This is a genomic window from Erythrobacter sp. AP23, from assembly GCF_001542855.1.
GTDB lineage: Bacteria > Pseudomonadota > Alphaproteobacteria > Sphingomonadales > Sphingomonadaceae > Qipengyuania.
The window spans coordinates 1-56,803 of sequence record NZ_LNBY01000019.1 but is presented as its reverse complement, the minus strand read 5'-3'; the positions used below and the strand labels follow the sequence as shown (position 1 = coordinate 56,803).

57 protein-coding genes are annotated in these 56,803 nt (G+C 61.3%); 43 read left to right on the top strand and 14 right to left on the bottom strand.

Translation table 11 applies throughout. From position 1 onward, the window contains the following. Positions 1-58: 58 nt before the first annotated feature. From ASS64_RS15100 to ASS64_RS15000, 21 genes are all read left to right on the top strand, one after another. A complete protein-coding gene (locus ASS64_RS15100) occupies positions 59-730 on the top strand; it encodes a DUF2231 domain-containing protein (RefSeq protein ID WP_067696323.1) in 672 nt (223 codons plus the stop codon). 14 nt (positions 731-744) lie between these two features. Continuing rightward, the gene (locus ASS64_RS15095) at positions 745-1,152 is read left to right on the top strand and encodes a hypothetical protein (protein ID WP_157075219.1); all 408 of its coding nucleotides are present in this window, start codon (positions 745-747) and stop codon (positions 1,150-1,152) included. Positions 1,153-1,435: 283 nt separating this feature from the next. After that, entirely contained in the window at positions 1,436-1,789 is a 354-nt protein-coding gene (locus ASS64_RS15090) for a hypothetical protein (RefSeq protein ID WP_010240464.1), read from the top strand. 71 nt (positions 1,790-1,860) lie between these two features. Next, positions 1,861-2,130, top strand: coding sequence for a hypothetical protein (locus ASS64_RS15085; RefSeq protein WP_010240463.1), 270 nt, complete (start codon positions 1,861-1,863; stop codon positions 2,128-2,130). Positions 2,131-2,398: 268 nt separating this feature from the next. Then, a complete protein-coding gene (locus ASS64_RS15080; protein WP_054522840.1) occupies positions 2,399-2,785 on the top strand; it encodes a single-stranded DNA-binding protein in 387 nt (128 codons plus the stop codon). A 400-nt stretch (positions 2,786-3,185) separates the two neighbouring features. Next, entirely contained in the window at positions 3,186-3,407 is a 222-nt protein-coding gene (locus tag ASS64_RS15075) for a hypothetical protein (protein ID WP_010240235.1), read from the top strand. Positions 3,408-3,979: 572 nt separating this feature from the next. Then, a complete protein-coding gene (locus ASS64_RS15070) occupies positions 3,980-4,252 on the top strand; it encodes an AlpA family transcriptional regulator (protein ID WP_010240237.1) in 273 nt (90 codons plus the stop codon). Positions 4,253-4,261: 9 nt separating this feature from the next. Continuing rightward, a complete protein-coding gene (locus ASS64_RS15065) occupies positions 4,262-5,143 on the top strand; it encodes a replication initiator protein A (RefSeq protein ID WP_067696320.1) in 882 nt (293 codons plus the stop codon). A gap of 143 nt (positions 5,144-5,286) precedes the next feature. Continuing rightward, positions 5,287-5,832, top strand: coding sequence for a DUF2840 domain-containing protein (locus ASS64_RS17075; RefSeq protein WP_369815381.1), 546 nt, complete (start codon positions 5,287-5,289; stop codon positions 5,830-5,832). After that, positions 5,829-6,410 (top strand): S26 family signal peptidase, encoded by a 582-nt coding sequence (locus ASS64_RS15055; protein WP_047822804.1) that lies wholly within the window; start codon positions 5,829-5,831, stop codon positions 6,408-6,410. Before ASS64_RS17075 ends, ASS64_RS15055 begins: the two co-directional genes overlap by 4 nt. Next, positions 6,407-6,739: a DUF736 domain-containing protein gene (locus ASS64_RS15050; RefSeq protein WP_047822807.1), complete on the top strand. Its 333-nt coding sequence runs from the start codon at positions 6,407-6,409 to the stop codon at positions 6,737-6,739. Before ASS64_RS15055 ends, ASS64_RS15050 begins: the two co-directional genes overlap by 4 nt. Before the next feature lie 43 nt (positions 6,740-6,782). Continuing rightward, positions 6,783-7,424, top strand: coding sequence for a lytic transglycosylase domain-containing protein (locus tag ASS64_RS15045; RefSeq protein ID WP_067696376.1), 642 nt, complete (start codon positions 6,783-6,785; stop codon positions 7,422-7,424). A gap of 193 nt (positions 7,425-7,617) precedes the next feature. Next, on the top strand, positions 7,618-8,706 hold the full coding sequence (locus ASS64_RS15040; protein WP_067696318.1) for an IS110 family transposase: 1,089 nt from the start codon (positions 7,618-7,620) through the stop codon (positions 8,704-8,706). Between the two features lie 519 nt (positions 8,707-9,225). Beyond that, positions 9,226-10,974 (top strand): DUF3363 domain-containing protein, encoded by a 1,749-nt coding sequence (locus ASS64_RS15035; protein WP_067696315.1) that lies wholly within the window; start codon positions 9,226-9,228, stop codon positions 10,972-10,974. 74 nt (positions 10,975-11,048) lie between these two features. After that, positions 11,049-11,480 carry an antitoxin Xre-like helix-turn-helix domain-containing protein gene (locus ASS64_RS15030; protein ID WP_047822813.1) on the top strand — a complete coding sequence of 144 codons (432 nt, stop codon included), beginning with the start codon at positions 11,049-11,051 and terminating at the stop codon, positions 11,478-11,480. Then, positions 11,467-12,168, top strand: a complete 702-nt coding sequence (locus ASS64_RS15025; RefSeq protein WP_067696312.1) for an RES family NAD+ phosphorylase — start codon at positions 11,467-11,469, stop codon at positions 12,166-12,168. The genes ASS64_RS15030 and ASS64_RS15025 overlap by 14 nt, the downstream gene beginning before the upstream one ends. Before the next feature lie 100 nt (positions 12,169-12,268). Next, positions 12,269-14,263 (top strand): conjugal transfer protein TraG, encoded by a 1,995-nt coding sequence (locus ASS64_RS15020; protein ID WP_067696309.1) that lies wholly within the window; start codon positions 12,269-12,271, stop codon positions 14,261-14,263. Continuing rightward, a complete protein-coding gene (locus ASS64_RS15015) occupies positions 14,260-14,730 on the top strand; it encodes a CopG family transcriptional regulator (protein WP_067696307.1) in 471 nt (156 codons plus the stop codon). Before ASS64_RS15020 ends, ASS64_RS15015 begins: the two co-directional genes overlap by 4 nt. Before the next feature lie 134 nt (positions 14,731-14,864). Then, positions 14,865-15,788, top strand: coding sequence for a HEPN domain-containing protein (locus ASS64_RS15010; protein ID WP_067696306.1), 924 nt, complete (start codon positions 14,865-14,867; stop codon positions 15,786-15,788). A 481-nt stretch (positions 15,789-16,269) separates the two neighbouring features. Then, on the top strand, positions 16,270-18,396 hold the full coding sequence (locus ASS64_RS15005) for a TonB-dependent receptor (RefSeq protein WP_157075218.1): 2,127 nt from the start codon (positions 16,270-16,272) through the stop codon (positions 18,394-18,396). Between the two features lie 41 nt (positions 18,397-18,437). Continuing rightward, a complete protein-coding gene (locus ASS64_RS15000; protein ID WP_067696290.1) occupies positions 18,438-19,514 on the top strand; it encodes a PepSY domain-containing protein in 1,077 nt (358 codons plus the stop codon). Between the two features lie 192 nt (positions 19,515-19,706). Here the strand turns inward: ASS64_RS15000 and ASS64_RS14995 are convergent, their stop codons facing one another. The 5 genes from ASS64_RS14995 to ASS64_RS14975 all read right to left on the bottom strand — a co-directional run bounded on the left by ASS64_RS14995 (position 19,707) and on the right by ASS64_RS14975 (position 28,849). Further along, on the bottom strand, positions 19,707-22,034 hold the full coding sequence (locus tag ASS64_RS14995) for a DUF262 domain-containing protein (protein ID WP_067696288.1): 2,328 nt from the start codon (positions 22,032-22,034) through the stop codon (positions 19,707-19,709). A gap of 186 nt (positions 22,035-22,220) precedes the next feature. Further along, entirely contained in the window at positions 22,221-23,060 is an 840-nt protein-coding gene (locus tag ASS64_RS14990; RefSeq protein ID WP_083508409.1) for a phosphoadenosine phosphosulfate reductase family protein, read from the bottom strand. Further along, positions 23,057-26,425 carry a hypothetical protein gene (locus ASS64_RS14985; RefSeq protein ID WP_067696286.1) on the bottom strand — a complete coding sequence of 1,123 codons (3,369 nt, stop codon included), beginning with the start codon at positions 26,423-26,425 and terminating at the stop codon, positions 23,057-23,059. Before ASS64_RS14985 ends, ASS64_RS14990 begins: the two co-directional genes overlap by 4 nt. Beyond that, the gene (locus ASS64_RS14980; RefSeq protein ID WP_066558474.1) at positions 26,422-27,378 is read right to left on the bottom strand and encodes a DUF4007 family protein; all 957 of its coding nucleotides are present in this window, start codon (positions 27,376-27,378) and stop codon (positions 26,422-26,424) included. Before ASS64_RS14980 ends, ASS64_RS14985 begins: the two co-directional genes overlap by 4 nt. Before the next feature lie 70 nt (positions 27,379-27,448). Further along, complete coding sequence (locus ASS64_RS14975; protein ID WP_198147734.1) at positions 27,449-28,849, bottom strand: cysteine desulfurase family protein; 1,401 nt, start codon at positions 28,847-28,849, stop codon at positions 27,449-27,451. Between ASS64_RS14975 and trbB the strand changes: the two genes are divergently transcribed. The 14 genes from trbB to ASS64_RS14910 all read left to right on the top strand — a co-directional run bounded on the left by trbB (position 28,848) and on the right by ASS64_RS14910 (position 41,258). Beyond that, a complete protein-coding gene (gene trbB / locus ASS64_RS14970; protein WP_067696280.1) occupies positions 28,848-29,828 on the top strand; it encodes a P-type conjugative transfer ATPase TrbB in 981 nt (326 codons plus the stop codon). The two genes, ASS64_RS14975 and trbB, sit on opposite strands and share 2 nt — an antisense overlap. Positions 29,829-29,836: 8 nt before the next feature. Continuing rightward, the gene (locus ASS64_RS14965) at positions 29,837-30,157 is read left to right on the top strand and encodes a TrbC/VirB2 family protein (protein WP_202389126.1); all 321 of its coding nucleotides are present in this window, start codon (positions 29,837-29,839) and stop codon (positions 30,155-30,157) included. Then, positions 30,157-30,432: a VirB3 family type IV secretion system protein gene (locus ASS64_RS14960; RefSeq protein WP_066558458.1), complete on the top strand. Its 276-nt coding sequence runs from the start codon at positions 30,157-30,159 to the stop codon at positions 30,430-30,432. The genes ASS64_RS14965 and ASS64_RS14960 overlap by 1 nt, the downstream gene beginning before the upstream one ends. Before the next feature lie 3 nt (positions 30,433-30,435). Continuing rightward, positions 30,436-32,898 carry a conjugal transfer protein TrbE gene (gene trbE, locus ASS64_RS14955; RefSeq protein WP_067696277.1) on the top strand — a complete coding sequence of 821 codons (2,463 nt, stop codon included), beginning with the start codon at positions 30,436-30,438 and terminating at the stop codon, positions 32,896-32,898. Further along, positions 32,895-33,641 carry a P-type conjugative transfer protein TrbJ gene (gene trbJ, locus ASS64_RS14950; protein WP_369815379.1) on the top strand — a complete coding sequence of 249 codons (747 nt, stop codon included), beginning with the start codon at positions 32,895-32,897 and terminating at the stop codon, positions 33,639-33,641. Before trbE ends, trbJ begins: the two co-directional genes overlap by 4 nt. A gap of 6 nt (positions 33,642-33,647) precedes the next feature. Next, positions 33,648-33,974: a putative entry exclusion protein TrbK-alt gene (gene trbK-alt / locus ASS64_RS14945; protein WP_067696274.1), complete on the top strand. Its 327-nt coding sequence runs from the start codon at positions 33,648-33,650 to the stop codon at positions 33,972-33,974. A 1-nt stretch (position 33,975) separates the two neighbouring features. Then, entirely contained in the window at positions 33,976-35,289 is a 1,314-nt protein-coding gene (gene trbL, locus ASS64_RS14940; RefSeq protein ID WP_067696272.1) for a P-type conjugative transfer protein TrbL, read from the top strand. A 6-nt stretch (positions 35,290-35,295) separates the two neighbouring features. Beyond that, positions 35,296-35,976: a conjugal transfer protein TrbF gene (gene trbF, locus ASS64_RS14935; protein WP_010240179.1), complete on the top strand. Its 681-nt coding sequence runs from the start codon at positions 35,296-35,298 to the stop codon at positions 35,974-35,976. Then, the gene (gene trbG / locus ASS64_RS14930) at positions 35,976-36,965 is read left to right on the top strand and encodes a P-type conjugative transfer protein TrbG (RefSeq protein ID WP_067696265.1); all 990 of its coding nucleotides are present in this window, start codon (positions 35,976-35,978) and stop codon (positions 36,963-36,965) included. Before trbF ends, trbG begins: the two co-directional genes overlap by 1 nt. Then, positions 36,962-38,140 (top strand): TrbI/VirB10 family protein, encoded by a 1,179-nt coding sequence (locus tag ASS64_RS14925; protein WP_067696263.1) that lies wholly within the window; start codon positions 36,962-36,964, stop codon positions 38,138-38,140. The genes trbG and ASS64_RS14925 overlap by 4 nt, the downstream gene beginning before the upstream one ends. Further along, positions 38,137-38,373, top strand: a complete 237-nt coding sequence (locus ASS64_RS14920) for a DUF2274 domain-containing protein (RefSeq protein WP_047822854.1) — start codon at positions 38,137-38,139, stop codon at positions 38,371-38,373. Before ASS64_RS14925 ends, ASS64_RS14920 begins: the two co-directional genes overlap by 4 nt. Before the next feature lie 333 nt (positions 38,374-38,706). Continuing rightward, entirely contained in the window at positions 38,707-38,844 is a 138-nt protein-coding gene (locus tag ASS64_RS16755; RefSeq protein ID WP_156170876.1) for a benenodin family lasso peptide, read from the top strand. Between the two features lie 57 nt (positions 38,845-38,901). Beyond that, positions 38,902-39,516, top strand: a complete 615-nt coding sequence (locus ASS64_RS14915) for a lasso peptide biosynthesis B2 protein (protein ID WP_053059243.1) — start codon at positions 38,902-38,904, stop codon at positions 39,514-39,516. Continuing rightward, the gene (locus tag ASS64_RS14910) at positions 39,513-41,258 is read left to right on the top strand and encodes an asparagine synthase C-terminal domain-containing protein (RefSeq protein WP_067696262.1); all 1,746 of its coding nucleotides are present in this window, start codon (positions 39,513-39,515) and stop codon (positions 41,256-41,258) included. The genes ASS64_RS14915 and ASS64_RS14910 overlap by 4 nt, the downstream gene beginning before the upstream one ends. On the opposite strand, the gene ASS64_RS14905 is transcribed toward ASS64_RS14910, so the two are convergent. The 3 genes from ASS64_RS14905 to ASS64_RS14895 all read right to left on the bottom strand — a co-directional run bounded on the left by ASS64_RS14905 (position 41,223) and on the right by ASS64_RS14895 (position 46,429). Continuing rightward, the gene (locus tag ASS64_RS14905; protein WP_047822858.1) at positions 41,223-43,370 is read right to left on the bottom strand and encodes an Atxe2 family lasso peptide isopeptidase; all 2,148 of its coding nucleotides are present in this window, start codon (positions 43,368-43,370) and stop codon (positions 41,223-41,225) included. The genes ASS64_RS14910 and ASS64_RS14905 overlap by 36 nt on opposite strands. Continuing rightward, positions 43,370-45,592 carry a TonB-dependent receptor domain-containing protein gene (locus ASS64_RS14900; RefSeq protein ID WP_053058892.1) on the bottom strand — a complete coding sequence of 741 codons (2,223 nt, stop codon included), beginning with the start codon at positions 45,590-45,592 and terminating at the stop codon, positions 43,370-43,372. The genes ASS64_RS14905 and ASS64_RS14900 overlap by 1 nt, the downstream gene beginning before the upstream one ends. A gap of 255 nt (positions 45,593-45,847) precedes the next feature. Continuing rightward, positions 45,848-46,429, bottom strand: a complete 582-nt coding sequence (locus ASS64_RS14895; RefSeq protein WP_169749278.1) for an RNA polymerase sigma factor — start codon at positions 46,427-46,429, stop codon at positions 45,848-45,850. 407 nt (positions 46,430-46,836) lie between these two features. Between ASS64_RS14895 and ASS64_RS16995 the strand changes: the two genes are divergently transcribed. From ASS64_RS16995 to ASS64_RS14885, 3 genes are all read left to right on the top strand, one after another. Further along, the gene (locus ASS64_RS16995) at positions 46,837-47,028 is read left to right on the top strand and encodes a transcriptional regulator domain-containing protein (protein ID WP_047819459.1); all 192 of its coding nucleotides are present in this window, start codon (positions 46,837-46,839) and stop codon (positions 47,026-47,028) included. Between the two features lie 190 nt (positions 47,029-47,218). Beyond that, complete coding sequence (locus ASS64_RS16990; RefSeq protein WP_231680713.1) at positions 47,219-47,620, top strand: DUF2285 domain-containing protein; 402 nt, start codon at positions 47,219-47,221, stop codon at positions 47,618-47,620. A gap of 184 nt (positions 47,621-47,804) precedes the next feature. After that, entirely contained in the window at positions 47,805-48,557 is a 753-nt protein-coding gene (locus ASS64_RS14885) for a LuxR family transcriptional regulator (RefSeq protein WP_047819460.1), read from the top strand. Positions 48,558-48,704: 147 nt separating this feature from the next. Here the strand turns inward: ASS64_RS14885 and ASS64_RS14880 are convergent, their stop codons facing one another. Genes ASS64_RS14880 through ASS64_RS14870 form a run of 4 tightly spaced genes read right to left on the bottom strand, consistent with a single transcriptional unit; the run spans position 48,705 to position 51,007 of the window. Then, positions 48,705-50,063 (bottom strand): NAD(P)/FAD-dependent oxidoreductase, encoded by a 1,359-nt coding sequence (locus ASS64_RS14880; RefSeq protein ID WP_054527744.1) that lies wholly within the window; start codon positions 50,061-50,063, stop codon positions 48,705-48,707. 1 nt (position 50,064) lies between these two features. Then, positions 50,065-50,295 (bottom strand): GDCCVxC domain-containing (seleno)protein, encoded by a 231-nt coding sequence (locus ASS64_RS17090; protein WP_082134709.1) that lies wholly within the window; start codon positions 50,293-50,295, stop codon positions 50,065-50,067. Then, a complete protein-coding gene (locus ASS64_RS14875) occupies positions 50,292-50,633 on the bottom strand; it encodes a heavy-metal-associated domain-containing protein (protein WP_047819462.1) in 342 nt (113 codons plus the stop codon). Before ASS64_RS14875 ends, ASS64_RS17090 begins: the two co-directional genes overlap by 4 nt. Before the next feature lie 11 nt (positions 50,634-50,644). Next, on the bottom strand, positions 50,645-51,007 hold the full coding sequence (locus ASS64_RS14870; protein ID WP_010240364.1) for a mercuric transporter MerT family protein: 363 nt from the start codon (positions 51,005-51,007) through the stop codon (positions 50,645-50,647). A 59-nt stretch (positions 51,008-51,066) separates the two neighbouring features. Here ASS64_RS14870 and ASS64_RS16515 point away from each other — a divergent pair, with 59 nt between their 5' ends. Together ASS64_RS16515 and ASS64_RS14860 are read left to right on the top strand one after the other, a co-directional pair. Beyond that, positions 51,067-51,489: a helix-turn-helix domain-containing protein gene (locus ASS64_RS16515; RefSeq protein ID WP_010240361.1), complete on the top strand. Its 423-nt coding sequence runs from the start codon at positions 51,067-51,069 to the stop codon at positions 51,487-51,489. Positions 51,490-51,628: 139 nt separating this feature from the next. Further along, entirely contained in the window at positions 51,629-52,033 is a 405-nt protein-coding gene (locus tag ASS64_RS14860) for a response regulator (RefSeq protein ID WP_010240358.1), read from the top strand. Here ASS64_RS14860 and ASS64_RS14855 read toward each other — a convergent pair. Then, positions 52,026-53,105, bottom strand: coding sequence for a sensor histidine kinase (locus ASS64_RS14855; protein WP_054527743.1), 1,080 nt, complete (start codon positions 53,103-53,105; stop codon positions 52,026-52,028). The two genes, ASS64_RS14860 and ASS64_RS14855, sit on opposite strands and share 8 nt — an antisense overlap. Before the next feature lie 218 nt (positions 53,106-53,323). Between ASS64_RS14855 and ASS64_RS14850 the strand changes: the two genes are divergently transcribed. From ASS64_RS14850 to ASS64_RS14840, 3 genes are read left to right on the top strand one after another with little or no spacing between them, the layout of a single operon-like run. Continuing rightward, positions 53,324-53,950 (top strand): acyl-homoserine-lactone synthase, encoded by a 627-nt coding sequence (locus ASS64_RS14850; protein WP_054527742.1) that lies wholly within the window; start codon positions 53,324-53,326, stop codon positions 53,948-53,950. Continuing rightward, the gene (locus tag ASS64_RS14845) at positions 53,947-54,813 is read left to right on the top strand and encodes a phytanoyl-CoA dioxygenase family protein (protein WP_054527741.1); all 867 of its coding nucleotides are present in this window, start codon (positions 53,947-53,949) and stop codon (positions 54,811-54,813) included. Before ASS64_RS14850 ends, ASS64_RS14845 begins: the two co-directional genes overlap by 4 nt. Next, the gene (locus ASS64_RS14840; protein ID WP_054527740.1) at positions 54,810-55,415 is read left to right on the top strand and encodes a GntR family transcriptional regulator; all 606 of its coding nucleotides are present in this window, start codon (positions 54,810-54,812) and stop codon (positions 55,413-55,415) included. Before ASS64_RS14845 ends, ASS64_RS14840 begins: the two co-directional genes overlap by 4 nt. Positions 55,416-55,429: 14 nt before the next feature. Here the strand turns inward: ASS64_RS14840 and ASS64_RS14835 are convergent, their stop codons facing one another. Continuing rightward, on the bottom strand, positions 55,430-56,644 hold the full coding sequence (locus ASS64_RS14835) for a site-specific integrase (RefSeq protein WP_067696257.1): 1,215 nt from the start codon (positions 56,642-56,644) through the stop codon (positions 55,430-55,432). Between the last annotated feature and the right edge of the window lie 159 nt (positions 56,645-56,803).

Sequence of the window (56,803 nt, the reverse complement as noted above, 5' to 3'; positions counted from 1 at the left end):
CGTGCGTATCAGGCACATAGGTCGCACTTTAACTGCAGGGTCGGGAGACATACGAGACATGAAAGCCCCCTCATTTCTGGCGCTGCTCGCCGCAAGCCTGCTCTTCGTCGGACCCGTTCAGGCTCATGGCGACGAAAAGCACGGCGAAGAGGCGAGCGCCGCGCCTGCTGCCACCAATGGCGATGCGCATGACGAGGCGGCCATGGCGCAGATGGGCGAGACTGCGGATGCTGGCGAGTCCTCCGGCGCGCACGATGAAGCGGGCGCAGCCCATGACGAGGCCGGTGGCCATGCGGATGAGAGCGAAACCGGCGTCATGGCCGTACTGAAGAAGCTGCATCCGGCAACGATCCATTTCCCGATCGCCTTGTTTCTCATGGCTGCGGCCACCGAATTGTTCGTGATGCGCCGGAAAGGAGCGGGCCTGGAAAGTGCGGTGCGCGTGCTTGTCTACGGCGGGGCCATCGGCGCGGTCGTCGCAGTCCTGTTCGGATGGATTCACACCGGGCTGTGGTTCGGCGGCGACACTGTCATGCAGGTGCATCGATGGAACGGTATGCTGATCGCGGTTCTCGGCATTGCGATGGCCTATCTCGCGAGCAGGCCGAGCCAGAGCCGTGCATGGTTGCGCGCCTCGATCTTCTCCATGGCGGCACTCGTTCTCATCCAGGGCTTCCTTGGCGGCGAGCTCGCGCATGGACCGAACCACCTCGGTATTTCCTGGCTCTGAAGGAGTTGAAGAGCATGCGTACTTCCAGATTGAATGTAGCGATCGGGTTTCTCGCGATCGCGCCCTTGATGTCCGCTCTTGCTGCTTGCGACGAGGCGCAGGAGAGCACACCGATCACCGAGGTTTCGCCTATGGGCGAAGCTGCGGTGGTGGCTGGCACGGCACCCGAGCCGGGCCTCGCCGATCCGGCAGCCTCTCCCTCCGAAGATGAGGCAGCGACTGCGCGGCAGGACGCTCTTTCGACAAATGGCGCCGCGCCGACCGCCTCACGGCCTGCTGCCTCTCCCGCATCACGCGCAACTGCCACACCCGCAGCGCCAGCAGCGGGCACGCAACCCGCGAGCGAAGCGACCCAACCCGCCGATCCCCATGCGGGCCATGACATGTCCTCGATGGCCGATCACGACATGGAAGGCATGTGATCGGACGCGTTTCCCGGTGACACAGTTATTCAGGAGAGACCCTCGGCAAGAAATCGCAACGAACAACGCAAGATCAGGAAAGGACGGCCCCGCCTCCCCCCGAAGCCCTGCGGGTCGCAGGTGCCCCCAAGGGGTCGTTCAGGAACCCCGCGTGAAGACCAACCCGCGCGGGGTTCCGTTTGCCCGGCTTCGCTGTCGCCGTGCCAGGCGCATCCCGGTAGGGCTTTGTGCTATGTGAGCAGCGTGCAGACGATCGCCTCGTTGGTTATGAAAGGAACCGCATATGTCGGAAACGGGAAAAGCCGGGGCGCTGTCGCGCTGGGAAGACGAAGGCGGGGCATTGCCCTGCGGGCCGCAGGAAGCGCTCGCTGCCGATTGCGAGAAATGGGATATTCCGCCACTTTCCGATGCCGAGATCATCCAATTGCGCATCAGGGTGATCGCCCTTGAGAACATGGTGCTCGGCCTTCTGTCGAAGGCCAGCGCCGATCAGCTTGCAGCAATCGAAGAAATCGCGGAATTCATATCCCCGCGTGCCGATGCGAAGCCGCATCCGCTTACCCTGCATGCCGCCACCCAGATGGAGCACTTCGTCGAGCGCGCCCGGCGGCTTCGCGAGCAACCCACCGCTGATTGAGCGACGCTTGACCGGGCCACGAATGCTGGCCTTCCTCGCCGCGGCCCGACCGATGATCCGAAAAGAGTGCGATGGACCTCGATACGCTTCTCATGCGCTATTTTGGCACTGCCGATCCTGGAGCGGTTGGCGCAGAAACCTTGGCCTCGGGGATCGAGCGATGCCAGGTCGATCTCGGTCTGGAGCAGGACCGGGGAAAACGCTTTGCCCTGTGGGCCATGCTCTACCTGCTCGGGTCTGCCCCCGACCTCGACGTGGCCTTCGAGAACGAGGAAGACCGGGAAGCAGCCCGCAACTTCATGGATCTCCTGGCGGCATCGGAAGGCAATGAGGTAAGCTGATTGCAGCAGGGTCTTGGCACCTTCAGACCCGCACCCGATACCCATCCGGCTTTCTTCGCGAACAGTCCTGAACCAGGTCAGCTGAGGAGCCGCAACCCGTTCCTTTCCGGCCGTGTTGGCGGCTTCGCCGCCTGCCCGCACCACCCGTCATGAACAGGTTTCCCTTCGGCCCTTCAGGCCTGCGGTGCAGTCCTCCCATGCCCTGCTTCTTCTGGATGTTCGCAAGCCGGAGATGGTCTCCGGTTTGAGGAACTGAAGGACTTTCACCATGACCAATATCGCAATCCTCACCGGCCGTATCGCTCGCGATCCGGACACCCGCGAAACCAAGGGCGGCACCAGCGTCACCGGGATCACCGTCGTCACCGATCGTCCTGCACGCGACAAGGACGGCAAGACCTACAAGGACGAGAACGGCTACACCGCCAAGGACAGCGAATTCCACCGTGTGACCTGCTTCAACGGCCTCGCCAAGACCGTCGGTCAGTACTGCTCGAAAGGCCAGCTGGTCTCGGTCCAGGGCCGCATCCACTACACGCAGTGGGAAGACCAGGACGGTGTGACGCGGTATGGCTCGGAGATCCTTGCCGACAAGGTCGATTTCCTCTCGCGGGCCAATGGCGGCGACAACCAGGACGCCCCTCCGATCGACTGATCCGGCGCCATCGAACCAGCCAAAGGAGGCTCTGCCGGAAACGGCAGGGCCTCTTTCGCTGTTCACCCTTCCTTTCGCTCGGTCTTTTCTCCGGGGAATAGCCAGGCGCTGCCCGGAGGGCCCGACCCATTATGGCAGCGATCATCTGAAACGGTCGTTTGAGGTGGACTGGATTGGCCTGGCTTACCGCATTTCCAGCATGATGGTCCCGCGCCGCCCGCATCAAGGACGGCAGGGGCCCCACCATTTTGTCCGCCGCCGGATTGCATCCGGCACCGGACAAAACCGTTTCCCCCTGCGCCGCTTCGCGGTCGCCCTGTCAGGCGATCCTGTGACCCGGTCTGCCCGGGCCCATCGGCCAACCTCCTGTCGTCTCGCGACAGATTTCAGGAGGATTATCATGACCTATTTCACGAAATGCACACTGCCTTCGCGCAATTATTTCGAGGCTCTGGAAACAGCTGAGCAACGGGCCTTGCACAGCTTCTTCGACCAGCATGTTATCGAGGATGACGAACTCGGATATCGCGCGGTCGACGAAGGCGACTACAATGCGCTGCCCCCGCATCTTGCGATCCGGGTCGTTCATACCGTCCATGGCGGAATGCTCGACGAATTCTGAGGCATTCTGCAGGGCAGGGACCGGCAGCGGTTCCTGCCCTTTTTTCGTGTCTCTTATGGGCTGAGCTACAGGTTCAAGTTTCGATCCAGCAGCAATCGGCGGTTCTCCAAACATCGGCTTGGCCAACTGGCGATCGGGATAAATGGAGCGGGGCTGGGGACGCACTCTGTCCCGCGCATCTGGCGATACGCTCCTGAGGGTGCGGCATTACGTGTTTTTGGGGCCCCGCATGCACTTGCGAACCGGCAGCGGGTCGGGCGAGCGGGAAGCTACGGCCGCGACAGGTCCCGCTTGCCTTGCTTCCCACAGGCCCTTGGCCACTGCCTCTCTCGCAGGTGCGGTTCATTGCTCTGAGCCTTCGGCATTGCAGCCGAAAGCCTGCCGGGCAGCGCGATAGCGCCGGGTTCTGCGCGGATGCCGCCCCTCCTCGATCCTGCCGAGCTCAGATCGGTAGGGGCGACAAATCCGAACGCGGCATCGTGTCGCTCCCCCCATTGCCAGGGCATGCGCCATCACCCTCCGCAATCAGCGGCAGTTAGCCGCAGCCACCCAAGCCTCCTGGAGCTAACCCCATGCCCGCCGTTCCCGATCCGGTCCGTCCCCGCTACCTGCGCACCCCGGATGCCGCGGTGCATCTGGGGCTTTCGCCGCGCACGCTCGAAAAGCACCGATGCTATGGAACAGGGCCGGTCTACCACAAGCTCGGCGGCCGCATCGTTTACCGGCCCGAAGATCTCGACGCCTGGGCCGAGCAGGGCTTGCGCCGTTCGACCAGCGATCCGGGCAAGGGCGTCGTTCATCCTGCCAAGCGGATCGACGGCTACACCGGTCCGGTCCGGCGCTGAAGCGGTACCATGCGCTCCTTGAAGACATCGGACGGCGAGGCCGGACAGCTCGACCTGTTCGTCGGCGCGGGCTGCGACATCGCCGCGCGCGATGCGCAGGATCTGATGGCCTGGCCTTTCTTCAGCCTCGCCAAGACGAAGCGCGTGAAGCCGATCGACTTTCGTATGGGCGAGGTCGCCATTCTGGTCGAAGCGACCGCCGAACATGGCATGGCCACCATCTGGGACGCCGATGTACTGATCTGGGTAGCGAGCCAGATCGTCGAGGCGCGCGATGCCGGCAAAGCCACCTCGCGCCTTATCGCGGCGACGCCTCATGAAATCCTTACCTTCACCCGGCGCGGAACCGGAAAGGCTGGCTACGAGCGCCTGAAGGCGGCGCTCGACCGCTTGCAGTCGACCAGCATTGCCACCTCCATCCGGCAGGCCGGGGCGCGACGCCGCCGACGATTTTCCTGGATCAACGAATGGCGCGAACGGCTCGACGACAACGGGCGCGCGCTCGGCATCGAAATGATCGTGCCGGACTGGCTCTACGAGGGCGTGCTCGATCGTGCGCTCGTCCTGACCATCGACCCGGCCTATTTCGCGCTTACCGGCGGTCTTGAGCGCTGGCTCTATCGCATCGTACGCAAGCATGGCGGGAAGCAGAAGGGCGGGTGGAGTTTCGACATTTCGCACCTGCATGTGAAGTCCGGCGCGCTCTCGCCATTGAAGCGTTTCGCTTTCGAAGTGCGGGCCATCGTTCGCCGCCAGTCGCTCCCCGGCTACAATCTCGCTCTTGAGCACCAGTTCGGCCGCGAGCGGCTCCTGTTCGTTGCAGCGCCTGTCGATCCCTTCGCGTCCGCGCGGCGCCGTATCGGGCTGCCCCCTGTGGAAAAGGGTGCGTGATGTTCGGACTATCGGGAACCATGACGTTCGGACGATCGGGAACCCTATTCCCGGACTATCGGGAACCGGGAGCCTGCGCGACTCGCCGAAAACGCGGCGCCTGCGAAGCCCTTAACAATGCTAACAAGGAATCTTTCAGATTCCTGCTAACACAGCCACGCCTGTGCAAAAGCGCAGCGCGCGCTTCGCTTCCGCCTCCGGAACCGGTCGAGGCAGGTTCCGGTGATCCGCCACTTACGCATGTCACGCTGGTGTGGCGCGGCGGCGTGCAGGAAGACTGGCTTCGGTTCGGCAAGCCCGTTGCAGAGCGCATCCTCGATCGCCGGACGCGTATCGAAAGCTATGCTCCGGGACAGGTCTTTGCCTTGGTTCGGTGGGCTTCGAACGACTACGGGACCGTTGGCTCCACACTCACGATCGCCCAAGCCGCCGGTTTCGGCGAGCCGTTCACCACTCTGCCGCAGGTCGATCCTGGCGCGCAAATCCTGCTCTCGGTGCGAAGCTGGCCAAAGGTTCGCCAGGTCTTTGCGCTGATCGATGCGATCGAGGACGTTGGCATCGATCCCTGCGATGTAGCTCCCGACCACTGGCATCATGTCCACAACAGGCTGGCAGGGGGCATGCAAGTACGTTCCTATTCCCCTGCGCGCCATCGCGACTGGCTGCGGCGGCGAAAGCTGCAATCATGAGGCGGCGCACCGCCTTTCTGGCAGGCATGGTCGCGGCAGCGACACTGGCCAGCATCGCAATCCCGCTCTCGCGACTTTTGGTCTGGAACGTGACGGCCAGCGTGCCGGTTGGACTGTACTCAATCGGCGGAAAGACCGGTCTCCAGAGGGGCGACCGCGTCGCGATCGATCCTGCTTTCAGGCTGCAGAAATACCTCGCCTCGCGCGGCTATCTTCCTGCGGGTGTTCCGCTCATCAAGGAGGTTGCGGCGCTTGGCGGGGATACGGTCTGCCGGCGCGACCTGCTCATCGAGATCAATGGGACACCTGCGGGCTCGGCGCGTCGGCGCGACAGCCTTGGACGCGAACTGCCCGTCTGGAAAGGATGCCGGACTATCGCTGCGGATGAACTGTTCGTGATGAACAGGCGCGCCCCCGGCAGCTTTGACGGGCGTTATTTCGGCCCGGTCGCACGCGCCGATGTCATCGGGCGCGCGCGGCCCGTCTGGACCAACGAAGCGGGCGACGGGGACTATGTCCTGCTCGCCTCGCCCGCCGACTTTCCCATTCCCAACGTAAATGATGGAGACGCACAATGACCTGTATCGGCACTTTTGCAGCCACACCCGACGGCTTTGAAGGGCGGCTGCAAACCCTGACCATCGACGCACCGCTGACCCTGGTGGCCGCCGACCCCGGCGACACCGAGAACGCCCCTGACTATCGCATCATGGCAGGTGAAGGCGAGGAAACCTACGAGGTGGGTGCAGGCTGGAAACATGTCGGCGACAAGGCAGGCAGTTTTGTCACGCTCGTCATCGACGATCCGGTATTGCCTCGGCCCCTGCGCGCCAATCTGTTCAGTTCTGACGACCAGAACCATGTCCTTATATGGTCGCGCGGCGCGCGCCGCCCGGCAAAGGGCTGATTCCGTGCTCCGCCTGTATCTTCTGCAGGGACTCCTGGCCACCATGTGGGCGGCGAGTCCGGCACAGGTTTTTGCGCAATCGGAGCAGTTTGTCCGAGCTTCCCAGCGCGTCGAGATTGCAGCGCATGTCAGCGAAGCATCTCAGCAATTCGGCATTCCCGAGCACTGGATCTACGCGGTGATCCGCGCCGAAAGTGCGGGCCGGGTGCGGGCGGTTTCCAGAGCAGGAGCGATGGGTCTCATGCAGCTCATGCCCGGAACCTGGTCGCGGCAGCGCGCCCGGTTCACGCTCGGGCAAGACCCGTTCGACCCGCGCGACAACATTCTGGCCGGCACGTCTTACCTGCGCGAAATGTACGATCGCTACGGCGCGCAAGGCTTCCTCGCTGCATACAATGCGGGTCCGGGACGCTACGAAGACTGGCTTGCCGGACGGCGTTCGCTGCCACTCGAAACACGCCTCTATGTCGCCCGGATTGCGCCGCTGTTGCAGTCCGAGCGCATGTTTGCGGCGGTGCCTTTACAGGCCGGGAATGCTCCGGCTGGCGTCTTGCAGCCGCCCCGCGCTGGGCGAGAAGAGTTGGACGAGGTGGCTATGCCCGGTCCCGCAGCGAACCCCTTCGCGCGTCCGGAACAGCCCGCGCACGATCTATTCGCGCCTGCTTCGACGGTCTCCTCCCAATGAAAGCGAGCCTCGCACCTTCGCGCAGGCATGCGTTTCCAGGCGAAACCGGGCGTATAAGCGGAGCCTTACGCATCAAAAGAAAGGAGGGATTGCCGCTGTATTCGGCGAGGACTTGGCAGCGGCCAAGGCTTGCACGGCTGCTGCACCTGGCGCTTCCCTCGCTCCGGTTAAACGGAAGCGAAGGAGTCGGGTGATGGAGTACTTTGCAGGGCTGGACGTGTCGGTCGAAGAGACCGCGATCTGCGTGGTGGGCGATGACGGCAAGGTGGCGCTGGAGACCGAGGTGCCGACCGAACCGGAGCTGATCGCCGAAGCGCTGGAGCGCTTTGCCGGCCGCCTGCGCCGGGTCGGCCATGAGGCGGGTTCGATCTCGCCCTGGCTGCATGCCGGGTTGCTCGCGCTGGGTCTGCCCGCTGTCTGTCTGGAGACGCGTCATGTGCGCGCTGCGCTGTCGGCCCAGCGCAACAAGACAGACGCCGCCGATGCGCTCGGCATCGCCCATATCATGCGCACCGGATGGTTCCGGCAGGCGCATATCAAGACCGAGGAGTGCTACCGGATACGCTTGCTTCTGGTGCAGCGGCGCAACCTCAAGCGCAAGTTCCTCGATATCGAGAACGCCATAAGGCACTCGCTGAAGGTGTTCGGGATCCGGCTAGGCAAGGTCGGGCGCGGGTCGATGGCGAAGGCTGTGCGCGAGGCGGTTGCGGGCGATGCGATGACCGCAGGGCTGATGGACTGCATGCTGAGAGCACGCGCGGCGCTGTGGGAGGAGTACCTGATCCTGCACAAACTGGTCACCCAGCTCGCCATGCGCGACGAGCTGTGCCGCCGGTTCATGGCGATCCCGGGCGTCGGCCCGGTCACCGCGCTGACCTTCAAGAGCGCGATCGACGATCCCGCCCGGTTCCGCCGCTCGCGCAATGTCGCGGCCTACTTCGGGTTGACCGCACGCCGCTGGCAGTCGGGCTCATCGATCGACGTGAAGGGCCGGATCAGCAAGGCGGGCGATCCCGACGTGCGCCGTGCGCTCTACGAAGCGGCATCTGCGATGCTCACCCGGTTCAAGGGTCGCGACACGATCAAGACATGGGGACTGAAGCTCGCGAAGACCAAGTGCCACGCCAAGGCGCGCGTCGCGGTTGCGCGCAAGCTCGCCATCGTAATGCACGCGATGTGGCGCGATGGCACGCTTTATGTCGGCGATCCCGACGCCGAAGCGCAAGAGATCGACAGCGCCTACGCCGCCAAGATGCAGCGGCTGAGCTACGCGCGGTCATGATGACGAAGACACCAACCGCAGCCGACTGATGGCTCGACGACATACGGAGGTCCGCGCGAGCGGCAGAAGGAATGATACAGACCAGGAAGACGGGAAGCACGATATCTCGCCTGCGGCCGCGCACAGCGGACCGCGCTCGATTGCCTGTGATGCTGCCCCGTAACTCCGATAGCGACATGTGCCGCGAGCGTGCGGGTACCGCCTCGATGCAGAGCGATACCGGCCTCGATGAGCACGGAAGATTGCGCGGCGTATCAGACCCCAAACGCTACTTCGCAGACCTGCGCGCAGCGGCGTCGAATAGTTGGTCCATTAGTGCTAAAGAGAGGAAACGACGATGGCGAATACTACGAAAACCAGACAGCCAAATAAGATGGCGAGATAAAAGCACCGCCGTCGGTCGGGGTGCAGGTGGTTGGTTTTGCGGGAGAATATGCGCCGTCTCTGCTGTACGCCTGCAGGCGCTTGGATCGGAATCCTTAGGCTTTTCAATGCTGAAAGCGCCGTCTACCGGTTTTCCTGTCTGTGGCTGACGACGAATTCGATATCAGGCCGGGTCGGTCAAGAGACAGCGATGCGCGCGCCTATCGCAAGGCCGGTACGCTGGTCGGGCGCGTGCTGCAGGCCTCGCGCCGGTCAGGCTATACGCCGCTCGGGCGAGGCCGGGCAGGCGGCGGAACCGGGCATCTGGGACGCGGCAAACGTGCTGCGTTCCGAGGCCGCCCCCATGCTTTCCAGCGGCGGGTCATCATCAAGGCGCGCGTCGTTCGCCATGGCGGCAGCCGGTTCCGCTCGGCACCGCTCGCCCGCCACATCGCCTATCTCGAACGCGACGGCGTCACCCGTGACGGATCGGATGCCCAGATGTTCGATGCCTTATCGGATGAGGTCGATGGCGATGCCTTCGCCGCGCGCTGCGAAGACGACCGGCATCACTTCCGCTTCATCGTGTCGCCGGAAGACGCAAGCGAGATGGCTGACCTGCGCGCTTTCACGCGCGAACTCCTTGAAGATATGGCGAGCGATCTCGACACCAAGCCCGACTGGGTGGCGGTCGATCACTGGAATACCGACAACCCGCATGTCCATGTCCTGGTCCGCGGCGTTGCCTCGGACGGCAGGGACCTGGTGATCGATCGCTCTTATATCAGCGAAGGTATGCGGGCCCGCGCCCAGGAGCGCGTCACCGTCGAGCTCGGCCCGCGCAGCGAGCGCAATATTCAGCAAGCGCTCCGCCGCGAGGTCGATGCCGAGCGCTGGACCTCGCTCGACCGCCGCTTGCAAAATCAGCGCGACGATCTTGGCGTGGTCGATTTGTCCCCCGAGGACGATGCGACACGCCGCAGCAACCGCGCATTCCTTATTGGCCGCGCACAAATGCTCGAACGCATGGGATTGGCCGAGCGGGTCGGGTCGGCGCGCTGGACCTTGACCGCAGACCTCGAACCGACATTGCGCGCGCTGGGCGAGCGCGGCGACATCATCAAGACCTTGCACAAGGCGATGCGTGGACGCGGCGCACAAGGCGCCCTTGCATCCTTCGCGCTGCATGGAGAAGACGAGAACCGCCGGGTCATCGGAAGGTTGGTCGAGCGCGGTCTTCATGATGAGCTGACAGGCGAGGCTTATGCGATCGTCGAAGGAGTGGACGGGCGTGCGCATTATCTGCGTTTTCCCGATCTGGACCAGACAAGCGATGCAGCACCCGGCGCCATCGTCGAGACAGGCGAATGGACCGACCGCAACGGGCGACGGCGCAGCAGCCTGCTGGTGCGTTCGGACCTGCCGCTCGAGCGGCAGATTGACGCGCGCGGGGCGACCTGGCTCGACCGGCAGCTGCTGTCGGCACGAGCCGCGTCGCTGGGAGGCGGCTTCGGCAATGAAGTCCGGAAGGCTCTTGACGAGCGCCGTGAATGGCTCGTCGATCAAAGTCTTGCGAAGCGACATGGTAGGAGCGTGACCTTGGTGCGCAACCTGCTCGGAACGCTCCGCAAGCAGGAACTGGACGCGGCAGGTAAAGCGCTGGCTGCGCGTCATGGTCGTCTGGCAAATCCGGTAACGGAAGGTGATCACATTTCCGGCATCTACCGCGAGCGCATTTCGCTGGCGTCGGGTCGCTTCGCCATGATCGATGACGGAGTGGGTTTCCAGCTCGTGCCCTGGAGGCAAGACCTCGAGCGGCATCTTGGAAAAGAAGTCGCTGGCAAGGTCCATGTGCGAGGCGGTGTCGACTGGAACTTTGCGCGTTCGCGCGGTCCGGCGGTTTGAGGAGCACCGGCATCATAACGGAAATCTTGACAAACGCACCATATGATGCTTATAAACGCATCAGGAGATGCGATATGGTAAGTGCAGCGATTCAGCATGCCGAAGCTCCCCCGGGGCTTCAGACCTTTGCAAGCGACGGTGATCGCAGCCGCCTCACCAGCGCTGCGGTAAAGGCCGTGCTGCGCCTCATTGGGGCCTGGGGTGCGAGCAACGCTGAGGGCGCTGCGCTGCTCGGCGTGTCCGAAAGCACCTGGGACCGGATGAAAGCCGGAACCTGGGAAGGCTCGCTCGGTCAGGACCAGCTGACCCGCGCGTCGGCGCTGATCGGTCTGTTCAAGGGACTGCATCTGCTGTTCGCCAACGACATGGCCGATCGCTGGCCAAAGCTCGAAAACAGGGCCCCGTTGTTTGATCGCCGCTCGCCCATCGGGGCGATGATCGAAGGCGGCATTCCGCGCATGCTGGAGACCAGACAATATATCGACGCGCTTCGTGGCGGGCTCTGAGGAGGCAGGCGAGCCGCCGCAGATCCGCGAAGCGTTCGAGCGGACTGTCCGGCTCGTTTCCAGCGCGCGCTTGCGCGAAGCGGTCATGGCTCCACTTGCCGACAGTGATGCCGAGCTTGCGCTGCTCGCTGAAATCGAGGGGGCGACGAGTTCGCGCCTGATCGCCGAAGAGCGCGGGTTTGGCGGGCTGACAGCCGACGAGCTGGTTCATGGCGTGCCGCATGCCAGGTTCATTAATGCGAGCTTTGCTTACGCCAAACCGCGCGAGCCCAATCGCTTCAACCCCGCGAACCGCGGCGCATGGTATGCCGCGCTCGATGTCGAGACCTGTATTGCCGAGGTCGGTCATCACCTGACACAGGCGCTCGCCGATGCCGGCGATTTCGATGCCGTTGTCGAATATGGCGAGACGATCGCCAGCATGGCGGGCGTCTTTATCGATCTGCGCGAGCAGCCCGGACACCCGGCCCTCGATCCGGACAAGACGAAAGGCTATCCTGTCGGCAATGCTCTAGCGGCGGAGGCACGCGCCGCCGGTCATAACGGCATTATCTATCCCTCTGTGCGCCATGCGGATGGGACTTGCATCGCGGCCCTGTGGCCCAACGTCGTGCAATCGGTCGCGCAAGGGGCGATGTACCGCCTGACCTGGTCCGGCAACCCGGACTATAGTCGGGAAGCAATCTAGCCGTACGCCGCTTTTGCTACGCCAACCTGCGATCACGCAGCTTCCGACTTGAATATGTAATGCAAAGCCGCCGTGCTGTCCTTCACGAAAGGAGCCAGCCTTGTCGGCAACCCGGATATTGTGGGGTCAGATACTCGTCGTCTTCACCCTAACGCTCGCAGGTGTGTGGGCGGGCACCCAGTGGACGGCGCACGCGCTTGGCTATCAGGCGCAGCTGGGCGCGCCCTGGTTCAGTATCTCCGGAGCGCTTGTCTATCCGCCTTATGCCATCTTTTGGTGGTGGTTCAGCTACGAAGCCTATGCGCCGCGCATCTTCGAGACCGGCGGAATGATTGCCGCATCGGGCGGTCTCGTGTCGGTGGCGGTCGCGATCGGCATGTCGGTCTGGCGCGCCCGAGAGATCAGGAACAGCGCGACATATGGCTCGGCGCGCTGGGCGACCCGTTCCGAAATTTCACGCGCGGGCCTTCTGGCAGGCAAGGGCGTCATTATCGGCCAGCATGCCAATCTCTATCTTCGTCACGACGGCCCCGAACATGTGCTCTGCTTCGCGCCGACCCGCAGCGGCAAAGGGGTCGGCCTTGTCGTGCCAACGCTCCTGACCTGGCCGCATTCGGCGATCGTGCACGATATCAAAGGCGAGAACTGGGAGCTGACAGCTGGTTTCCGTACCCGGTTCAGCCGCACGCTTCTGTTCGATCCGACCAATGAGGCATCGGCGGCCTATAACCCTCTGATGGAAGTGCGACGCGGCATCAACGAGGTGCGCGACGTGCAGAACATCGCCGACGTGCTGGTCGATCCGGAAGGCTCGCTTGAACGGCGCAATCACTGGGAAAAGACCAGCCACGCGCTGCTCGTCGGGGCCATTCTGCATGTGCTTTATGCCGAGCCTGACAAGACGCTCGCCGGGGTGGCGAACTTCCTCTCCGATCCACGCCGATCCATCGAGGCGACACTGACCGCAATGATGCACACACCGCATCTGGGGGAAGACGGCGTCCATCCGGTTGTCGCGAGCGCGGCGCGAGAATTGCTCAACAAGTCGGAGAACGAACGCTCGGGCGTGCTCTCGACCGCCATGTCGTTCCTCGGCCTGTACCGCGATCCGGTTATCGCAAAGGTCACGCGGCACTGCGAATGGCGCATCGCGGACCTCGTGGCACAGGGCCGCCCAGTCACGCTCTATCTCGTCGTTCCGCCGTCAGACATCAGCCGCACCAAGCCGCTCATCCGGCTCATTCTCAACCAGCTCGGAAGACGTCTGACCGAGGATCTGCAGGAAGGTGCCGTTCGCGAGCGGCTTCTCCTTATGCTCGACGAGTTTCCTGCCTTGGGTAGGCTCGACTTTTTCGAAAGCGCGCTCGCCTTCATGGCGGGCTACGGCATCAAGGCCTTTCTGATCGCCCAGTCATTGAATCAGATCGAGAAAGCCTACGGGCAGAACAATGCCATTCTCGACAATTGCCATGTGCGGGTGTGCTTCGCGACCAATGATGAGCGCACTGCCAAGCGCGTTTCGGAATCGCTCGGGACTGCGACCGAAACCCGGGCGATGCGCAATTATGCCGGACACCGCCTCTCTCCGTGGCTTGGTCACCTGATGGTCTCGCGCTCGGAGACGGCGCGCGCTCTTCTGACCCAGGGCGAAATCATGCAGCTGCCCGACACCGACGAAATCGTGATGCTCGCAGGCGTGCATCCGATCCGTGCCAGGAAAGCGCGCTACTACCGCGACCCCCGGCTCAGCAAACGGGTGGAGCGTCCACCGAAGGTCGAGAAGTCGGAGTTTGCGGCGGACGGGAGCGAATGGCACGGGAGACATGTGACCGCGCCTTCGCAATCCGCGAAATTGCTGACCGAGTCCGAAGAGTACGAGGTCGATGATCACCAGTCCGATGGCGGGATCCGCCAATCGCCCGAATTGCCGGAATACGAAGATGTGGCGCCGCCGCCAGTCGAGATCCCCAACGAATTTGAGTTTGACGACCGAACGGACGACGATCAGGCAAACCGCAATCGCAGAATGGCCCAGCGGATGCAGGCCAATGCGCGGCGCGCTGCGCTCGATCCCGGCGACGGGATCGAGCTATGAGCAAGGGCAACCGTATCAAGCATACCTTCCGTCTGCCGCCAGCCCTTTCCAGGCAGCTTGCGGACTATGCGGGTCGCAAGCGCGTTTCGCAGGCTTCGGTGGTGGAGGCCGCGATCGGCTCGTTTCTCTCTCCCGATGGATCGGAACGCATGGAAGCGGCCTTCAGTCGACGCCTTGATCGCATAAGCCGACAGATCGGCAAGCTCGACTATCATATCGAGGTCGGGAACGAGGCATTCGCGCTCTACCTCAGGCGATGGCTGGCGGTGACCCCGGCCATGCCGTTTGAAGCCAATGCCGCCGCGCGTGCCGATGCGGAAAAGCGGTTCGACTTCTTCGTCGAAGCGCTCGCGCGGCGCATGGAAACGGGCAGGCATCTCGCTGACGATCTCATTCGCGCGGTCCCGGAACCAGAGCTTGGTGAGGTCGAGAAGACAGACGGAAGCAGCCCAGAGCCTCCGGCGTAGCCCTGACAGAAGCCTTCGATAGTCCGGCGGGGTAACCCAACCAGTAGAGGAGAGGGACGCTTTCTAAGGTATGCCGGCGCACCTGCGGGAATGCGAGGGTGCAACCATTCCAAGTGCTTGCTAAAGGTCCAGTAATGCGCACCGAACTCGATCATCTGCCTCCGCAAAAGCAACGCGAACTTGAGCGCGTGGTGCAGCTGATTTTCGAAGAGTTCGATGATGCCTTTGCCCTGGCGAAGCACGAGTGGAAGAAGGCCGGCCGCATTCTCAAGGTCATTCTCTACGGCAGCTATGCCCGCGGCACTTGGGTCGACGAGCCGCATACGGCCAAGGGCTACCAGTCGGACTACGATCTGCTCATCATCGTCAACGACAAGCGGCTGGTCGACCGGGTCAAGTACTGGTCGAAGCTCGATGACCGGCTGATGCGCGAGTACGGCGTGACCAAATCGCTCAAGACGCCGGTCAATTTCATCGTCCATGCGCTGCAGGAGGTGAACGACGGGCTGGCCCACGGGCGTTATTTCTTCATGGACGTGAAGCAGGACGGAATTGCGCTCTACGAGTCCGACGATACCGAACTGCATACGCCCAAGCCCAAGACGCCTGCCGAGGCGCTAGCGATGGCGCAGGAGTATTTTGACGAGTGGTTTCCGGGTGGTGCTGGTCGATTGGACACGGCCCGATACACAGCCAACCAGGGCCGCCTAAAAGAAGCAGCTTTTGATACTCATCAGGCAGCCGAATTCCTTTATCACTGCGTACTTCTGGTCTGCACCTTTTATACGCCGCATGTGCACAATCTTGGTTTCCTTCGCACCCAGGCGGAGCGGATCGACCCACGCCTGACCTACGTCTGGCCGCGCGACACGCGTCGCGATCGTGCGCGCTTCGAGAAGCTGAAGGAAGCTTACGTCAAAGCGCGGTATTCAAAGCATTACCGCATCACCAAGGAAGAGCTCGAATGGCTTGGCGAACAGGTCGAGGAACTCGGTCGCGTAGTGCATGAGATATGTTCGGAGCGCCTCGAAAAGCTCGGAAGTGAAACCGGCGCTTGATCGATTCTCGCCTATTGGGTTTACTAGGTGACTGCTTTGCGCCCTGATTTCGGCCTATCGGCCTATCCATGCGACTGCCTGAAAGCAGACATCGGCTTTCACGGCAAATTCGACGAACGGACACATCTGAATTGCGGCTAGCTGTGGTGGATCAAAGGGTGTCCGCAGGGACCGCTTATAGCACTGCGGTACCCAGAATATCGCCGGTCGCAGCTTCGTTTAAAAAACGCCACCATGGGCCGACCATGGTCAAAGAACCAGCCAAGCTCATTCCGCAGAATTGGCCGCAACCAAGAGCTCCCTCCACAAGAGCGATAGATCTCCGGGCGGATGTGGCTCGACGTCCTTCAACTGGCTGGTGATAGACTAAATTATACCAGGCTCCAGTCCACCTGGACCGCGCATTCTTAAACGCCCTTGACGAAAAAACACCGCCTGCTTATCCGCTTGTGCGAATGATTTGCAATTGCAGGAGGGCGCATTGCGCAAGCTCACTTATCTCGCCGCCACATCCCTTGGGCTTTCAGCGCAGGCTTACGCACAAGGGCAGGCGGATGAACCGGCGGAAGCCGTTGAAGATGACGTCATCGTAGTTTCCGCCACTCGCACGCCGACCCCGATCACTGCCATTCCCAACACCGTGAAAGTGATCAATCGCGCAGAAATGGAGACCCAACTCGCGGTAAGCGCCAGCTTGCTCGATAGCCTTGCGTTCTCGGTTCCCAGTCTTGCGCCAGCGCGGCAAAAGCTGACTAGCACAGGCGAATCTCTACGCGGGCGGACCCCTTTGTACATGGTAGACGGCATCCCGCAGTCTACCCCCCTTCGTGACGGAAAGCGCAGCGGCTTCACCATTGACCCCGCATTCGTTGACCGGATCGAGGTCATCTACGGTGCCAATGCAATCCAAGGCGTAGGCGCCACGGGAGGGGTGATAAATTACGAAACGGTCGATGCACCTCGTGATGGCAAGTGGCTCAACCGCATTACCGCGGAAATGACGACGGATGATTTTGAGTCAAATGGGTTTCATTATCGACTGGCAGGCCTCACCGGCAAACGCATGGGCAGCTTCGACTTTGTAGCAGGCGCTGCTTACGAGAAACACGACCTCTTTTACGATGGCCAGGGCCGCGCGATCGCAGTCGATACCGTCCAGGGCGAGCTCATGGACAGTCGAAGCATAAGCCTGTTTGGAAAGGCGGGCATCGAGCCAACCTCCGGCCAACGCCTAGAAGGTATGATAAACTATTATGAGGTCACCGGCGATGGGGACTATTCAACCGTACCCGGGAGTCGTGCGAACGAAATTCCCGCGACCTCGATTGAAGGGACGCCTTCCGGAGATCCGACTTTCACCGAGGCGCTGAATGCATCCTTATCTTACTCTAATGATGCAGTTTTTGGTGGTGAATTAACGCTACAGGGTCATTACTTCGATTTCTATGCGCTCTATGGTGGAGACACTTTCCCGGTGTTTCAGGACCCCGCGATCGCGCCCGCTGGCACTCTCTTTGATCAATCGGCCCTGAGTTCGGAAAAGTACGGCGCGAAGCTGACCTGGGTGCGGAAAGATGCTCTGTGGGAGGGCCTCCAGATGGTGATTGGAGCCGACTACCTGCGCGATAAGAGTTTCCAGGAGCTGGCCCAAACTGATCGATTGTGGGTGCCCGAATTGATCTACAAGGGCTGGGCTCCCTTCGTTCAGCTTGAACAGTCTCTCTTTCAAGACATAGTGCGTCTTTCAGGGGGCGTCCGCTGGGAAAACGCGACCCTCGATGTGCCGGACTTTACCACCATAGCTAGCGCCAACCGGACATCGGTAGAGGGAGGCGCTCCCAGATTCGATAAGATATTATCCAACGCTGGTGTTGTGATTGAACCAGTCGCTGGTTTCACGATCTTCAGCTCTTACGCGCAGGGTTTCACCATGCCTGACGCAGGACTCATTTTGCGTTCGGTCAATACTCCCGGTCAGAAGGTCTCGGATCTCGTCGATCTGCAACCTATCATCGCGGATAACATCGAGGTTGGCACTGCCTGGCGTCGAGATGGCCTGGAGTTAGCAGCCAGCTACTTCTGGTCGAATTCCGACTTGGGATCGCGCATTCAGGTTGTCGGTGGCGCGGGGCAGGTACGCCGCGAACGCACCGAAATAGAAGGCTTTGAACTTGCAGCGAGCTACCGCTTATCCAGCAGCCACCGCCTCGGGCTAAGCTTTGCTGCGCTAGACGGTCGGTACGACAGCGACGGTGACGATATTGTCGATCGCGATCTCGATGGTCGCAATATCGCGCCTGATCGGTTCAACGCCTTTGCGGAAGGCCCCCTTATCGGGAATCTCCAAGGACGGCTGCAGCTCTCACGTTTGTTCAATCGCAGCTTTGAGGGAAATGACCCGAAATTTGATTTCGACGGCTACACACTGATCGATCTGGTCTTGCGCTACCCAACCAAAAACGCCGGGGAATTCACGCTGGCAGCAAGCAATCTGCTCGACGAACAATACATCACGTATTTCTCCCAGACGGTCAGTTTCGTAAGCGATCGCGATTTCGTCTCGGGCCGTGGCCGAGCCCTTACTTTGCGCTGGAAGGGTGAATTCTGAGGCACACTCTGGATGAGCTACCTTCCCTTTCGGTTGATTAGATGAAACTTCTCTCGCTCCTGCACCGCTGGACAGGCGGCTTTGTCGGCGTGGTGCTCGCTGTGATCGGACTGTCCGGCACCGCTCTTCTTTGGGAAGACAACTGGATCCTGTTGGACGGTGCCAACGACGCACCGGCCAGCAGCCCTGCCGAACTAGCCAAAGCGATTGAAGTTGCAATTCAGACCGCACCCGGGCTGTCGCGGATTACTTTTGCCGGCGAGGAGATCGGATTACACCAGGCAATCTATTCGGACGGCAGCGGCGCGTACATCGCACAGGATGGGACTGTTATCGAACGCTGGTCGGGAATTTGGGAGCGCCCCGAACTGTGGTTGTTCGAATTGCATCACTACCTGCTGTTGGGAGAAGTTGGAAAAACCATTACCGGAGTTCTGGGGCTCCTGTTGCTGGCGTTCACCATCACTGGGGCGATCCTATGGTGGCGTACCAGAAAGACCTTTAGGTTCCGCCTATGGCCGGCGCGCTACACGGCTAGTGCAATCGTCAGGCATCATCGGGATATGGGCGTGGTGGCATCGCCCTTGCTGCTTATCGCAGCTGCCACGGGCACAATGATGGTGTTCCCGGCGATCTCTTCCGAGTTGCTCTCACCGATCGCGACTGCCGATGTCACACCCGAACTCCCGACGGACCTCGCACCGATCAGCGAAAGTACCGATTGGGCCGTTGTGCTTGCCAATGCGCAATCGGTCTATCCCTCGGCTGCAGCCCGTCGATTGATGATGCCTGCAGCGTCAGGCGAACCGATTGCCATTCGGTTTCGACAGGACTTTGAGTGGACGCCTAACGGTCGAAGCTATGCATGGGTCGCGCCAGATACTGGAACCGTCGTTGCCAAAGATGATCCGGCGTTGCGTGACACGGCTTATGCCATTGTCGAGAAGTTCTACCCGATACACGCCGCCAAGGTTGGTGGCTTCCTGTGGCGGATTGCAATGACCTTCGCAGGCTTGGCTCTCGTACTGCTCGGTCTCTTCGCGAGCTGGTCTTTCTGGATCGGTAAATTCACCAGTCGTCCGCCGAATGTCCTGCGCCCGGCAAAGGCGGCGAATTAGCTCTTGCTAGCGTTATTTGAAGTCCGCGTCCGCTTTGAGCAGCTCTCACGCTGATTCCGGGCGATTTGCAACAGGCCCCATTTGTGCCATTTTTGCAAATATCCGTTTTTTTAGAGGGTAAAAAGAGACGGCCGCGCCTGACTCATGGCGCCGACTTAGCGCGCTGACCGAACAGCTCGCCGTTCGAGTCCCTCAATCTAGCCACGGCCGTAAGCGATCCCATGCAATTTCCGCCAGCCTGCGCGAGCGTTGACGCACAAATTCCCCGTCCCAGTCGGACGGACATTCGACGAGCGGAATCAACAATCTCGCGTGGGTTGCTTCGGCGAGGATCGCTTCCGATCTTTCGGGCAAGTCATACCCCAACTTTCTGGCTTCTTCGCGCGCGGCCTCGAACGCTTCGGGCGTTCTCGATGCCAAGGCGCGGTAGCTTGCCATCTTTTTCGGTTGGGGATGATTTGACACCACTATGTTGTGGTCGCGATGCAGCAGCGTGAGGTTGCCCAGAGTCTGGAACAGCTCTCGTTCGTCGTAGAGGTCAGCGGGCCAGTCAGTGCTAGCCCCTTGCTGTGGAGCGATGTGCTCGACTTGCATGGGCGAAAGCAGGTTCCAGGCATCAAGCGTCAAGGTTGGATGAACACCTTTCCGGCCGGATACGACCAAACCCGGATTCTTGAGGTCGGGTTCTACGTCGTGCGCCGAAGCTATCAGAAGGAATTTCGCAACCTCGGTCGCGTGCTTGGCTAACAGGCTCGTTTCGACTTTACCGGACCAGCTCCCTTTCTCCGAAATGCCGGCCTTTTCCAGCGCATCGCACAGGACGCGTTTGTAAAGTGCGATGTCGAGCGCGCTCTTGCGTTTGGTGGATGGGTTTCCTGAGAAGGGCCGTGCCGCAAGGGCAGCCTGCCCGTCGCCGGAAAGCATGACATCGCGATACACCGCATCGATGCCCGACGTCGTGCCGAATGCTCCGCGCCAGATCGCAGTGAAGGCAGCGCTCGCCTTGATTGCATCGGCAAAGGCCACCGATTTCTGAAGGCGCTCTTCCGGATCGGCGGATAATGCGGCCCCGAAAAATCTGCTGAGCGGTGGAATCGTGACCGTATGCTTAAGTCCACGCAGAAACTCGAACGCGACCTTCGCCGGCTCGTCGATGTTCGAGAGGCCGCCGAAGCTGGGATTAAGGGTTTCTGCAGGATCCCACGAAGTCGACATGAGATCGGACACATCGCCCAAACGCTTTACGAAGCCCCGCCGGAATTCCGTCCGGGTCTTGTCGTCCGGATCGCCGTATTGTGCGCGCAAGTAACGCCGTTGCTCGTTGAGCTTCTTACCCAGCTTCTGGCCCGTTTCTGCGAGCGCGAAAGCGACAAGAAGTTCGGAGGTCGTGCGCTGCAGCTTGCTCGCGTCCTTGGCGTAGCGATCGACGTATTTCTCGGTCCGCAGCATGTCCGCGTGCGAAGGGGTGGATTGATAATCCTCTAGCCCTTCCGCGTCGATCACCCGGGGCCGAAAGGTTTCGAAGGCGGTGAGCGGTTCGCCGGTCGTATTGAGAGCCTCGAACATATCGAAAGCGTCATCTTCGCCTTCGCTTTCGACAACTGTGAAGGCCATTCGCCTTTGCAAATAGTGAGCAAAAATGATCGCGGCAAAGGCAAGCCGGAAACGCTTGCCCGTGGTCGTCTCGTCATCCTTGCGGAGCCTTTCGGCGACTTCGGATGGGACTTCGAAACCAAAGAGCGCTTCGCCGAATCCGGCTTTGAGCGCCTGCTCGATCAGGCTCGGCATCTCCTCCTGCGGTTGCACAAGGTCGCGAAGGCGTTTGTTCATATGCCGGAAGACGGCGGCCACATTCTTGTGCGTCGAAGCTTTTTCGCCATCGGGCTCGCTCGGACGAAATTGCTTGGCCTCGGTCTCCTCGTTCTCGATATGCTTGAGGTAGTCCCAAATCAGGCGGGCGATCGCGCTCGAATACCGGGCTTCCGGTTTTGAAGACCACACATCGTCGAACGATCTGATGAGACGTGGATAGTACCTGTTGAGCGCCTTTCCGCTGCGTTTGTCGAGGATGAAACAGTCGCGAAGTTCCGCCATCATCTTTTGAATTTCTTCAAGCAGCCAGGCGCTGCCTTCTTCGTCATCTTTCTCGACCGAGGGCAGGCAGGTCGCCAGAAGATTGTGAATTGAAACAAAGAGCAGAATGAACGTCGAGATGCGCTGCTGGCCGTCGATGATCGTCATCACCGGCCGTGGCATCTCGTTCCGGAAATGCGGCTTCACGGTCACATACTGCGTGTCGTGGATCGCGATGATCGTACCGAGGAAGCTGATCGTTTCCTCTCGCTCAGGAAGCAGACTCAGGCCGTGAAGCGCATCCTCGAACAGTCGATTGACGTTTTCTTTGTCCCACCGGTATTCCCGTTGATAGGCGGGAATGTAGCAACCCTGCCCCGGGACTTGCAGGAATTGTAAGACGCTTCTTGGATTTGCCCGAAAGGCCTTTTCTACATCGATGGTCAAGAGACCCTACCCCCAGCGGTTGTGTCCATGTGCTTTGATTACCTAGCGATATTTCGGCTGGTAAGAAAAGCATGCTCGGGCAAGAGGCAACAGAATTGTGATATAAGAATTCTCGGACCCGGGACACTCCGAGGCATATACTGGGTGCGGTTTCGCGCCTTCCTTGAGGAGAAAGATGGCGAATGGCTATTTATGGCAGACGAGGCAGCCGCTGTCCTCCTCGGCCAGCATCTGTTCCACCGTCTCATCGGTGATCCGTGCTCGCAGCGGATTTGGCATTCTGCGAGCGAGCGCCTGTGCCTTGCGCTCTTCATGATTGCGCTCGATCTCGGCAACCCGCTCCGGCCGCGCCAGTTCTTCGAGACTTTCGTTCTGGGTCCAGGTGAACGGTGAACCGTGCTCGATGGCTGATTTCTCGTAGCGCTTGGCTTCTTCGAAGGCGTCCGGGTGCTCGCGCATCAGCCGCACCCATTCGATCTTCTGCTGGTAAAAGCAGAATGTGCAACCGCTGCGAGAGCGCCAGCGATAGTAATCCGGTAGGCCGAGCCCGGAGTTTTCCAGCAGACCAATAACCGAAGCCTTGTCGAGGCCGGCCTCCCTCAAGGGGAAATGGACGTGCATGTTGGGGTGGGTTGCGATCATTCCCGAGCGGCTTGGCTCGTCGGCCCGGATCGCGACATAGGAATGAACCTCTACGCCTGCGTCGAGATGCGGTTTGAGCCACTTCTGGAACGGCTGAATCTTGAGCTGCCGGGTGCACCAGCGGGTACGCGGGGAAGGCAGGAAGTGGCCGTATTCGGCTAGCCAAAAATCGAAATCCCGACCAGGGTTGAGCATCTCAATGGTCTTGCCAAGGAAGCCCTCAAGGCGGCCAAGATAATCGTAGACCTCGGGCAGCTCCTTGCCGGTGTCAGTGAAGAAATACCGCACATCGATGTCCGGACGGTGATCGCGCATCCAGACCGCGAGGGCAGCGCTGTCTCGTCCGCCGGACAGACCCAGGACATGCATCGCCTCGCCGGTCACGCTTCCTTCTCCGCGCTAATGGGCACAGTGACATCGCGCTCGCCGTCATCCTCGATATGACGCTGTGCGAGCTCCGCAATCACAGCGAGCACCATATCGGGCTCGAGCCGGGCGGCGTCGAGCGTCTTGCCAATCTCGTCGAGGAGTGGCCCGAGGCGCTTCTGCGCCTCGGTTGCAATCTGTGCTCTGCGGACGACGCTTCGTTCGGTCGACCCGACACCCGCCATCACCATCACCGCGGTCTGGGTCGGTTGCTGGTCGCTGTCGCCGAACAGTTCCACGCGGCGGAACCGGTAGGCGTATTCCGACAGCTGCATCGCCGCCCGACTCGGCTCGAGATCGTGCCACGTCGTCACCGGCTTACCCATCACGAGACCGCAAATTTCCGCCATGCTTTCCGTCGACCCATCGAACTCGGCCAGCCTCGTGATGAAGCCTCGAAGCTTGAGGTCGTCTCCCCCGTGACCCGCTATTCGCTTGGCTCGTTCCACCAACTCGGAGAGATTTCCTGCATCGCGGTGTTTCAGGCCCTCCAGCATCCGGGTTTTCAGATCCTCGATCATGTCTGGGTAAGCGTGATCAAGTTCGCTCAGGACCGTGCGCAGCGCAGGTGCGGTGCCTTCGCCCGAAGCCTCGAGCGCTTCGGGGATGTCGACGAAGAGGAGCTGGTAGGGATCGTCCGCATCTAGCAACAAGCGACGCACATCGATTGCTTGCTTGGAGAGCGTGGCTTGCGCCTTGCGCGACCAGTTGGGAAGGCTGTACGCAAACTGCACGAGCGCCTGTGCTATCTCGAGCGGCTCCTCCGACGGCGCCTCTTCGACGAATTCGCTCGCGACGGCTGCAAACTCCTTCAGCGCGACCGCATTCGCGGCATCGGTCGGAACCGATCTCAGCGCAATATGGTCGGGGTCCTGCAGCAGAAGATCCATGACCAGATCGGATATTGCCGGCTGGAAGGCCTCTTTCGCATAGATCGCAGTGCTGTGACGGCGCGAGAAAAGATAGGTCACGAGCAATAGGGGCATCACGCCTTGCTGCACGCCGTAAGGCGGCTCGCCCCAAGCCCGGTAGATGTCGGCAACACCAACCTGCTCGCCGGCTTCGAGCAGGCCATCGGTTAGCGACCAGAGAGGGGCGAACGTGCTGGTTTCGCCGGGCGGAACGAAGTCCCACCGCTCGCCTTGCCGGACATAGAGACCCGCGCGTTCCAGAACGGTAACCGCTAGGCCCTTCTCGGCCGGATAGCCCTTGATCCCGAAGTGCTGCTCGCCGCGGCCCACTACAATAGCATGCAACAGGGCTCGCAACGCCGCATTGGAATTGCTCGAAGGCCGCCGACGATTGATGAGTTCGGAATGCACGATCGGAGCCTGCCGGAAAGTCCGCCGGGCGATATCGCTTGCTGCTTGCGACAGGCCATAGGAAAGCGACTGCAAATCGAGCGGCTTACCAGTGTCGAACCAGTGCGCGCGCTCGAAACCCTCTCTCAGGAGACCTTCCAGCTGCGCGGACAAATGGGCAATGCGGGCATCGATCTCGCGCCTGGCGGCTGCATCTCCGGCCAATTCGGGGCTTTCGTTGCGCACGTCGCGCGCGGCTTCGAGCTCGATCGCTGTTTTGCGAATGTCCGCACTGTTCGATGCAAGACCGACAATTACGGGCAGACCGTGCCGATGCTCCGTGCGCGAGACTTCGATCAGACTCGCCTCCGCTTGGTCGGGATCGACGTCGATCCCAGGCAGAAGCAGCAGGAACTTGCCAGCAGCCCCGGCTGTAATCCGAACGTCTTTCGGACCAAGCCCTTGCGGCGCCAGTTCGCCGATTTGTGCGTCGAACCAGCGCGGGGTGCCGTATTCGGCGTAATGCCGCTTGGCCAGAATCGGCTGCAGCGAGGCGAGATCGTTCAGCGACGCTATCTCGAGCCGCCCGCGTTCGGCGATGCGGGCCTCGATTTCGCCCTCGATGTCGAAATCGCTGCCGGCATAGATTGCATAGGCGCCGAGATGGCGACGGTAGACCAGCGCCGAAATCTTCACGAGATCGGCAAGCTGCTCTTCGACGTCCGCATCGGAATGACCGAGGCTTGCCGCAATCGTCCGGGGCGAGGCTGCCAGTCCCGATCCATTGCTGAACAGATCGATGACCGCCACGGTCTTCGCAATCTGCAAGCGCAGGTGGGTACCGTCGCGGCCCGCTCTCGCTATCGCCTCTGCGGCCTGTGCCCAGCGATGGCCGTCGGGCGAAGCCATGATCGCCGGCTCCAGATTGACCTGAAGATAGTCCCACAGTTCTGCCGGTCCGAACGTTCTTCCCGAGGCGAGTGTCGTTCGCTGAAGGAATTCGGTGAAGCCGCTGGGTTCCGCCGAGGCAAGAAAACCGAACAGGCTGCGTTCGTTCTGGCTGAAGCGCCGCCGGGTGATCGGCCCAAGCAGCGCTGCCGCCGCAGGGTTGAGAGGCCAGCAATCGTCGAGCCTTTCCGCAAGATCCTTGGGCACGCCTGGTCGCCGCTCGGCAATCTCGCTGGCTACAATAGCGGCAATTGGATGCGACTGAGAGTGCGAACGCTCTGTCGTGACGGCACGACCGACCAATTCGATGACCTCGTCGACCGCCGTAATGATCGGGACATCCGCAAAGCGGCCCTGAACCTTGCGCCATTCGTCCTGGACGCTTTGTCCGAGGCGATCCGCATAGCGCTCGAAAGCCTGGTGCAGCACGCCCACAACGATAAGTCTTCCCTCGCTGCGATTGGCCGCCTCTGCGAGATCCTGAAAGAAATGGATGTCGACGGCGTGATCGGCAGCACCTTCCAGATATTTGCCCAGTTCGTCGACAATGACGAGAACCCCGCCCTTGGCGCGCGCTTCAACCTCGCGTTGCAGCCGCTCGACGATATCGCGCCCGTCAGCGGCTTCCATCCTGGACCGCTTGGTCCGAGCGTGGCCCGGCTCGCCAGCGATTGCGGATGCGAGCGCTTCGCGCAGGTCCTCCACCGGGTTGCCCCGCCGACCGCTCACCGGCACGCAGAGCCAGTCTTTGGGCGCACGCCCGAAAACGTCGGCCACTTCGGGCACATCGCCAAGCAGTTGCTTCGCTTCCCTGTAGGCGGGCCCGCGCCCGAGCGAGTAGGAGGCAAGCGCAAGCGCGAGGCTCGACTTGCCGCCGCCGTAAGGGCCCGTCCAGGTGAACGCGCCCTGGCCGTTTGTCGCGAGGCGGAGCGTGGTGGTCAACGCATCGCGCGCCGATCCTTGAAGTACATAACCGGAGAGGGGATCGGCCTGGCCAAAATCGGCATCGATCCTGATCGATCTTTGGTAGCGCGGGGCGACCGAAACATGGTCTGAGAGATAGGCCTGCGTCATGCCGCGAGCGCCTTGGTGTGCGGATAGGCGCTGGCGATGAAGGAGGCCGGATCAGGCAGGCCTTCTCCCCGCCTGGCAATCGCGCGCACACCTGCGCTGTCGGTCCACAGAAAGGCGCCCTTGGCGACCCTTTCGATATCGACAAGCCGGTCGATCAGCGCATCCTCGTCTAGCTTGAAGATCCGCCCCGGCGATCCGGGCTCGTATACCAGCGTATCGATGGCGAGCGTTGCTTGCTCGGGCGCACGCCTCGCCCAGAAATCTGCAAGCGCAAAAAGGAAGATACCGTCGGGCAAGCCGGGCTTGGGCCCATGGCGGAAAGCGAACGATCGCGATGACACTTCGCGCATAAGGCCAAGTTCGCCAAGTACGGTTTCCACCTGATCGTCAACCGCGCCCGCGCCGACCTTGGCGACATAGGATCTGACAAAGCATTCCACGTCGCGCTTGATCGTTGTGGAGGAGGCCCGCGACCGGTCGAGTTGGGCACACAGCAGGCGGATCGGCTCGGCAATGCCGTCGCGGTCGAACCCATGTGCATTCAGATGGTTGAACGCATAATACCACGTCGTGGCGCGCTCGAAATTGCTGGCGATCTGCCAATGGAGCAGCCATGTGGTCGCGAGGCTTTCCATGAACGGATCGAGACCTGAATCGCGGTCAAAGATGAGATCTCCGAAGGGCGTTGCCTTCAAGGCACCGACACCCCTCTCCGGGTCTTCTTCAATGATTCGGCACGCGAGCGCCCAATGCTTGATCGCCGCAACCATATTCTTGCCGACCCCGAACCGGATGATCCCTTCGTCCTTGTCGAAGGTATTGGGGGCCGGAGCTTCCGAATCCTCGCAGACGGCATCGTAAGCCTTGCGCAGCCACAGCCGCCTCAGCGGGAAGGTTTCATGTCCCGCGAAGCGCGTCTTGACGCCGGGCTGTCCAAGGGGTCCTCTGAGCATGATTTGTTCCTACTGGGGATTTCCCCCAGTTGGCAACCCTGCCCGCGCCTCTTGTACGAAGTTTTAGGCTTCAGGCAGCGGCGCGGTAGGCTTTCTCGTACGCAGCCAAGAGCGCAGTGACGGCACGGTCAATGTCCGCCTCGGAAGTGGTTCGGCCAATCCCGATGCGAACGGACGACGAAGCCTCGTCAAAGGAAAGCCCTTGCGCCAACAGGACGTAAGACGGCTCGATGCTGCCTGAGTTGCAGGCTGAGCCTGTCGATGCCGATAGTTCGCCGCGGGCATGCAAGAGGATGTCTTCCGCATTCACTCCCTCGGCCCTGAGGCTTGTGCAACCCGGGATGCGCTCGGCATGCGGATTGATAGTGAAAGGACATCCCTTCCTGGTGACCCGATCTTCGAAAAGTCTTTGTAATGATTGAATATGTGTGCGTGCCGACTGGCCGTGGCGCTCGTAAAGCCGCGCCGCCGCTGCAAGCCCGGCACAAAGCGGAACCGGCACCGTGCCGCTGCGTCCGAGAGGCTGCTGTCCACCGCCATCAAGCTGCGGAACGAGCCGCAACCTCGCGGCGCGCGACACGGCAAGCCCGCCGATCCCTTTGGGACCGTAGAACTTGTGACCGGAGAAACTCAGCAGATCGGCACCGATATAAGTGAAATCGACATCGATCTTTCCGACGGTCTGCGCCGCGTCTGTGTGAAACAGGACACCCTGGCGATGACAGATTTCGGCAATCTCGCGCACGGGTTGAATGACGCCCGTCTCGTTGTTGGCGTGCATGACCGATACGAGCGCCGTGTCGGGCCTTAGAGCCTGCGCGATGGCTTCTGCGCGAATGCGGCCATCTGACCCTGGTCGGATTTCGGTGACCTCGATCCCGCTTTTCATGAGCGAACCGGCGGCTTCCAGCACGCATTTGTGCTCGATCGACGACACCAACAGATGGTTTCCGCGTCGTTCGGCTGAGCTCATGACACCTTTGATGGCGAGGTTGTTCGCCTCGGTTGCTCCGCTGGTGAAGAGGATTTCGTCCTCCCCGGCACCGAGCAGCGCCGCGAGCGCTTCGCGCGATCGTTCGACAATTTTCGAGGCTTGCAGACCATGCGCGTGATCCGAATGCGGATTGCCCCAGTCATGGCTCATCGCGTCCGTCATCGCATCGATCACCGAGGGATCGACCGGAGTTGAGGCCATGAAATCGAGATAGGCGGGACCGGGTCTGCGCAAGGAACAACCTTTATTGAAATCGTTGCACCGATAAGACCAAACCTGGCCAGCCAAAGCAACCACGATCGCGCGGCGTTCGAGCCTGAATGCGACGCCCTCCCGATTCAATCTTGTCCTTTCTTTCTTATTCTTCGCCCTTCTACGCTGATTGCAGATCCCTGTTGCCCGAGGGCAAAGTAATGTCTTTTTGATCTGCCTCGCGAATGCAGCCGGTGGTCGGTTGCCGCATCCGAGGCAGTCCATGAGCGTTATCCCCCTTCGGTCCGAAATCTCATCGCGCGGTGCGCGCATGCTGCGCACTGCGCTTGGCGGCGACATCGCTCGCTGGCTCGACGAGCCCGATGTCATCGAAGTCATGCTCAACCCCGATGGGCGTCTCTGGGTCGACCGATTGGGCGAGGGTCTCGCGGCGACCGAATGTCTGATGAGTGCAGCCGATGGTGAGCGCATCATCCGGCTGGTTGCCCATCATGTCGGCGCCGAGGTTCATGCAAGCGTACCGCGTGTGTCCGCCGAACTGCCGGAAGGCGGCGAGCGCTTCGAAGGTCTGCTGCCCCCGGTGGTTGCCGCCCCGAGCTTCGCCATCCGCAAACCAGCTATCGCGGTGTTCGCGCTGGCCGATTACGTGAGGACCGGGATCATGAGCAAATGGCAGGCGGAAGCGCTTGCCGGTGCGGTCGCTGCGAAGAAGAACATTCTGGTCGTCGGTGGCACCTCGACCGGCAAGACGACGCTCACCAATGCGTTGCTCGCCGAGGTCGCGTCCACGTCCGACCGTGTCGTCCTGATCGAGGATACGCTGGAGCTGCAATGCGCAGCGCCCAATCTGGTGTCGCTGCGGACCAAGGAGGGCGTTGCGACCCTGTCCGATCTTGTCCGGTCCGCGCTGCGTCTGCGGCCCGACCGCATTCCCATTGGTGAAGTACGCGGTGCAGAAGCGCTCGATCTGCTCAAGGCCTGGGGCACCGGTCATCCGGGTGGGATCGGCACGCTTCACGCCGGCTCGGCGCTTGGTACGCTGCGGCGGCTTGAACAGCTTATCCAGGAAAGCGTGGTCACCGTGCCGCGCGCGCTGATCGCCGAGACCATCGATATCATCGCCGTGCTCGTACGCGACGGCACCGGCCGGCGCCTTGCCGAACTCGCCGAGGTGCGCGGACTCGATGCCGCCGGCGAATACGTCCTCGCACCCCTTCCATCCACAACAGGAGACCATTCGTGACCCATATCTTGTCGCGAGCGCACCCGCGCCTGTCCGCTTTGATCGTTGGCAGCGTCATTGCGCTGGCATTTGCGGCGCCCGCCCATGCCGCCGGCTCGTCGATGCCGTGGGAAGCGCCGCTCCAGGCGATCCTCGAATCCATCCAGGGCCCGGTCGCTAAGATCGTCGCGGTGATCATCATCATCGCCACCGGGCTGGCACTTGCTTTCGGGGATACCTCGGGAGGTTTCCGGCGCCTGATCCAGATCGTCTTCGGGCTTTCGATCGCCTTTGCCGCGTCCTCTTTCTTCCTTTCGTTCTTCTCCTTCGGCGGCGGAGCACTGGTGTGATGGATAGCGGTCAATCTTCTCTGCCGAACGGCTTTGCCGTCCCTGTCCACCGGGCGCTGACCGAGCATATCCTGCTCGGCGGTGCGCCGCGCGGACTTGCCATCGCCAACGCGACGCTGGCGGGTGCGATCGGACTGGGTCTGCAGCTGTGGATCGCAGGCGTCGCGTTTTTCGCGCTCGGCCACATGGTCGCGGTCTGGGCCGCCCGGCACGATCCTCAATTCGTCGATGTCGCGCGGCGGCATCTGCGGTTCCCCGCGCATCTGCAGGTCTGAGCCATGCTGAGCTTGCGCGAATATCGGAACAAGGCCGACCGGCTTGCGGACTTCCTGCCATGGGCGGCGCTCGTCGCCCCCGGCGTCGTGCTCAACAAGGACGGCAGCTTCCAGCGCACGTCTCGCTTTCGCGGGCCGGATCTCGACAGCGCGACCCCTGCCGAACTGGTTGCAATGACGGCGCGCTTGAACAGTGCTCTGCGCAGGCTCGGGTCTGGCTGGGCTCTCTTCGTCGAGGCGGTGCGCCGTCCGGCACTGGATTATCCCGTCTGCGCCTTTCCCGATCCGGCCTCGGCACTGGTCGAACGAGAGCGCGCCGCGCAGTTCGCAGAGGAGGGCACACATTTCGAGAGCCGCTATTATCTGACCGTCCTGTGGATGCCTCCTGCCGAGGATGCCGCGCGGGCTGAAAGCTTGCTCTACGAAGGCAAGGCCGAGAGGGGCGTGGATCCGCGCGAGCTTCTCGAGGGCTTCGCCGATCGGACCGACCGGCTGCTGCGCCTGTTCGAAGGGTTCTTCCCAGAGGTCCAATGGCTCGATGATGGCGAGACACTGAGTTATCTTCACAGCTGCATCTCGACGCGGATGCACGATGTACGCGTTCCCGAAACCCCGATGCATCTCGATGCGCTGCTTGCCGACGAGCCGCTGACCGGCGGTCTCGAACCGCGCCTGGGTACGGCCCATCTGCGGACGCTGACCGTGATCGGCTTTCCTAGCGCGACCTTCCCCGGGCTGCTCGATGAACTCAATGCGCAGGGCTTCGCCTATCGCTGGTCGACGCGGGCGATCATGCTCGACAAGAGCGACGCGACGAAGCTGCTTTCGAAAATCCGCCGCCAGTGGTTCGCCAAGCGCAAATCGGTCGCCGCGATCCTCAAGGAAGTGATGACCAACGAGGCTTCGGTGCTGGTCGACAACGATGCAGCCAACAAGGCCGAGGATGCCGATGCCGCTCTACAGGAGCTGGGCGCCGACCATGTCGGGCTCGCGCTGGTCACCGCGACCGTTACGGTGTGGGACGAAGAGCCAGCGCTTGCCGCCGAGAAGCTGCGGCTGGTCGAGAAGGTCATCCAGGGACGCGATTTTACCTGCGTGACCGAAGGCATGAATGCGATCGAGGCCTGGCTCGGATCGCTGCCCGGCCATGTCTACGCCAATGTTCGCCAGCCCCCGATCTCGACGCTGAACCTTGCGCATATGATGCCGCTTTCGGCCGTCTGGGCCGGACCGGAAAGCGATACGCATTTTGACGCGCCGCCGTTGTTTTACGCCAAGACCGAAGGCTCGACCCCGTTCCGATTTTCGCTTCATGTCGGCGATGTCGGACACAGCCTCGTCGTCGGTCCGACCGGGGCGGGCAAATCGGTCTTGCTGGCAATGATGGCGCTGCAGTTTCGCCGCTATGCCGGGTCGCAAATTTTCGCTTTCGATTTCGGCGGCTCGATCCGTGCGGCGGCGCTCGCCTGCGGCGGCGATTGGCAGGATCTGGGATCGAGTCTGTCCGAGGACAGCGACGAGGCAGTCCTGCTGCAACCGCTGGCGCGGATCGATGAGCCGGCGGAGCGGAACTGGGCCTCGGAATGGCTCCAGGCGATCCTCGCTGCGGAGGGTGTCGCAATCGATCCGGAGACCAAGGATCATCTGTGGTCGGCGCTGAGCTCGCTGGCGAGCGCCCCGGTCGCTGAGCGCACGCTCACCGGACTTGCTGTCCTTTTGCAATCGCAGGCATTGAAGCAGGCGCTTGCCCCCTACTGCGTCGGTGGGCCGTTCGGACGGCTCCTCGATGCCGAAAGCGAACGGCTGGGCGAAGCGAGTTTCCAGGCGTTCGAGACCGAAGGGCTGACCGGATCGGCGGCTGCGCCCGCCGTGCTGTCATATCTGTTTCACAGTATCGGAGGTCGCCTCGACGGCTCGCCCACACTCATTATTATCGACGAAGGCTGGCTGGTGCTCGACAGTCCGGCCTTCGCCGCGCAGCTGCGCGAATGGCTCAAGACCCTGCGCAAGAAGAATGCGAGCGTCGTTTTCGCCACTCAAAGCCTTGCCGATATCGAGACCTCGGCGATCGCGCCGGCGATTATCGAAAGCTGTCCGACGCGCATTTTCCTGCCCAATGACCGGGCGGTCGAACCCCAGATTTTGGGTATCTATCGCCGCTTCGGACTGAACGACCGCCAGATTGAAATCCTCAGCCGGGCAACGGCCAAGCGCGATTATTACTGTCAGTCCTCTCGCGGCAATCGCCTGTTCGAACTTGGCCTTGGCGAAGTGGCGCTCGCCTTTGCCGCCGCTTCTTCCAAGAGCGACCAGCTCGCTATGTCCCGCATCATCGAAAAGCATGGTCGGAGCGGCTTTGCCGTCCACTGGCTGAGGTATCGCGGCCTCCACTGGGCCGCCGAATTGCTCGGCAGCGATGCGCACTCTTCCGACCCCCCAAACCCACCAGAAGGAGACCTGAAGTGACCTCTCGAAAAATCGTCCGCAGCATGGCCATGGGCACCGCGCTCGCCTTGGCGAGTACGAGCACCTTGGTATCAACGCCTGCACACGCCCAGTTCGGCGGGATCGTTTACGATCCGTCCAATTACGCGCAAAACGTGCTGACTGCCGCGCGCACGCTTGAGCAGATCAACAACCAGATCCGCATGCTGCAGAACCAGGCGACGTCGCTCATCAACGAGGCGAAGAACCTTCAGAGCCTGCCGCTGACGATCGTGCAGCCCCTGCAGGACCAGATCCGGCAGACCCAGCAACTGCTGAACGAAGCCCAGCGCATCGCCTACGATGTCCGCACCATCGAGGGCGCTTTCGACCAGCATTACAAGAACGTACCGCTCGGTGCCTCGCAGCGGGCGATGGTCGAAGGCGCCGAGGCGCGCTGGCAAAACAGCGTGGCGGCCTTCGAAGATGCCCTCAAGGTCCAGGCGGGCACGGTTGCCAATATCGAAGGTTCGCGCGATGCGCTCGGCAGCCTCGTTTCCGCAAGCCAGTCCGCCACGGGCGCCTTGCAGGCAGCACAGGCTGGCAACCAGCTGCTGGCATTGCAGGCCCGCCAGCTGGCCGACCTGACCGCCACGATCGCCGCTACTGGCAGGGCGCAGGCGCTCGATGCCGCCGAACGCGCGGCGGCCAAGGCACAGGCGCGCGAGCAGTTGGGGCGGTTTCTCGCTATTCGTCCGCGCTATCTGCCCGGCGGATCGGACTGATCCGCGATGGACACCAAGCTCCTCGCGCGCACCGGTGCCGCTGTGTTCGTCGGTCTCGCCATCGCGACGACGATCGTCCAGCTGCGCGAGGAGCCCGCGCCGGTGCGGCAAGCCGACCGGCGCATATGGGTGCCCGACGGCGATCCGCTGCCGGCACAGCTGAGGGTTTGCGCTCAAATCGGCGAACTGGCGCTGTCCTCGCCCGATTGCCGCGCCGCCTGGGCCGAGAAGCGCCGCCGCTTCTTTGGCGTCGATCACCCCGAGGCTTATTCGGGGATCGGCGACAAGGCGCTGCCTGAGTCCTTGCCCAGTGAAGCGCGAAGGGAGAACTGACATGGGTGGCACCGGTGTTGTCGATCGCTTCCTCGCGATCTTCTCGCAATATATCGACAGCGGCTTCGGGCTGCTTTCTGGCGAGGTGGCGTTCATCGCGACCACGCTGATCGTGATCGATGTCACGCTCGCCGCCCTTTTCTGGAGCTGGGGCGCGAACGACGACATCATCGCCCGGCTCGTCAAGAAGACGCTCTTCGTCGGCATCTTTGCCTACATCATCGGCAACTGGAGCGCGCTCGCCAATATCGTGTTCAACAGTTTCGCCGGGCTAGGCCTGAAGGCGAGTGGCTCGGGGCTCGGCGCAGGCGATCTGTTGCAACCGGGAAGGGTGGCGCAGGTCGGCATCGATGCCGCCTGGCCGCTCCTCGAATCGATTGCCGATCTGATGGGCTATGTCGGCTTCTTCGAGAATTTTCTGCAGATCATCATTCTGCTGGTCGCCTGGGCGATTGTCATCATCGCCTTCTTCATTCTCTCTATCCAGCTGTTCGTCACCCTGATCGAGTTCAAACTGACGACCTTGGCGGGTTTCGTGCTCATTCCCTTTGGCTTGTTTGGCAAGACCGCATTCCTCGCTGAACGCGTGCTCGGCAATGTGGTCTCGTCGGGAATCAAGGTGCTCGTTCTCGCCGTCATCATCGGCATCGGTTCGACGCTCTTCGCCGAATTCACCGGCGCCATCCCCGGCGAGCCGACCATCGAGGATGCGCTGGCCATCGTGCTCGCCAGCCTCACTCTGCTCGGTCTGGGCATTTTCGGGCCGGGGATCGCCAATGGCATTGTCGCGGGCGGTCCGCAGCTCGGTGCAGGCGCTGCTGCGGGCACCGCGCTTCTTGCAGGCGGTGCTGCGGTTGGCGGCGTGGCCGGTGCCAAACTTGCGGGCGGCGCGGTCGCCAGTGCTGCCTCTTCCGTCGCGCGAGGCACCTCGCGCGCCGCCGGAGGTGCGACCATGGCCTATGCCACCGGTTCGGCGGGCAAGAGCGGCGGCGCCGCGGTTGCAGGCGGAATGGCGGGTGTTGGCCGCGCAGCAGGCGGTGCCGCCATGTCGCCGCTGCGCAAGGCGGCAGACAGCGCCAAGAGTAATTTCCGCGACGGGGCGCGTGCGTCGGTCGGGAACATGGGTGGACGCATCGTTCCTGCTCACGGTGCTTCGTCACCGGATCCGGAACAGACGAACGGCCCGCCGGCCTGGGCGCGGTCCATGAAGCACAGGCAAAGCCTGGGGCACTCGGCCTCGCTTGCCGCGCACACCGTGCGCTCCGGTGATGGCCATGGTGCAGGCGCTTCCATCGACACCAAAGAGAAGGATTAGCCTCCAATGTTCAAACGGCCTTCGATCCGGTACGCAAAAACGCCTCAAGCAGAGACGCCCTACCAGCGCGCGGCGCAGGTCTGGGACGAGCGCATCGGTTCCGCGCGCGTCCAGGCAAAGAGTTGGCGCTACGCCTTTTTCGGTGCGCTCGGCCTGTCGGCAGCGCTGACCGGCGGGCTCGTGTGGCAGAATGCGCGCGGCACCATCGTGCCCTGGGTGGTCGAGGTCGACAGGCTGGGCGAGGCCCGCACCGTAGCTCCCGCCGCTGCGGATTACGAGCCGACCGATCCGCAGATCGCCTTTCACCTCGCCCGGTTTATCGAGCATGTCCGCGCTATCCCCGACGATCCAATTGTGGTGCGAGAGAACTGGCTCAGAGCCTACCAATTCGCCAGCGACAAGGGCGCCTTGGCGCTCAACGATTATGCGCGGGCCAACGACCCGTTCGCGGCAATCGGCCGCGAACAGGTTGCGGTCGATGTCACCAGCGTGATCCGTGCCTCGCCGCGCAGCTTTCGCGTGGCCTGGGTCGAGCGGCGCTACCGTGACGGCGCGCTCGCCGAAACCACTCGCTGGACCGCTATTCTCGGCGTTGCCGTCCAGCCTCCCAGAACGCCCGACGCGCTCACCAGCAATCCGCTCGGGATCTTCGTCACCTCGATCAACTGGTCAAAGGAGCTTGGCTGATGACCCATTTACTTCAACTCTCCCGTCCGCCGCTGCTCGCAGCCGGCGTTCTGCTCCTTGCCGGATCGCCGGCAGCAGCGACGCCTGCGCCGCAGGCGCAGGCCGCATTGCGGGCGATCACCGCCTCCGACCTCGCCGATGCTTCCCGCCTTGTTCGGGCCTTGGCACATGCGACCACCCCTTCGCGGCAGGCCTCCCCCACTGCCGCGCGCCGCTCCCCTGCCTCTGACCCAGGGGGGCATGTGGGAGCGGCGAACGAGGCCGCCAGGATCGAACCGGACGATGCCGGGTTCGACAATGCCATCCAGCGCTTTGCCTATCGCGAAGGTGCATTGTTCCAGGTCTACGCCAAACCCGGGCAGGTAACTGACATCGCCTTGCAGGAAGGCGAAACGCTGGTTGGACCCGGGCCGGTCGCGGCGGGTGATACCGTGCGCTGGATGATCGGCGACACGCTGAGCGGCTCGGGAGCGACGCAGCGGGTTCATATCCTCATCAAACCGACGCGGCCCGATATCGCAACCAATCTGGTCATCAATACCGACCGCCGCACCTATCATATCGAACTGCGCGCCAACCCGAACATCTATATGGCCTCGGTCAGCTGGTCCTATCCGGCCGACGAACTGATCGCGCTGCGCCGCGAAGAAGAGCGAGCGGCGCGAGCCGCACCAGTCGCCGACGGGTTCACGCTTGAGGCGCTCAATTTCGAGTACCGCATCTCGGGTGCCAAGCCTGACTGGCGCCCGCTACGGGTCTTCGACGACGGACAGCGGACCCTGGTCGAGTTTCCACCCGATATCGCCCAGGGCGAAATGCCCCCGTTCTTCGTGGTGGGCACGGATGGCGCAGCCGAGCTGGTCAACTACCGGATCGCCGGGCGCTATCTCATCGTCGACCGCCTCTTCCACAAGGCCGAACTGCGCCTCGGTACCGGTCGCAGACAGGTCCGCGTGAAGATTGAAAACCGCAAGCGGGGGCGGTCGTGAACGAGGAAAGCAAGACCGAGCCGCCACCCGATGCCGAAAGCATCGTTCAATTGCGCGGGGAAGGACCGCGCGTGGTCAGGCTCTCGCGCAAGGCTATCGGCATTGCCAGCGCCGCGGGTCTGGCCGTGCTTGGCGGTATACTGCTCTACGCCCTGCAACCGGCTTCGCAGGACGGCGGCGAAGAGCTGGTCAACACCGAGGGGATTGCTGTGGCAGACGGACTTGCCACTGCCCCGGCGGACTATTCCCAGGTTCCGAGGTTAGGGCCACCGCTACCGGGCGATCTCGGTCAACCGATCCTCGAGGCGCAGGATCGCGGGGCTGTTGCCGCGCTTCAACCGGTCGGCGCCCCGTCTCCGACACCGTCACAGCGGGCGGCGCCGAGCCCTGAAGAGATTGAGCGCGAACGCCTAGAACAGGAAAGCGAGGCGGCGCGCGGCAGCAGCCTGTTTTTCGGCGGCGGGACACAAGCTGCCAGTCCCGGCCCGGCAGCTTCGGCTGCTGGGCCGCAACCCCCAGCACCAGTTCAGCCATCGGTCTCCACCGCGCGGCCGAGTTTTCTCGAACGGCCCGCCGACACGCGGACAGTGTCCATGCAGCGGCTTGAGGCGGTGCCATCGGGGACGCTGCTTTCGGCCGGGTCGATCATTCCGGCAGCGCTGATCACCGGTATCCGGTCGGACCAGCCCGGCCTCGTGACCGCGCAGGTGACCGAGAATGTCTATGACAGCCTGACCGGGCGGCACCTTCTGATCCCGCAAGGTGCGCGCCTCATCGGTGAGTACGAGTCCGATGTCGGGTTCGGCCAACGCCGGGTGCTGCTGGCCTGGACCAGGCTTATCCTGCCTGATGGTCGCTCGATTGTGCTCGATCGTCAGCCAGTTGCCGATCCCTCGGGCTATGCTGGACTGGAGGACGGCGTCGATTACCATTGGGGCGGTGTCGTCAAAGCGGCGCTCGTTTCCACTTTGCTCGGAATTGGCGGCGAACTCGGCGCAGGCGGAGATGATGACCTGCTGCGCGCTGTTCGCCGCGGCAGCCAGGACAGCATCAATCGCGCGGGCGAGCAGGTCGTTGCACGCGAGCTTGATATACGCCCGACGCTGACGATCCGTCCCGGCTTTCCCGTACGCGTTCTGGTGACGCGCGATATTGTGCTGGAGGGTGGAGCATGACCCGGCTCAAGCTCTCCGACATTACCGATGGCAAGCCCGTCAAGCTGACGATAGAGATCCCTGCGCGGCTCCATCGCCGGCTGGTCGAATATGGGGTCGTGCTCAATGGCGGCGTTTCAGAGGGTGCACCCGAGCCCGCAGCTCTGATCCCACCAATGATCGAGCGCTTCGTCGCCAGTGACCGGGATTTCGCCAAGGCACGCAGAAGAACGCATGCATCATCAAGTCGATAAGTTCTGAGACTGTCCGGACTTTTTCTGGTTTCTCTTAACCAGTATTAGAAAAGAAATGTGCCAATAGGTAGAATTGCTCTGTATTCCTGTACATGATCGGCTCTACTGTCGGATCGGGAATTCAGGTTCCTCGCGACCGGGTGGCGATGCTCATGTCCAGGCTCCTCGCTAAAACCATCGATGCACTTGCCAACGAGTGCTTCCATCACCCGGTCGCACCTCATTTGTCGGACTATCTGTTTATAATTCCATTATAAGTTGGCCCCATCTGGCCATGCTCTTCATGCTCTGACCGCGACGATTGGAGTCGCGATCAAAGCAGAGGAGTGATCAATGAAGGAACTCGACACAATCCAGAGAGAGATCATCGATCTCGGCAGCGCATCCGAGGAGACCAAGGGCGACGCCCTGTTCGACATCGATGTGAGCGGCGGTCGTTTGTCCTATGCCACCGGCATGGCTGACGACTGAACCTCGCGAGGGGCGCGTGCCGGACCTGGCCGCGCCCCTTCTCCTCGTACAAACTTCATGGTCAATCCGGATCCCGAGGCTCTCGCGTGGTGCAAGGTGAGCGAACGTTTCATCTTTCTGGACATCGCGCGGGACCGCTATTTTGCGTTGGCGGACGGAGTGCAGCACGTGTTTCTCGAAAGGCTCGGCATCGAAGCCACGGTGTCCTGGCATCAGCCGCCACCACTGCCGCGCCCTGCGGACTGGCTCGTCCCACAGCGTGTTTCCCATGATATTGGTGAAGGACCTTTCCGGCTGGCCGATGTGGCCGCAGCTGTCTGGTCGCAGCGCCGGATCGAACATCGCCTTGCGCGGACATCATTCCAGACGGTCCTCGTTGAACTTCGCCACCTGACCGAGCAACGCACGCAGGGCCATTCCACCAAATCCCGGTCGGGTCCCACAGTACGTGCTTTCGAGCAAGCCCGCCTTCTGCGTTCGGCCGCAGACCGCTGTCTCCCGCGTTCGATCGCGTTGAAATTACGCCTCGCCAAGCTGAGACTGCGCACGCATCTTGTTATTGGCGTGAAGGACCGGCCGTTCGGTGCCCACGCCTGGGTCCAGCATCGCGACATTGTGCTGAATGACAGCTTGGAAGAAGTTCGGCGCTACACGCCGATACTGATAATTTGAAACAGGGCCGCTTCGTGCTTGCCGTCCCGCGTCGGCGTGGCGTCCCGCCGGTCGTTCGCAGAAGCGCAAGTCCTGACGATGTTTGCGGTGACAATGCTTCATTCTGGACCAGCGATGACACTCCCGAAGCCAGTCTGGGAACGCACGGGTACCTGATCGGGTGCGTCTTCTCTGCACAAACCGCCCGAACGGTCGACGCTGTCCCGCTACCTGAATCCGAGTCCGTCCAGGCCGCCGCCAAGCGGCTTGTTCGGAATTATTGGGGTGCCTACGTCGCGATCCTGCCTGATCCGGGGCGCCGCACTCTTGCGTTGCTGGTCGATCCCTCTGGCCTGTTTCCGGTCTACCGCGGAATGAGCCAGACGCATGTGGTGTTCTCTTCCGATGCCTGTCTGGTCGGAGAAGCTGTCGGAGATCGCCTCAAGGTCGACTGGGGCGCGCTCGCGTTGTTCCTTCGTTATCCGGAATTGCGGCAGAAGCAAGCGTGCCTCGCGGGCGTGGAGGAGCTCACCCCGGGTACGCTCATGGTGACCGCCGGCGATCAGGAATCCGAGCTGCCCGTCTGGCGCGCTGCCGATTATCTTCCGCGAGGAACCGAACCTTCATTCAGCGATGCTGCCGCAGAACTGAGAGAGCTGGCAATCCGGACTTGCGCAGCATGGACAGACCGGTTCGGACCCGTGGCTGTCGCAACCTCTGGCGGGGTCGACTCTTCCTTTCTGTGCGCCGCGCTAGCCGCCGGGCACAGTGATTTTGGATGCATCACGCTGGCGACCTCTGACAGCAGCGGCGACGAAAGCGAGTATGCTCGGCTACTTGCCGAGCATCTGGGTGCGGATTTCACACGGCGGGTTTATGATACGACCTGTTACCGTCCCACCGCATGTGCCTCCGCGGGTCGTTCGCGGCCCGGTCGAAAGGGGTTTCTGACGGCGGTCGACGCCCTGCTCGCCGCGGGTTCTGCAGAGCTGGGAAAAGCCATCGTCCTAGATGGCAATGGCGGTGATAATCTCTTCTGTTTTCTCCATTCCGCAGCACCGATCGTAGACCGGCTGCGGAACGAGGGGCCAAGGGCGGCGCTTTTCGAAACTCTGCCAGACATGTGCTGTGTCACAGGTTGCGATGTTCCGACCATGCTGCGCGCGACCGGCAAGCGTCTGATGGGAGGCCATTCGAAACAGAATTGGGCGCCAGACAGCCGATTGCTTGCCGATGCGGCCATCTTGGAGGACTCACCCGTACCGTTGACGCCGTGGCATCGCCTGTCGACCTGGCGCCACCCAGGCAAACACGATCACCTCGCGCTGATCATGCGCGCGCAGCATCATGTACACGGCTTCGGTCCCGGGCCAGCGCGCTTCTCTCCGCTGATGAGCCAGCCCCTGCTCGAATTCTGCCTCGGCGTCCCCACCTGGACCTGGGTGACAGGCGGTCAGAACCGTGCGCTCGCCCGCGCCGCCTTCGCGGACCTGCTTCCTCGCAGCGTTCTCGATCGCACGTCCAAGGCGGGACCCGACAGTTTCATTCGAAGTGCCTTCGACCGTCATCGCGCCGTGCTTCGTGATCTGCTTCTCGATGGCCAACTGGCGGAACAAGGTGTGATTGATCGCGCAGCTGTCGAGCAGGCTTTCACGCTCGAAACATCGCGGCGCGGATCGCTGGTTTACCGCCTGCTCGACCTCGTCGAGGCCGAGAACTGGTCGCGCTCATGGGAGCGAGCTGCGACCATCCGAGCATCGTAGGTCCTTTCGGGCGGGCGCGCCATCCATTGCAAGCCACCGTGCATATTGCCCGACCTTTGCCGGGTCGCAGTCCATCCGCTTCATCAACCAGAATTCGAACCATTCCACCGATCGCCGGTAGATTGCCTGACGGTGTGCGGGCTGCCACTTGATGTGGGTCTCGTCTTCCAGGACGTAGAGTTCGATCGGTCTGCCGCGGTACGAGTAGGTCTCGAAGACATCGAGGCCCGCTTCATATTCGCTGTCGCCGGTCTGAATCAGGATCGGCACATCGACATCATCGACATTGAGAATGAGCGACATCGGTTTCCAGAACTCTTCGGTGCCAGGCTCGAAATGGCGGTATCCCATCGCGCGTACGAAATCTGTAAAGCGCGGACCCGCGGCGAGTGGGTAAGAATACATGTCTTCGCAGCATGAGCCCATCGACGCGACCTGGAAGAGGTCCGAATTGATCAACGCCCACTGGACGGTCGATCCGCCATCGCTGAAGCCGCTGATGCCCATCCGTGCGCGATCGACCGAACCGGTATCGATGGCGAGCGAGATCGCAGTCTCGAGCGAGGATTGGACTCGGCGACGGTCAATCCAGTCTGCGCGGTTGGCGCGGGTCAGTTCCTCTTCGGTGGTCGCGCCAAGCGCCGCGGCAGAGAAGTCCGGGCGATCGAAACTGAGCACGGCGAAACCGCGGTTGGCAAGCGGATGGATGGGGACCTCGTCCCCGGTACCGCCGCGCAGGAACCCTACACTTGTATATTGCACGACGATCAGGGGATGACGTTGCCCGGCCTGGTGGTCCGGTGGCAGGACAAGATCCGCATAGCTTTCGGCCCCGAAGGCGTTGCGGAACCTGAGGCGCTCAACGGTCCCGAAGGTCCTTTCTTCAAGCCGTGGATTGGGATCGTGTATGAGCCGGTCTGCTCCGGTGACGACATCGATTGCAACCAGACGGCGAGGCTGACCGAACCCTTCGCGGCCGCACAGCAATTCGCCGCCGGCCACTGTGCATCCGACCAACGCATCTTCGGTAAGCAGGATCTGGCGCGGCTGCGCCTCGCCAAGCTCCCATCGCAAAATGGCCGTCTGACTGTTTGCCCAGCCCGTCGCTTGGAGGGCGAGTAGCGCGGTTCCATCGCTCGACCACCACAGCTCGCGGATCCCTTCGCAAGCTTTTTGTTCGCAGACTATCTGATTGCCGTCAGGCCACCCGACGACAAGCCTGGTGGGGCTGATCAGCCGAGTGGGCTCGCTCGGCTCGAGCCAGGCCGCAATCCCCGAGTCATTCTCGGCATAGGCGCGGGCTCTAGCCGGGAGGCCCTCTGGCGCTTCGCCCGAGAGCAGGCGCGCTTCTTCCGAACTCGCGACCCACACTTCGCCATCCGCCAGCGACACGTAGCTATAGTGCGTTTCAAGCTGTCCGGTCGGGATTGGCCGATCGGCGAATTGCGGCGAGAAACGCTCGTCGAACAAAAATCCTTCGGCCGCTTCGCGTGCGATAGCCTCTGACTGGATGCGTATGCCGGGACGCGTCGCGACTATCAGTGCAGTTCCGTCGTTCGTCCATGCGAAACTATCGACATTATCGGGAAGGGCGGTTGCCTGTCGCGGTGGTACCGTTCGGTCAGGATCGACCAGCCATACCTGGGTCGAACCGTTCAACCTCTTGAGATAGCCGATCCGGGAGCCGTCCGAAGACCAGCGGGGCGGGTTGGGCCTGTCCCATCCGGCCATAATCGCGGGAAAGTCGCGCAATCGGAAATCATCGCGGATGAATTCGCCGCCCCGGTCGACCTCGACGGCGGCACCGCTTCCGTCCATCGCCGCAATCATAAGCCTCTGGCAGTAGACGTTGGCTTCCGGATTTGCGCGTTTTACGACGAAAGCGATGTGCTCGCCGTCGGGCGCTACGCCGATGGCCCGCGCAGCGCCGACCGGATTGGCGCGTCCGATGTCCGCCATCCTGACCTGGTCATCGAGCGTAAAGGCCCGCTGGCCAATGCCCGATAGACCCTCCGCCTCTTCGAAACCTGCACACGGATCCTCTTGCGGCGGCGGCAGGTCCACGTGCGGAACGATGGATTGGGACAGCGCTGCAGCGAGTGCCAGCGACATCACCAGTGCCTCCGGATTCCGAATGCGACAAACCGTCCGATCGGGGAGTAGTTCGTCGAATCAAAAGGCGTATCGGTCGGGCCCGTCTGTCCAATGATCTCGGGTTCGTCATCGAACACGTTTTGCACGGTCAGCGACAGTGTGAGTCCGGGGTTGCGTCCTTCGCCACCGATCACATCGTAGCTCACGCCAAGATCGAGTGTGGCGCTTGGCGACAGACGTTCCGCCACGCCGAAACGTGGATCTTCCAGTGCTCCTATATAATTGACTGCCGCATTGGCCTTGAAAGTGCCGGCTTCGAAGCGGGCCACGCCGCGTGCGCGGTATTGCGGCGGATTAAAAATCGTCCCGGCGAGCTGAACCTGCGGTAGGTCGGAATTCAGGCGCTGGTTGCTGTCGAGCCAGCTGCCAGCGACTTCCAGACCCAGTCTGCGCTGATTGCCGAGGTCGTGGTCCCACGAAATCCGCGCATCGATCCCTTCGACTGCCCAGACGGCGACATTGCGATTGCGGTTGTCGATGAAGGCTACGACATTGGCCGGATCATAAGGCGAGCCGGAAAAATTTTCGAGGCCGAACAAAGAATTGTCGATCAGCCCGGAAAAGATTGCGGGATCGGGCGAGAAATCGATCAGGCTTGCATAACCCGGATCGCGAAAACCGGCGACAACCGATCCCGCAATCGGGCGAACCACCCGGTCGCGATAGCGAATGTCATACCAGGTGGCCGATACGAGCAAACCCGGCACTGACGGCGGACGATATTCGAAACCGGCTGTCCAGCTGTGCGCGCGTTCCGAGGTGACATCCGGGTTGCCGCCGCTTGCTATAAAGACGGTTTCCGGAGCCGTACCCGCGCCGAAGATCGACGCTGGCAGCACGATGGTCTGGTACGGAATGAACCTCTGGTAAAGCGTTGGAGCCTTGAACGATCTCGCCCAGCTTCCCCGCAGGGTCAAGCCGGGGACGGGTGCGTAGACCAAGCCCATGCGCGGCGTGGTCTGGCTGTCGAGACCGGGATAGCTTTCGTGCCGTGCGGCCAGCGAGAGGCCTAGCTCGTCGATACCTCCAATCGCATTGCGCGACGACACCAACGGGAGGAACAGCTCCCCATAGGCAAAGCGGGCCCGCTGCGTTTCGTCGAAAGCGATAACGAGATTGCCGCCTTCCGAGCGGGAGAAATCGAGCGAATTATCGCGCAAGCCAGCACCAATTGCGAGGCGCGCATCGCCTCCCGGCAACGAAAAGAGTGGCCCTTCCGCACCTGCTTCGAGCGATAGCACCTCGTTGCAGAAGCAGCCTTCGGTCACGCTTGTCGGGGCGGACGGCCGTGTAAACGTAGTGCGGTAGCGCGTCCTGTCGCGTCCAAAAACGCCGAGCACAGACAGCTGCCACGAAGCTCCGATATCGACCCTGAGCGACGGTGCGAGCGTATAGGATTCGACCACTGGATCCGCGGTCTGACGGAGCGTGGAAGACCCGGTGATGCGAACCGAACTGCGCCGCGAATAAAGTGCATCGACGCTTGCCTCGATACCGGGTGATATTTCGTGATGTCCGGAAAGCGTGACGGCATGCCGTTCCTGCGACGGAAACAGCGTGGTCTCGGGGTCGAGCGCGGCCGCATAAGATCGCTGGCCCGCCTCGATATCGGAGTTGTTGGTGAAATCGTAGGCGAGGAAAAATCCGCCGCCATCCCACCGGCTTCCACCGACGATATCGGCCTGCTGGCGAAAATATCCGCCACCGGTGCTCGCGCCGATCTGCGCCGATGTTTCCACGCCTTCGAAATCACGGCGCAGGATTACATTGACCACGCCGGCGACAGCGTCGGACCCGTATAGCGCCGACGCGCCGTCCGGGACGACCTCGATCCGGTCTACCGCCGCGAGCGGGATTGCCGAAATATCGACCCCTGCGAAGGCGGAATCGTACGGAAGGCGATGGCCATTGAGGAGCGTAAGTGTCGCATCGGGACCCAGACCGCGCAGGTTCGGAGTGGCCGCAGAGTTCACGTTGCTGTTGATGAGCCCGGCACCCGAACCCACTCCGGGGTTCTGACCGCCCGAGAAATTCTGGGGTAGGCTGCGGATCGCTTCACCCAGATCCACCTGGCCAGCCTCGACGATCGTCTCGCGATCAAGCTCGATGACTTCACCGACAACCCGTGCGCCTCGGATTCGCGTTCCCGTGACAACGATCGCAGAACTTTCGTCGTCCAAAGCCGTATCGCCAACCTCGGCAGCGTCATCTTGTGCCTGTTCGCCTGGACTGTCTTGGGCGAAAAGAGGAGGAGCGGCACTTGCGAATGCTGTCCCGGTTAGAAGGACGAAAAGTGTGCGATTTCTCAATGACATTGGGGTCTCCCTGTTCTGGCGCGGTCGGGCCGCTACAGGGAATGACGCTCACTTTTTCGAACACCTTAGTTTCATTTGAAATTAAAGTTTGGGGGGTCTTTTTGTGCCGGGTGGTTGCAGTCACCAACTGTGACCCAGCGCTTGGCGCAAATGCGCTAGAGCTTTCATCATATGATAGTCGACCGTGGGCAGCGCGATGCCTAGCTCGAGATGTATCTGACGGTAGGATTTCTTCTCGATGCGATTCATCGCGAAGATACGCGCGGTCTTTTGCGGGAGCTCCGCGAGCGCGATTTCCAGCACGTGCCGGGCTTCACGAACGTGCACGGCATCTTCCTGCGCGGCGCGGCTTGGCGCATCTGCGTTCTCCAGAAGTGGCTGGGTCCTGACGCGGCACTTTTGCCGCCGCGCCTCGTCCACCAGCAAGTTGAATGCAATCCGCCTCAGAAAGCCTGCAGGATTAACGAGTTCCGTTAGCTGCTTGCTGGTCGCTGCACGCAGAAACACGTCCTGTGCCAGGTCGCGGGCGCGTTCGGAGCCCACGCGGCGCGCAAGATAGGCGATCAGTCCAGCCCGTTCCTCGCGGTAGAGGGCGTCGAGTGTACGGCGGCGGTCGACCGTTCGGCTTACTTTTGCAGAGCAATATGCGGGACCCACGCACTGGGGAGCTTGGTGCCGGATTTCGGCGACAGCTTGAGTCATGCTTCGAACTTGGAGGCGACCGCCACCTGAGTTCGCCATGGCGAACTGGTGCGGGTTCCAGGTCTGTGCCGCCGTCCGGGGCCTGATTTACGCCCCTTGATCGGTTCGGCCGCCGGGCCTGCGACGGACCGGCGTGCATGATGTCCGGCGGAAATATCCACGCGGACGGTGCCAGAATATCAATCCGCGCGCAGTCAATCTGCCCAACATAGGGGTGGCTGGCAAGAGGTAAGTAGAGCCATTTTGGACCCGCTTTTGGCGGCCAGCATCATCTTCCAAAAAAATGCTCCGGTCTCGGGGAGCGCCTGATCAAATATGCCCAATATTGGGGAAGTGGATACCTTGGTCTTGGAATGTCGGCGCGGTGCTGGCGCCACTAGCCCAATCGGCGAGAAAGGAGGTGCTTCATGGCTCGACCATTCGACAGCAACGACCGGACCGCCGGATACGACTTTTCGGATTTCGCGCAGGAATTCTTGCGCCGCAATTCCGCTTACCGGCAACAATACGCCCGGATCGCCGGCGCAAGCGGCTTCGACGCGCAATCCCCAGCTTGCCGCCGAATGGCGCGTTCATGGGGCCTTGAATTTCCCGATTGATCCCGACCTTTCGGCTCGCAGCGATCCGGCGATCTGGCGAGCCGAGGAAAACCCCAATGTTGTAATTCTCAGCGGTAGCGGCGGAGTCAAGGCGGCGCGCGCAGCGTGCGACCTGATCGCCAAACGAGCGAGCAATGCGGGAGATCATCTGGTCCTCGCCGATACTGGCGCTCGTCACCGGCTGCTCGTTATGGCCTCAGCCCGGTTGGGTGGAGACAATTATCTGATCCCTCAAGACCAGTCGGTTCCGATCAGGCTAGCGGCGCTCGATGCGTTTCACCGCTGCGTTGCTGGCTCCGCTGTGCCCACCAAGCGATACCCCTTACGGCCCACCACCTATCAGTCCAGACGCCTCCACTTGCTGCTCGCCATACTCGATAATCAGGCCAGAGCGCCTGAGGGTGTCACCCTCCGAGAGATTGCGGGAACCCTCGTCTATCGCGGATTATCCGCGCAACGCGCCATAGACTGGAAATCGTCATCGCAACGCCGACAGACCCAGCGTCTTGTCGCCGAAGCACGGAAGATGGCGTCGCACGGCTATCTCGACCTGCTTCGTCAAAGCCGGTTCCGACCTTTTCAAACGCACTGAATGCACTATGGTTTTTCCTTGGGCAAGCCGCTGAATTTTGTGGCGCGCCCGGATTGGAACCAGACCTTCAGGGTCGCAACTGCAACTGCCGGAACAGGTGGAATGGAACCGTCTGATCAGGCACCGAGCAGGCGGTCGGGTGGCGGCGTGTTGGATTGCGTGCTGCCGATCGAACGGCAGGTCTATGTACGCATATCTCGCGGAGGAATTCGCAACTGAGCTTATCAATGTTCGTTCGGACACTGAACTCGATGGCGCCCTTAAACAGGTTTCCCGGCGCCTTGGCTTCGACCACTTCGCACTTAGCCTGGAGATGCGTTCGACATCGTGCGAGGCACCGGGCTTGCTATTGCACGACTATCCCGACGAATGGGCGAAAGTCTATATCGCCTTCGACCTCGCAGGGCAGGATCCGGTGCGAAGAGCCTGCGACAAGACCATCATCGGTTTCGCCTGGGACTGGATTGACGAACTCGTCCCTCTCACGCGCGGCGACCGTCAGATGCTCAATGTTGGCCGGGAATGCGGAATTGGCAATGGCTATACCGTTCCGCGGCACTTACCCGGGATAGGGCGCGGTACCTGCACCTTTGCTGTTCGACCCGATCGAGAACTGCCCCGACGGCGTTTCGCCGTCGCGGAAGTGATCGGGACGCTGGCTTTGAGCTGTGCACTGGGACTGAGCTCAGAAAGACTCGATGAGAAGGTTCCCTCCCTGACCGATCGGCAGCGGGAGTGTCTGCTCTGGGTTGCAAGAGGGAAGACTGCAGCTGAAACGGCCATGATTCTCGAAATCAGCACCGAAACCGTCATTCAGCATCTCAAGATGGCCCGCGAACGCTACCAGGTCCATTGTAAGCAGTCCCTCGTCGTCGCGGCGCTGTTCGACGGGTTGATCGGGTTTGCCGACATCATCCGTTGGCGCGACGTCGGATAGACGCACCAGATGCGTCGAAACGTTTCAGTTAATCGACCTCAGCTTCGTCGATTAAACTCGAGCATGCAGTGTTACGGTGCAGGCATCTCTCTGCGTCGCCAGATCAGAATATGCCGAATTCCTTATTCAACCGCTTCTTCAACACAATCACACCATCGAGCCAAGGTCCGATCCCACGCTAGGGTAGGCCGAAACCATTTTCTTGAGATCGCTTGTTGTCAGTCCAAGTCGGACGGCCAAACCGAAGAAATTGATGATCTCGCCATACTCCGGTCCGAGCAAATGAGCGCCCAGGATAGTGTCGCATTCGTTATCGATTATGACCTTGGTTGCAGCGCAGCTTTCGCCAACGCGAAGGTTGGAATACCAGTCGCCGGTGTCATTTTCGACGACGCGGATATCATGTCTGGCCTCTCGTGCTTCCTCTTCGAGCATGCCAACACGGCTGAGCTCTGGTACCGTAAATACAGCGCTCGGTACGCCTGCATAATCCGGCTTTGTCCGATTGCCGTTGAGCATATTGGACGCAGCTACCTTGCCCTCGAAAACTGCGACAGGCGTAAGCGGCGCGCCTTGCGTGTCGGCCGCGTCGCCGGCAGCATAGATCTTGGGGTTGGAGGTGCTTTGCAGGTAGGCGTTGACCTCAACGCCCTTGTCACCTGCCTCGACATTGGCTGCGGCCAGGTCAAGCCGGCCAATTGCCGGGACGCGGCCCGCGCCGTGGACGACGAGATCGGCGCGCAAATCTTTCGTGCCGCTGTCAGTTTCTACCGTGACAAGAAAACCCGTCCCGTCCTTCTCGATCGCTTTGAGTGACGTGCGTCGTCGCAGTTGGACGCCGACTTCCTCGCCCCGCGCAACGAGTCTTTCGACAAGATCGGCATCGAAACCCTTGAGCGGTCTCTCGCCACGGTCGATGATGCACACCTTGCTGCCCGCGCGTGCTGCGATATGGCCAAACTCGAACGAGATGAAGCCGCCGCCGATGAACAGGATGCGTTCGGGCAGCGCATCGAGCCGCATGAACTCGGTGCTGTCGGTAAGGTGTTCGGAGCCGGGAACATCTATCGTCCGCGGCTTGGCACCCGTTGCGATCAGGAAATGGTTTGCCTGAAACTGCCCCTCGCCGTCGATTTCGACGGTATCTTCGCCGACGAAGCGCGCTTTCCCGTGAAGGGTAGTGACGCCGTTGCTCTCCAGACCGTTTTCGATCCGACCGGGCATTTTGTCGGTGAACGTCTGCGTGAAGGCGACCAGATCGGGCCAGTTGATGGCGATGTCGTTCGGTTCGATGCCCTTGCCGTGCATGAGCCGCGCTGCGTCGATGATTTCCGCCCCGCGGCGGAGCATTTTCTTCGGATCGCAGCCGCGCAGGGCGCAGGTGCCGCCATAAGGCAGTTCGTCGACCACCGCGACCGACCAACCGGCTGAGGCGCATTTGTTGGCGGCATTTACGGCCGCCATACCAACACCCAGCACTATAAGATCGAAGTTTCGCGTACTCATCTCACCGCCCTCCGCAACATGTGGCGCCCTTGCGATCGGCACGCGTTTCCTGGATCGGCGGGCAGGGGATGGTGCCGAATGAGCAGAAGACACAGCAATCGCCCGCATTGGGGCGGAGTTTCACACCGCAACCATTGCAATCGTAGAAAAACCAGCAGGCATCCGTCGGCATTCTTTCGAGCTTTTTGTACCCGCAAGTAGGGCATGTGATCTCGGACTTCAGTTTGATCATAGCGCGCTCTCTGAAAGGATCGCCGGATATCCGGCCTCGGTCGACGCCGCGGCGATCGCGCTTGTGGTTGTTCGCTCAGGATCGAACTGCGCAGTCGCCGTCCTGGTCTCGTAATCGATAGTCACCTCGTGCACGCCTGCCACGCCTTCCATCGCGCGCCGAACCGTTATCGGGCAGGTCGCGCAGGTCATATTCTCGACCGCAAAACTTGCCGATTGCAGATGCGCGGAATTTTGTTGAACCCGTTCGTCGGAGTTTGGCGGAAACAAGGTCGCTGCCCAGATACCCGCTCCGGCCAGTCCCAGTATCGCAACTGCGACGATCATCGTCTTCTTCATCTTTCGAACTCCTAGTAGAATTGCGGCGCCCACCACTCGACCGTGGACGAGGCAGCGACCAATACGGTCGCCAGCCACAGGGAGCTTTTGACGAGCAGGTTTGCTCCGGGCCGCGCGCAATATGTTCCGTCTTCGCAAGGTTCGGCTTGCCGAAAATAGACGTGCCGGAATCCAAGGGCCAAAAAGACAACCGCAATGGCGATAAATACCCATTTGTACGGTTCGAGCGCAGTGAGATTGCCGATCCACGCGCCGCTGATGCCAAGGCTCAGCAATAACAGCGGGGCAATACAGCAGGACGAGGCGAGTATCGCGCCGAGCGTCCCGCCGCTCGCCCATAAGCGCTGCGCGTTCTTGTGCATTTGATCGACCATGGAAACCAATGTACTCCCTGTAGTAACTACAGGTTCAAGCACTAATTGGCATATGGCTCATGACAGCATCGCAAGTGATCAAACGGGGAGAACTGGCCAGACGGTCGGGCTGCAACCTTGAGACGATCCGCTACTACGAGAACATCGGTCTGCTTCAGCCTCCCGAGCGTACGGCAAGCGGGCACAGGCTCTATCCACCCGGCGACCAGGCGCGGCTCGGCTTTATCTTGCGCGGCCGCGATCTGGGTTTTTCGATCGAGGAGCTCAAAAGCCTGCTCAGCCTCGTTGATTCGCACCCCTACAGCTGCGGCGAGGTTCGGGATCTGACCAATAACCATCTGGCCAGCGTGCGAGCTAAAATTGCTGATTTGACTAGGTTGGAGCGCACGCTAGCCGATGTATCAGCCCGCTGCGAAGGCGGTGATGTTCCGGAATGCCCCATCATAGATACGCTCTTTGGTCGTGGTCCTGGCGCCCGATAGTGACGCAATGCCGTCGGAACGGGTGCGCGTCTTGAAGCTATTTCGATCGAAGCCGGATGCGACGAGGCGAGGCAACGAATATGCGCCCTGTCCGTCCCCTCACTACAGAGCCTTGTCATTTAACTTTTGATAGCCTTCCGTGCCGACCACCATTCTGATTGTCGAAGACGAATTCCTCATAGCTGTCGAAATGGAGGCGGTGGTTCACGATCTCGGTCATGAATCCGCAGGCATAGCCGACGACATGCAATCGGCATTGGCAAAGGCTTCAGACGCGATCGATGTGGCGCTCGTCGATGTCAATCTGGCCGATGGAGCCACTGGTCCGAGGATCGGCGAGAAGCTTGCTGCGGATTTCGGGATCGAGGTTATTTTCGTAACCGCCAATCCCGCACAACTCGGCGAAGGGGTGAGCGGAACGCTGGGCGCGCTGGAAAAACCGGTCGATCTTAGCATTCTCAAGCAGGTTCTCGACTATGTCATTGCGGTCCGGAAGGGCGAAAAAATCGATCCGCCAGCCCGTCTTAGGCTCTTCTTTAACTAGGCTCCTGCAACCTGCTTTTTCGGACATCCATGACGAGTTCAACGCCATCGTCATGCCAGGTTCTCTCGTAATTGCCTCCTAGCTGTTGCTTCACGGCCAACTCGATGAGGCGACTTCCGAAACCCGTTTGAGGCTCACTCGCCTTGTCGATGTGAGCTCCGTGTTCCCTCCAGCGGAAGCGGACCATCTCGTCCTCGGTTGAAAGGTCCAGCGAAATCCTTCCCTCGGGATTGGACAGAGCTCCGTACTTCATCGCGTTGGTAGCCAGCTCGTGGAACACCAATGCAACCGGCGTGGCGGCGCGGCTTTCGACCGCGATATCGGGGCCGGAAATAGCAATCCTTCTTTCGGAAAAGGCAGGATAGGTCTCGAAGATCGTCGCAAGCAGCGTGGCGAGGGTCACTTCCTTGCCCTCGGGCTGGGACTTTTCGCTGTGGGGCCGGACGAATTCGTGCGCGCGCCCCAGCGCGGAAATCCGGCCCAGCAGGTCGCGCGACGCTTCACCGAACGCTTCATTTGCGCGCGCTGTCAGGCTGATCAAACCGGAAACAATCGCGAAGATGTTCTTGATGCGATGGCTGAGCTCTTGACTCAGGATTTCGTTTTGGAGGGCGGTGCGCTTCTGCTCGTCGATATCCGTACAAGTGCCGATCCAGCGCTGGATCTCACCCTCCTCGTTGAGGATCGGCAGCGCACGACCGATCATCCAGCGATAATCACCGCTGTGATGCCTCAGGCGATATTCAACCTCGTACGGTTCGCCGGTAGCGAGGCTGTGGTTCCATTTCTTCCATGCGTCGGCCTGGTCATCCTCATGGAACATCCCGGCCCATCCTTCGCCGTCGGTTGATCCGACAGGGACACCCGTGAATTCATACCAGCGCGCATTGTAATAATCGTGGGAGCCGTCGGGAAGAGTCGACCATACCATCTGCGGCATGGTGTCGGCGAGCGCATGGAAAGCAGCTCCGGCGGATTGCAGCGCATGCTCTGTAGCCAGGGGCAAGACATCAGGCGCCGAAGAGGATTCGCGGCTGCCAAGCTGGAAGTTCGTGATGACTTTTGCATTCATAGCCAGCTTGTGACCTTCTCGGGATGAACAGAATCGGACCGATAGGATACCTGTCGTATCTTGTTGATTTTCAATCGCTGAAGCTCATCGCACAGGTAAGGCGGTCAGTAAACTGGCCCTGTATTGCGCCAGACGGGGCCCTCCCCAGTTCTTGGTATGTCGCTGCCTATCCGGATTTGATGAGATGCGAGCAGTCATCAAGTTCACAGGTAATCTTCATGCAGCAAAGCAGCGGTATAAATGGTGCAAACCTGGTCGATCCGGCACTTCGCGCCATGTTCGAGGCGCGCAAGCGCGTGTTCGTGGATCTTCTTGGGTGGGACGTTCCGGTGCTCGACGGGACCTTTGAAATCGACCAGTTCGATACGCCCTCGGCCGCCTATCTCGTCCTCACCGGCGAAAAGTGCGAGCATCGCGCATCGGCCCGGCTCCTGCGTTCTGATGGACCTCATATCTTACGCGATCTCTTTCCGCAGCTGTGCACCGGACCTGTTCCGCAGGATGAGGCATTTCGCGAGATTACCCGATTCTGTATCGATCCCACGTTGCCGCGCGCTGATCGCCGGAGTGTCCGCAACCAGCTCGTCTCCGCACTCGCCGATTTTGCAATATCGGAAGGGATCTCTGGTTATTCGGCGGTCGCCCCAGTGCCCTGGTTCCGTCAGATCGCCCAGTTCGGCTGGCGCTGCCAGCAGCTTGGACCGTGCGTTTCTATCGATGGGCAGCAGCTTGTCGCTCTTCGCATCGACATCGATCAGGATACACGCGCGCAACTCGCCAACGCAGGGATCTACTGCCGCAATCCTCAGCCGGAAGCCTATGGTGGTATGGAGCTGGCAGCATGACTGCGCCGAGCGAGGCGTATTGGCTCGATCAGCTGCAAGAGGATGGCTATTGCATCATTCCGCAGCTTGTCGCCGAGCAACAGATCGCCGCACTCGATGCGGACCTGGAAGCTGCGTTTGCGCAGGCGCCACTCGGCAAGGGAGACTTCTATGGGCATCGGACCAAACGGTTTGGAAGCCTCCTTCGCCGCTCGCAGGTCGCGGGCGATCTGGTCCTGCAGCCGCTAGTCCTATCGCTCGCCCGCGCAATTCTCGGCAGCGCCTGCGACCGGATACAGCTCAATGTCGCCCAGGCGATCGCGATCCATCCCGGCGAGATAGAACAGTTTCCGCATTGCGATCAGGATATGTGGGCAGGCCGCAAGGGCGATCACGAATATCTTCTCAACGTCATCTGGCCGCTGACCGAATTTACTCGCCTCAATGGCGCGACACGCATCTACCCCGGGACGCACAGAAAGCCTGTCGACAATCTCGAAAGTCTCGACGATCCCATAGTCGCAGTTTGCAAGCCCGGCGATGCCATCTGCTTTCTTGGCTCCACCGTCCATGGAGCGGGACCAAACCAGACCGAGGATGTCCGCCGCGGTGTCGTAATCGGCTACAGTCTCGGCTGGCTCAAACCCTACGAGAATCTCTGGCTGGCCTATCCGCCAGCAGTAGCAAAAGAGTTCTCGCCCGAACTCGCCGAACTGGCCGGTTATGTGCAGCACCGCCCGAACCTGGGTAATTTCGAAGGGCAATGCCCGTCGGTTCTGCTGAGCGACAAGGTGCCCGAATTCCCGCAGGCAACCGATAGTCTGCGCCCCGACCAGAAAGAAGCGGTTCGTGAGTTCGCCGAGACGCGCCGCAGCGGGCGATGAGTCCCGCTCACGTCCTCGAGCCTACGTACAGGCGGCTTAAAAATGCATTGCTGGAAGGGCGCTTCCAGGCCGGTGCGAAGCTCGAGGCGATGCGACTGGCTGACGATTTCGGAGTAAGCATGACGCCGGTAAGAGACAGCCTGAACCAGCTTGTCGGCGAAGGGCTGGTCGACCTCACGCCCGGCGAAGGATTTCGCGTACCGCTGCTTACCGAACAGGCCTTGCGCGACATCCTGCAAGTCAACGCGCTGCTTTTGGAGCACACTTCCGACACCGACCGCAAATCACTGGAAATCGACGAAGGATCCAACGTCACTCAGGGTGCTTATGCCGACCGATTGGCGCACGTCTTCAGAGACATCGCGGCAAACTCAGGCAATCGGTTTCGCGTACATTTGGTCGAACGCATTAGCGACAGACTCCACCCGATACGTGAACTCGAGCCGGAGATTTGGCTTGGGGCGTCGCATGCCCTTGAGCAAATTGAGCGAACAGCTCAGCAGGGGTTCGATGGCTCAAACCGAGCGGTACGCGCATATCATCAACACATTGAGGCTCTGGTACCCGCTCTGGTCGGACGTTTGAACCAGCAGACCGCCTAGCCCTCGCCAATGAGTTAGGTCGTCTCTCCACTCTCGGACAGAACCGTCGCGAGGTGGTCATTCCAGGCATCGAGTGCCTCGCGCTTCTCATCCTTCCAATCGTGGCGCTGGTAGATGCCGGCGACTCCGGCACGAGATCCGCCGACGTGGTTGAGAACGGCTTCGGTGACTTCAAACCGAACGCCAAGCCGCTGAAAGTTCGTAGCGAGGGTTCGTCGTAGATCATGAAGGCGCCAGGCGTCGAGCGGCTCTTCGCGACGTTCCTCGATCAGGCCATCGAGTTTCGCCTTCCCCTTGGCGTATCCCGTAAAGCCCGCCCCACTAGCTGTCGCAAAGACGCGGCCTTTGCGTGGCCACTTCTCGCCGCGAGCCTCCCGGTCGAGCTCGGCGATTGCAAGATCGTTGAGCGGAATGGAGTTTGGTTCTCCGTTCTTGGTCCGAGATCCGGGCAGGGTCCACAATCTTTCGCTGCGACTGAGCTCCTGCCATTGCATCCCGGAGACTTCTTCACGGCGCTGTCCGGTCACGATCAGAAGTCTGACAATTGGACCAAAGCATCGATGACATTCCGGTGCCGCGTCCCAGATATGGCGGAGTTCGCCATCCTTGAGCCAGCGCTCTCGTGGCTTGACCGGAGGCGGCGTTTCCATGCCCTCCATCGGACTGCGATCGATATCTCCGCGACTCACGGCCCAGCGAAACAGGCGCCGCATAACGGCAAAGACATTTCGCCGGTTTGCCACCTGCTTGGGCGGCATCTGATCGAGAACCGATACGACGTCGATCTTCGTAATCGCTGGCAGCGCCTTCATTCCGAATGTGGGCTTGAGGTAGAGGCGAATGGATCGTTCCACGAGGCGACGCCATCCCTCGCGTTTGCAGGAGCGGGTGAAGAGGTCAGCGTAATTCGAGAAGGCGAGGTCGACAGCTTCCCGTCGGCGCTGCTTTTCCGCATCAACCGGATCAATGCCCTGCGCAACAATCACCAACAATCGCTCAGCCTCCAAGCGTGCAGTAGTCGGTGTCCAGGGCGATCCATGTGATCCGATCGTGAAACGACGGGTCTTCGCTTCTCGTCCGCCCATTCGGAACTGGATTATGTAACTGATTGATCCAGCAGCTGTAATCTTGACGCCAAAGCCCTTGAGATCGGTGTCCCAAAGATAGTTTTCCTTTGGTCCAACCGGGAGCGAATCGACCGTGCGCTTGCTGATTTTTCCTGTTGCCATGCGATACCTCGTGGCCTTTTTCTGGCAATCACCGGGTAATCACGCAAGCGGAAAAAGGGGCGAATTGGAGGCAATCCTGGCGTAGATATTTTTGGCTAAGTCGTTGTTTTTACAACATCAGCGTAGTCTAGCGTCGCCTGAATCGAAAGTACCACACCT

Bases quoted from the DNA above. Each gene is read 5' to 3' on its own strand.
- ASS64_RS15100 (WP_067696323.1), top strand. From the start codon at position 59: ATGAAAGCCCCCTCATTTCTGGCGCTGCTCGCCGCAAGCCTGCTCTTC.
- ASS64_RS15095 (WP_157075219.1), top strand. From the start codon at position 745: ATGCGTACTTCCAGATTGAATGTAGCGATCGGGTTTCTCGCGATCGCG.
- ASS64_RS15090 (WP_010240464.1), top strand. From the start codon at position 1,436: ATGTCGGAAACGGGAAAAGCCGGGGCGCTGTCGCGCTGGGAAGACGAA.
- ASS64_RS15085 (WP_010240463.1), top strand. From the start codon at position 1,861: ATGGACCTCGATACGCTTCTCATGCGCTATTTTGGCACTGCCGATCCT.
- ASS64_RS15080 (WP_054522840.1), top strand. From the start codon at position 2,399: ATGACCAATATCGCAATCCTCACCGGCCGTATCGCTCGCGATCCGGAC.
- ASS64_RS15075 (WP_010240235.1), top strand. From the start codon at position 3,186: ATGACCTATTTCACGAAATGCACACTGCCTTCGCGCAATTATTTCGAG.
- ASS64_RS15070 (WP_010240237.1), top strand. From the start codon at position 3,980: ATGCCCGCCGTTCCCGATCCGGTCCGTCCCCGCTACCTGCGCACCCCG.
- ASS64_RS15065 (WP_067696320.1), top strand. From the start codon at position 4,262: ATGCGCTCCTTGAAGACATCGGACGGCGAGGCCGGACAGCTCGACCTG.
- ASS64_RS15055 (WP_047822804.1), top strand. From the start codon at position 5,829: ATGAGGCGGCGCACCGCCTTTCTGGCAGGCATGGTCGCGGCAGCGACA.
- ASS64_RS15050 (WP_047822807.1), top strand. From the start codon at position 6,407: ATGACCTGTATCGGCACTTTTGCAGCCACACCCGACGGCTTTGAAGGG.
- ASS64_RS15045 (WP_067696376.1), top strand. From the start codon at position 6,783: ATGTGGGCGGCGAGTCCGGCACAGGTTTTTGCGCAATCGGAGCAGTTT.
- ASS64_RS15040 (WP_067696318.1), top strand. From the start codon at position 7,618: ATGGAGTACTTTGCAGGGCTGGACGTGTCGGTCGAAGAGACCGCGATC.
- ASS64_RS15030 (WP_047822813.1), top strand. From the start codon at position 11,049: ATGGTAAGTGCAGCGATTCAGCATGCCGAAGCTCCCCCGGGGCTTCAG.
- ASS64_RS15015 (WP_067696307.1), top strand. From the start codon at position 14,260: ATGAGCAAGGGCAACCGTATCAAGCATACCTTCCGTCTGCCGCCAGCC.
- ASS64_RS15010 (WP_067696306.1), top strand. From the start codon at position 14,865: ATGCGCACCGAACTCGATCATCTGCCTCCGCAAAAGCAACGCGAACTT.
- ASS64_RS15000 (WP_067696290.1), top strand. From the start codon at position 18,438: ATGAAACTTCTCTCGCTCCTGCACCGCTGGACAGGCGGCTTTGTCGGC.
- ASS64_RS14985 (WP_067696286.1), bottom strand. From the start codon at position 26,425: ATGACGCAGGCCTATCTCTCAGACCATGTTTCGGTCGCCCCGCGCTAC.
- ASS64_RS14980 (WP_066558474.1), bottom strand. From the start codon at position 27,378: ATGCTCAGAGGACCCCTTGGACAGCCCGGCGTCAAGACGCGCTTCGCG.
- trbB (WP_067696280.1), top strand. From the start codon at position 28,848: ATGAGCGTTATCCCCCTTCGGTCCGAAATCTCATCGCGCGGTGCGCGC.
- ASS64_RS14975 (WP_198147734.1), bottom strand. From the start codon at position 28,849: ATGGACTGCCTCGGATGCGGCAACCGACCACCGGCTGCATTCGCGAGG.
- ASS64_RS14960 (WP_066558458.1), top strand. From the start codon at position 30,157: ATGGATAGCGGTCAATCTTCTCTGCCGAACGGCTTTGCCGTCCCTGTC.
- trbE (WP_067696277.1), top strand. From the start codon at position 30,436: ATGCTGAGCTTGCGCGAATATCGGAACAAGGCCGACCGGCTTGCGGAC.
- trbK-alt (WP_067696274.1), top strand. From the start codon at position 33,648: ATGGACACCAAGCTCCTCGCGCGCACCGGTGCCGCTGTGTTCGTCGGT.
- trbL (WP_067696272.1), top strand. From the start codon at position 33,976: ATGGGTGGCACCGGTGTTGTCGATCGCTTCCTCGCGATCTTCTCGCAA.
- trbF (WP_010240179.1), top strand. From the start codon at position 35,296: ATGTTCAAACGGCCTTCGATCCGGTACGCAAAAACGCCTCAAGCAGAG.
- trbG (WP_067696265.1), top strand. From the start codon at position 35,976: ATGACCCATTTACTTCAACTCTCCCGTCCGCCGCTGCTCGCAGCCGGC.
- ASS64_RS14920 (WP_047822854.1), top strand. From the start codon at position 38,137: ATGACCCGGCTCAAGCTCTCCGACATTACCGATGGCAAGCCCGTCAAG.
- ASS64_RS16755 (WP_156170876.1), top strand. From the start codon at position 38,707: ATGAAGGAACTCGACACAATCCAGAGAGAGATCATCGATCTCGGCAGC.
- ASS64_RS14915 (WP_053059243.1), top strand. From the start codon at position 38,902: ATGGTCAATCCGGATCCCGAGGCTCTCGCGTGGTGCAAGGTGAGCGAA.
- ASS64_RS14905 (WP_047822858.1), bottom strand. From the start codon at position 43,370: ATGTCGCTGGCACTCGCTGCAGCGCTGTCCCAATCCATCGTTCCGCAC.
- ASS64_RS14895 (WP_169749278.1), bottom strand. From the start codon at position 46,429: ATGACTCAAGCTGTCGCCGAAATCCGGCACCAAGCTCCCCAGTGCGTG.
- ASS64_RS16995 (WP_047819459.1), top strand. From the start codon at position 46,837: ATGGCTCGACCATTCGACAGCAACGACCGGACCGCCGGATACGACTTT.
- ASS64_RS16990 (WP_231680713.1), top strand. From the start codon at position 47,219: ATGGCCTCAGCCCGGTTGGGTGGAGACAATTATCTGATCCCTCAAGAC.
- ASS64_RS14885 (WP_047819460.1), top strand. From the start codon at position 47,805: ATGTACGCATATCTCGCGGAGGAATTCGCAACTGAGCTTATCAATGTT.
- ASS64_RS14880 (WP_054527744.1), bottom strand. From the start codon at position 50,063: ATGAGTACGCGAAACTTCGATCTTATAGTGCTGGGTGTTGGTATGGCG.
- ASS64_RS17090 (WP_082134709.1), bottom strand. From the start codon at position 50,295: ATGATCAAACTGAAGTCCGAGATCACATGCCCTACTTGCGGGTACAAA.
- ASS64_RS14875 (WP_047819462.1), bottom strand. From the start codon at position 50,633: ATGAAGAAGACGATGATCGTCGCAGTTGCGATACTGGGACTGGCCGGA.
- ASS64_RS14870 (WP_010240364.1), bottom strand. From the start codon at position 51,007: ATGGTCGATCAAATGCACAAGAACGCGCAGCGCTTATGGGCGAGCGGC.
- ASS64_RS16515 (WP_010240361.1), top strand. From the start codon at position 51,067: ATGACAGCATCGCAAGTGATCAAACGGGGAGAACTGGCCAGACGGTCG.
- ASS64_RS14855 (WP_054527743.1), bottom strand. From the start codon at position 53,105: ATGAATGCAAAAGTCATCACGAACTTCCAGCTTGGCAGCCGCGAATCC.
- ASS64_RS14850 (WP_054527742.1), top strand. From the start codon at position 53,324: ATGCAGCAAAGCAGCGGTATAAATGGTGCAAACCTGGTCGATCCGGCA.
- ASS64_RS14845 (WP_054527741.1), top strand. From the start codon at position 53,947: ATGACTGCGCCGAGCGAGGCGTATTGGCTCGATCAGCTGCAAGAGGAT.
- ASS64_RS14840 (WP_054527740.1), top strand. From the start codon at position 54,810: ATGAGTCCCGCTCACGTCCTCGAGCCTACGTACAGGCGGCTTAAAAAT.
- ASS64_RS14835 (WP_067696257.1), bottom strand. From the start codon at position 56,644: ATGGCAACAGGAAAAATCAGCAAGCGCACGGTCGATTCGCTCCCGGTT.